The organism is Streptomyces sp. HNM0645 (assembly GCF_030056615.1).
Lineage (GTDB): Bacteria > Actinomycetota > Actinomycetes > Streptomycetales > Streptomycetaceae > Streptomyces > Streptomyces marianii.
Genome location: NZ_JASHLT010000016.1, coordinates 1 through 57671, shown reverse-complemented (window position 1 = coordinate 57671; position 57671 = coordinate 1). Strand labels below are relative to the sequence as shown.

Here is a 57671-nt window from a genome sequence, read left to right as displayed (position 1 = left end):
GGTCGGCCCAGTCGCGGTCGACCACCCGGACCCGGTCCGCGGGGCGCAGTTCGTAGGGGCCGGGGTGAACAGGGCGGCCCGCAGAGAGTTCCCGGTCAGCGGTGCCACGGCGCCGGGCCGGCCGAGCTCGCACATCACCGACGCGCCGTGGTAGCCGACCACACCGGTGTTCCAGAGGAACGCGAGCAGATTGGTGCTGTCGCTGTAGCCGAAGAACGGCTTCGGGTTCGCCCGTATCAACTCCCGGTCAGGCAGGGGCAGCACGGTGATCTGGTCGTCGCCGCCGATCGACGCGATCACCGCGCGGATGTCCGGATCGGCGAAGGCCGCGTGGATGTCGTCGGCGCGTTGGCGGGGTGTGGACCCCATCGTGCGGGTGGCCGGGTACTCGACCGGGACCAGCCCGAACTCCTTCTCCAGCCGTTCGAGTCCCAGCTCGTACGGCAGGGGCAGCAGACCGGGCAGGCCCGAGGAGGGGGAGATCGCGGCGATCCGGTCCCCGGGCCGGGGCTTGGGCGGGTAGACGGGTAGGGGGGACCGTGGAGGCGGAGCCGGGCGGTGGCATGGGCCGCTGGCTAGCCGGACGCCCGGGCGCCGGCCCGGTAACACCCGTGCCACGCGCCCTTCTCGGACACCCTCCTCCGGCCCGTCGTCACCAGCCGCGCCGGTGCCACTCGGGGAGGTGCGGCCGCTCGTCACCGAGCGTGGTGTCGTTGCCGTGGCCGGGGTAGACCCAGGTCTCGTCCGGCAGTACGTCGAAGAGCTTCGTCTCCACGTCGCGGATCAGCGAGGCGAAGGCCTGCGGGTCCTTCCACGTGTTGCCCACGCCGCCGGGGAAGAGGCAGTCGCCCGTGAACACGTGCGGGTGGCCGTGCGGGTCGTCGTAGACGAGCGCGATCGAGCCGGGCGTGTGGCCGACCAGGTGGCGGGCGGTGAGCTCGACCTGGCCCACCCTGATCGTGTCGCCGTCGTCGAGCAGCACGTCGGTCGGCACCGGGATGCCGGCGGCGTCGTGGCGGCCCGCGTACGTGCGCGCACCGGTCGCGCCCACCACGTCCGCCAGCGCGCCCCAGTGGTCGCCGTGCCGGTGCGTGGTGACGACGGACGTGATCCCGTCGTCACCGATCAGCCGGAGCAGTGTCTCGGAATCGTTGGCCGCGTCGATCAGCAACTGCTCGTCGGTGGTCCGGCAGCGCAGCAGATAGGAGTTGTTGTCCATGGGGCCGACGGCGACCTTGGAGATCATCAGGGCCGCCAGCTCGTGGACGTCCGCCGGGCCGCCGACCGTCACCGCTCCGCTGTAAGTCATGGGGCCAGCGTACTCAGCCGGTCACAGCGGCGGCAGCACCGGCAGCGGGCCGCCGGTGACCTCGAGCCCCGAGCCGTCACGGCGGCCCGCGAGCCAGCCGAGCAGGTCCGCGGCGGTGCCCCGGACGGTGACCGGTTCGCCCGCGGCCCCGCCGCCCGTCGTCCAGGTCCGTCCGCAGTCGTCGGCGACGGTCGTGGGCGGCACGTCCTTGTGCCCGTCGAACCGTTCCGCGAGGAAGCCGGTCTCGCGCTCGGTGAAGCCGGCCGGAAGGTCCTCCAGCTCGTAGCCGATGCCGAGGTCCACGTGGTGCAGCTCGACCTCGATCAGCCGCCGGAAGGGGATACGGGACGCGGCGTCCTTCACGCCGTTGCGGAGCTCCAGGGTCCGCGACCAGTCGGCGTCCGCCGTGGCCGCAGCCAGGAAGCGCTCCCCGGACTCGCGCACGTCGTCGAGTTGGTCGGGGAGCGGGCGGGGTGCGTCGCGCTCGATGTCGGCCTCGCGCGTCTCCGCGCTCGCGTACATGGGGCGGCCCTCGAGGACGTTCACGAGGGCGTCGGCATTGCGGGCGAGGTGGGCGAGGACGTGGCCGCGGCTCCAGCCGGGGAGTCGTGACGACCCGGCAACCGCCGCGTTGTCCAGGGCGGCGGCTGCGTTCAGCAGTCGCTCGGTCGCTTCACGTACGGAATCCAGGTCGGCCACGGGATCGATCATGGGGAAGACGATAGCCGCGCCACACGTTCGAGTGAAGGTGGCCGGAGACCGGCGTTAATCGAATACGCGTGCTATAGGCTCGGGGCAGAGCATTATGGAGGGCCGGGCGTCCGTCCGGCAGCCGTCGATCTCGTGGTCGCCCTAACCTGGAGCAGTCCGGGCCGGGGGCTGTGCCCCCGATGCTTCTCACGACCTGTCTCAAGAAAGGTGCGGACCCGGCGTGGCCGACCGTCTCATCGTCCGTGGCGCTCGCGAGCACAACCTGAAGAACGTCTCGCTCGACCTCCCGCGTGACTCACTCATCGTCTTCACCGGGCTCTCGGGGTCGGGCAAGTCGTCGCTCGCGTTCGACACGATCTTCGCCGAGGGGCAGCGCCGCTACGTCGAGTCGCTGTCCTCCTACGCCCGGCAGTTCCTGGGCCAGATGGACAAGCCGGACGTGGACTTCATCGAGGGCCTCTCCCCGGCCGTCTCGATCGACCAGAAGTCCACGTCGCGCAACCCCCGCTCCACGGTGGGCACGATCACCGAGGTCTACGACTACCTCCGGCTGCTCTTCGCGCGCATCGGCAAGCCGCACTGCCCCGAGTGCGGCCGCCCCATCACGCGCCAGTCCCCGCAAGCCGTCGTCGACAAGGTGCTGGAGTTGCCCGAGGGCAGCCGCTTCCAGGTGCTGTCGCCGCTGGTGCGGGAGCGCAAGGGCGAGTTCGTCGACCTCTTCGCCGACCTGCAGTCCAAGGGGTACTCGCGGGCGCGGGTCGACGGGCGGACGATCCAGCTCACCGAGCCGCCGAAGCTCAAGAAGCAGGAGAAGCACACGATCGAGGTGGTCGTCGACCGCCTGACCGTCAAGGAGAGCGCCAAGCGCCGGCTCACGGACTCCGTGGAGACCGCGCTGGGACTGTCCGGCGGCATGGTCGTGCTGGACTTCGTCGACCTTCCCGAGGACGACCCCGAGCGCGAGCGGATGTACTCGGAGCACCTCTACTGCCCGTACGACGACCTCTCGTTCGAGGAGCTCGAGCCCCGTTCGTTCTCCTTCAACTCGCCGTTCGGGGCCTGTCCCGACTGCACCGGCATCGGCACCAGGATGGAGGTCGACCCCGACCTGATCGTCCCGGACGAGGACCGCTCCCTGGACGACGGCGCGATCCACCCCTGGTCGCACGGTCACACCAAGGAGTACTTCGGGCGCCTGATCGGCGGGCTCTCCGACGCCCTCGGCTTCCGCACGGACATCCCGTGGGCCGGGCTGCCGCAGCGCGCCAGGAAGGCCCTGCTGTACGGCCACAAGACCCAGGTCGAGGTCCGCTACCGGAACCGCTACGGGCGGGAACGCGCGTACACCACCCCGGCGTTCGAGGGCGCGGTGTCCTTCGTCAAGCGGCGCCACAGCGAGGCGGAGAGCGACTCCAGCCGGGAGCGCTTCGAGGGCTATATGCGCGAGGTGCCCTGCCCCACCTGTGACGGCACCCGGCTGAAGCCGATCGTCCTGGCCGTGACGGTCATGGACAGGTCGATCGCCGAGGTCTCGGCCATGTCGATCAGCGAGTGCGCCGACTTCCTGGGCAGGCTGACGCTCACCGCGCGCGACAAGAAGATCGCCGAGCGGGTGCTCAAGGAGGTCAACGAGCGGTTGAGGTTCCTGGTCGACGTCGGCCTGGACTACCTCTCCCTCAACCGGGCCGCGGGCACGCTGTCCGGCGGAGAGGCCCAGCGCATCCGCCTCGCCACCCAGATCGGCTCCGGCCTCGTGGGCGTGCTGTACGTCCTGGACGAGCCGTCGATCGGACTGCACCAGCGCGACAACCACCGGCTCATCGAGACCCTGGTGCGACTGCGCGACATGGGCAACACCCTGATCGTCGTCGAGCACGACGAGGACACGATCAAGGTCGCCGACTGGGTCGTGGACATCGGCCCGGGAGCCGGCGAGCACGGCGGCAAGGTGGTCCACTCCGGACCGCTGAGGCAACTGCTGGCCAACAAGGACTCGATGACCGGGCTCTACCTGTCCGGGAAGAAGTCCATCGCGACGCCGGAGATCCGGCGGCCGGTGGACCCGACCCGGCAGCTCACGGTGCACGGTGCCAGGGAGAACAACCTCCGGGACATCGACGTGTCGTTCCCGCTCGGTGTGCTCACGGCCGTCACCGGTGTCTCCGGCTCCGGCAAGTCCACGCTGGTCAACGACATCCTGTACACGCATCTGGCGCGCGAGCTGAACGGTGCCAAGTCGGTGCCGGGCCGGCACACCCGCGTGGACGGCGACGACCTCGTCGACAAGGTCGTCCACGTCGACCAGTCGCCCATCGGCCGTACACCCCGGTCCAACCCGGCGACGTACACCGGCGTCTTCGACCACGTGCGCAAGCTCTTCGCGGAGACGATGGAGGCGAAGGTGCGCGGCTATCTGCCGGGCCGCTTCTCCTTCAACGTCAAGGGCGGGCGCTGCGAGAACTGCTCCGGCGACGGCACCATCAAGATCGAGATGAACTTCCTGCCGGACGTGTACGTCCCGTGCGAGGTCTGCCACGGTGCGCGCTACAACCGGGAGACCCTGGAGGTCCACTACAAGGGCAAGTCCATCGCCGAGGTACTGGACCTGCCGATCGAGGAGGCCCTGCACTTCTTCGAGGCGGTGCCGACCATCTCCCGTCACCTCAAGACGCTGACGGAGGTGGGCCTCGGGTACGTCAGGCTGGGTCAGCCGGCGCCGACGCTCTCCGGTGGCGAGGCGCAGCGGGTGAAGCTGGCGAGCGAGCTGCAGAAGCGGTCGACCGGCCGGACGGTCTACGTGCTGGACGAGCCGACCACGGGTCTGCACTTCGAGGACATCTCCAAGCTGATCAACGTGCTGTCCGGACTGGTCGACAAGGGCAACACGGTGATCGTGATCGAGCACAACCTCGATGTGATCAAGACGGCCGACTGGGTCGTCGACATGGGTCCGGAGGGCGGCAGCGGCGGTGGCCTCGTCGTCGCCGAGGGCACGCCCGAACAGGTCGCCGCGGTCCCGGCGAGCCACACCGGCAAGTTCCTGCGGGACGTCCTGGGCCCTGAGCGCGTCAGCGACTCGGTGCCGCCGCAGTCCCGGAAGGCGGCGGCGAAGAAGGCCGCGTCCCGGAAGCCGGTCTCGGCCAACTCCACCGCCGTGAAGAAGAACACGGTCACGGCCAACGCGACCCCGGTGACGAAGAAGGCGGCGGCGTCGCGGACACGCGCCCGCAAGGCCTGATCCCGGCCCCGGCCCCGGCCCGCTGCCCGCCGGCCGGCCCGGAACGCCCGTCGCCCCGGTCCTGCCACCAGGACCGGGGCGACGGGCGTTGGATCCCGTTTCCCGGGGCCGCGGCCCGCCCCGGGCCGATGTGCTCGACTCCCGGTCGTGTCCCGGGCCCGACGCCGGTGACCGGACAGCGACCGGCGGCGGCCACCTGCACGTCGTCTCAGGTCGTCCGCGTGCAGGCGTCGTCATGCCACCGGTTCCGGTTCCGGTTCCGAGCCGGCTTCCCGGCCCGCGCCCGGGCGGCTGCCGTGTCGCCGTTCCCGGGTCGCCCCGCCGCAGATCCGGCCGCCGTGTCCCCGTTCCGTGATTCCCCCGGAGCCTCCGGGCCGGGGGTCCTGCGGCCGCCGTGCCGCGTCCCCGGGGCGCCGCGGTGCCGCCTTCCGGTGCCCGGCCGCCGGGCCGGCCCTCGCGCGCCCTCCTGGTCAGGCCAGTTCGGAGGCGTACGGGGGCTCCGCTCCCGTACGGGAGCAGGTGACGGCGGCGGCGCGGGCTGCGAACGCGAGCACCTCGGTCCATTCGGCGGCGTCCAGGGCGAGCAGACCGCCGGGGGAGAGGGCGCCACGCCGGTGCAGGTCGTGGAGCAGTGCCGCGTTCACGGTGTCGCCCGCGCCGATCGTGTCGGCCACCGTCACGGCCGCCGCCGGGACGGCGGTCTCCACACCTTCACGGGTGCGTACCGCGAGGCCGCGGTCGCCGCGGGTCAGAACCACGGCGGCGGGGCCATCGGCCAGCCACTGCTCCGGGGAGCCGCCGAGCCATGCGGCGTCGTCCTCCGAGAGCTTCAGCAGCGACACCGAGGAAAGCCAGCCCCCGAACCGTGTCCGGTAGGCGTCGGCGTCGGGCACGAGCCCCGGCCGGATGTTGGGGTCGAGCAGCGTGAACACCCCGCGCCGCGACTCGCGTCGCAGCAGCGCCTCGTACGCGCTCGCCCCCGGCTCCAGCACCAGCGAGCACGTGCCGAGCGCGAGCGCCCGCACCCCGGCCGGCAGTTCCGGCGGCAGCTCGAACAGGCGATCGGCGGTGCCGGTCATGTAGAAGCCGTAGCCGGCCGAGCCGTCCGCGCCGACCTCGGCGACCGCGAGGCTCGTCGGCTCCGGGCCGCGCTGCACCAACGACGTCCGTACGCCCGCCGCGTGCAGCCCGCCCAGCAGCGCCTCTCCGAAGCCGTCCGCCGACACGCGGGAACAGAAGGTCACGGGGGATCCCAGACGCCCCAGGGCCACCGCCGTGTTGTACGGGCCGCCGCCGGGCCGCGGCAGCAGGGGCGGCAGGGGTGCGTCCCCGGTGGCCGTCCGCTGCGGGACCAGGTCGATCAGGGACTCACCGGCGACGACGATCACGGCTGAGAACGTAACCCATCGCTCCGGGGCACGACAGTCCCTTCCCGCACGGTGGACCCGACCGGAGGGGCCGCGATCTGCGCCGGTATCGTCGGGTTGGTCACCCACCCCGCCCCCCACTCGTGGAGATCCTCATGTCCGGCCGATCCACCGCTCGCCGTACCGTGCTGAAAGGCGCCGCCCTCACCGGGGCCGCCGGGCTGGGGGTCGCCGCCTGCTCCACCGAGTCCAAGGTGGGCCACGCACAGGTCCCGACACCGACCGCACCGGTCGACCTCGGCGCCGCCGAGGAGGTCCCCGTGGGCGGCGTCCGGCTCTACCGAGAGCAGCGGCTCGTCGTCCACTGCCCGGCGGAGGGCCGGTACAAGGCGTTCAGCGCCCAGTGCACCCACGCCGGCTGCGTGCTGGACAAGGTGGAGGGCACGGAGGGCAACTGCCCCTGCCACGGCAGCAGGTTCGACGTGACGACCGGCACGGCGCTCCGGGGGCCGGCGACCGTGCCGCTCCCGGAGGTCCCGGTGCGGGTGCGGGACGGGAAGCTCGTGGCCGGCCCGGAGGCATGAGCGGCCCCGCCGTCCGCCCCCGGCGGGGTGAGCGGTCCCGCGGTCCGAGTCCTGGGGCGTGAACCCCTCACGCCCGAGGGGCCCGGCACGCCGTACCCCGGACACCGGCGGGCCGGCCGATGCCCGTGCGCGGCGGTGCGGCGGTGGTACCGGGTCCCGGTGCACACCGGGGCGAGCCTCCGGGCGAGGCGCTGTCCCCCTCGGGCGTGCGCCGACCGTCCTGCTTCCGTCAGCGTTCCCACTCCCACTCGATCCCCTGGATCCCCGGCCGGACGTCCTGCTCGACCAGGTGCACCGCCGGGTGCCGACCGCTCGGGGCCAGTTCCGCGCGGCAGATCCGTGCCGCGCCGGGGGAGTTCTGGGCGAAGTGCCGGCACCGTACCGGCAGCGCCGCCCCGTCGAAGCGCACCTGCAGCACGTACTGACCCCCGGCCGCGCGGAAGCCCCGTACGTACTCACCGCTCGGGCCCGCCGTGCCGTCCTCGAAGCCGTAGCCGAGGAGGTACGTCTCACCGGACCGCAGCCGGGCGTCGAGGAGCAGTTCCGCGACCAGCACCCCTGCCTCCCGGTCGTACCGGACGCGTCCCGGGCGGCAGTTCTCCGTGGCCCGCACGGTCACCCGCGCCGGATTCCACCCGGGATCCCCGCGATGGACCGCCAGCAGCCGGTCGACGCCGTCGCGGTGGGCGCGCACGACCTTCTCGGAGTCCCGGCCCAGTAGTTCGCGGCCCGGCCCGATCCGTACGCGCTCGTGGTGCCCCACCGTGTGCAGCCCACCGTCCGCGGGCCGCCCGAGTCCGGCGAGCAGCCGCTCCACCGCCCCGGACACCTCGCCCGGCGCACGCGGCGTCCGGGCCGCGGGGCGCTGGGGGCCGGGCCCGGCCTCCTCGGGGAGCAGCCGCAGCAGGGAGTTCTCCGGCAGCCGGAGCACGTCCTCCAGCGCCCGCACGGCCCGCAGCGACTCGGGGCGCTGCGGGCGGCGGGCGCCCTGCTGCCAGTAACTCAGACTGGTCACGCCGACCTTGATCCCCCGGTGTGCGAGATGGTGCTGCACCCGCTGCAGCGGCAGCCCCCGCACCGCGAGCGCGGCGCGCAGAGCGAGGTGGAAGGGGCCCGTGCGCAGCACCCGGTCCAGTTCGGCCTGGGTGTGCGCGGGGTGCGCGGCGTGCCCCATGGGACTCCTCGATGGACGTTCACGGCCGCCCGGTGGGCCCTCGCGCCGAGGGGCGGGGCGTGCGGACGGGACCGATGGCAGGCCTCACGGCGCTTCCGGGCCGCCGTCACAGCCGCGTGTCACCCCGCATTGAAGCGTGCCGGTCCCGTCCGGACAACGGTTGTCCGGGTGCCGGTCCGAATGCCGCGGGAGCCTGGCCGAAGCGTCCGTATTGCGCCGCCGCACCGTGAGGGGCCGGACACCGGTCGTAGCGGCGGCGGCCTCGGGGCCCTTCCGGCGAGGACCCGGCGGCGGGGGGTCGGCACCCGGGCGGGAGGGCGGGTGCGCACCCCCTCCGGCGGCCCCGGTTGTCCGTGCCCGCCAGTAGGGTGGGCGGCATGGCAGACCCCTCCAGTTACCGCCCCAAGCCGGGACAGATCCCCGACTCGCCGGGGGTCTACAAGTTCCGCGACGCGCACCGCCGGGTGATCTACGTCGGCAAGGCGAAGAGTCTGCGGCAGCGGCTGGCGAACTACTTCCAGGACCTGGCGGGTCTGCATCCGCGCACCCGCACGATGGTCACGACCGCGGCCTCCGTGGAGTGGACCGTCGTCTCCACGGAGGTGGAGGCCCTCCAGCTGGAGTACTCCTGGATCAAGGAGTTCGATCCCCGCTTCAACGTCAAGTACCGGGACGACAAGAGCTACCCGTACCTCGCGGTGACCATGAACGAGGAGTTCCCGAGGGTCCAGGTGATGCGCGGCGCCAAGAGGAAGGGCGTGCGCCACTTCGGTCCGTATGCGCACGCGTGGGCGATCCGTGAGACGGTCGACCTGATGCTCCGGGTCTTCCCCGTGCGCACCTGCTCCGCCGGGGTCTTCAAGAACGCGCAGCGCACCGGCAGGCCCTGTCTGCTGGGGTACATCGGCAAGTGCTCCGCGCCGTGCGTCGGCCGGACCGGCGCCGCGGAGCACCGCGAACTGGCCGAGGAGTTCTGCGACTTCATGGCCGGCCGCACCGGCACCTACATCCGCCGCCTGGAGAAGGAGATGATGGCGGCGGCCGAGGATACGGAGTACGAGCGGGCCGCCCGCCTGCGGGACGACATAGAGGCCCTGAAGCGCGCCATGGAGAAGAACGCGGTGGTGCTGGCCGACGCCACCGACGCGGATCTGATCGCGGTCGCCGAGGACGAGCTGGAGGCCGCCGTCCAGATCTTCCACGTCCGCGGCGGGCGCGTGCGCGGCCAGCGCGGCTGGGTCACCGACAAGGTCGAGGCCGTCGACACGTCCGGCCTCGTCGAGCACGCGCTGCAGCAGCTGTACGGGGAGGAGAGCGGTGACTCCGTCCCCAAGGAGGTCCTCGTCCCGGCCCTGCCCGAGGACCTCGCCGCGGTCACCCAGTGGCTCGGCGACCGCCGGGGTTCGGCCGTGTCGCTGCGCATCCCCCAGCGCGGCGACAAGAAGGACCTGATGGCGACGGTCGGGCGCAATGCCCAGCAGGCCCTCGTCCTGCACAAGACCAAGCGCGCCAGCGATCTGACGACCCGCTCCCGGGCCCTGGAGGAGATCGCAGGGGCGCTCGGCCTGGACTCGGCGCCGCTGCGCATCGAGTGCTTCGACATCTCGCACCTCCAGGGCGAGGACGTGGTCGCGTCCATGGTCGTGTTCGAGGACGGGCTGCCCCGGAAGAGCGAGTACCGGCGCTTCCAGATCAAGGGGCGTGTCGGAGACACGCAGATCTGGCACGGCGAGGGCCAGGACGACGTCCGCTCGATGCACGAGGTGATCAGCCGGCGCTTCCGGCGCTATCTCGCGGAGCGGGAGAAGACCGGCGAGTGGGCGGTCCCGGAGGACGGCGAGGTCGTGGCGGGCGGCGAGGTGCCGTCGGCCCCGGTGGACGACGACAGACCCAAGAGGTTCGCCTACCCGCCGCAGCTGGTGCTCGTAGACGGTGGGAAGCCGCAGGTCGCGGCCGCCCAGCGGGCCCTGGACGAGCTGGGGATCGACGACGTCGCCGTCGCCGGCATCGCCAAGCGCATGGAGGAGGTGTGGCTCCCCGGGGAGGACGACCCGGTCGTGCTGCCCCGCTCCAGCGAGGGGCTGTACCTCATCCAGCGGGTGCGTGACACCGCTCACGACTTCGCGATCCGCTACCAGCGGTCCAAGCGCAGCAGGCGGCTGCGGACCGGTCCGCTGGACTCCGTGCCGGGCCTCGGCGAGGCCCGCAAGCAGGCGCTGATCAAGCACTTCGGCTCGGTGAAGCGGCTGCGGCAGGCGACGATCGAGCAGATCTGCGAGGTCCCGGGCTTCGGCAGGAAGACCGCGGAGTCCGTGGCCGTCGCCCTGGCGCAGGCCGCTCCGGCCGCCCCGGCGGTGAACACGGCGACAGGCGAGATCATGGAAGAGGACCACGGGGCAGCAGAGACGGAAGGAATCGGGGGAACCACGGAATGACCGAGCGGAACAGACAAGAACACGGAGCAGGAGACGTGAGTACGGGCACGACCGAGGCCGGGCAGGCCGCAGAGGCGGCCATCCCCGAGCTGGTGATCATCTCCGGAATGTCGGGCGCCGGCCGCAGCACCGCGGCGAAGTGCCTGGAGGACCTCGGCTGGTTCGTCGTGGACAACCTGCCGCCCGCGCTGATCCCCACCATGGTGGAGCTCGGCGCACGCTCCCAGGGCAACGTGGCCCGGATCGCCGTCGTCGTGGACGTCCGCGGCCGGCGGTTCTTCGACAACCTCCGCGAGTCCCTCGCGGACCTCGACGCCAAGGAGGTCACCCGCCGGATCGTCTTCCTGGAGTCGTCCGACGAGGCTCTGGTGCGCCGTTTCGAGTCCGTGCGCCGCCCGCACCCGCTGCAGGGCGACGGCCGGATCGTCGACGGCATCGCCGCCGAGAGGGACCTGCTGCGGGAGCTGCGCGGCGACGCCGACCTCGTGATCGACACCTCCAGCCTCAACGTCCACGAGCTGCGCGCCAAGATGGACGCCCAGTTCGCGGGTGACGAGGAGCCGGAGCTGCGGGCCACCGTGATGTCGTTCGGGTACAAGTACGGCCTGCCCGTCGACGCCGACCTCGTGGTGGACTGTCGCTTCCTGCCGAACCCGCACTGGGTCCCGGAGCTGCGGCCCTTCACCGGGCTGAACGAGGAGGTGTCGGGTTATGTGTTCAACCAGCCCGGGGCCAAGGAGTTCCTCAACCAGTACACCGAGCTGCTGCAGCTGATCGCCGCGGGTTACCGCCGCGAGGGCAAGCGCTACGTGACGATCGCCGTGGGCTGCACGGGCGGCAAGCACCGCTCCGTCGCCATGTCCGAGAAGCTCGCCGCCCGGCTCGGCTCCGAGGGGATCGAGACCGTCGTCGTCCACCGGGACATGGGGCGCGAGTGACCGCACGCAATCTCCGGCTGCGCCGGCTGCGGGGCAGTGACGCGCTCCGTACCGGCCGCAGGCGCGGAACCCAGCCCAAGGTCGTCGCCCTCGGCGGCGGCATGGGCCTCTCCGCGTCCCTCGCGGCGCTGCGCCGCATCACGGGCGACCTCACCGCCGTCGTCACCGTCGCGGACGACGGGGGCTCCAGCGGGCGGCTCCGCAAGGAGCTCGGGGTGCTGCCGCCCGGCGATCTCCGCAAGGCGCTCGCGGCGCTGTGCGGGGACGACGACTGGGGCCAGACCTGGTCCCGGGTCATCCAGCACCGCTTCCAGTCCCAGGGCGAGCTGCACGAGCACGCGGTCGGCAATCTGCTGATCGTCGCGCTGTGGGAGCAGCTCGGCGACCATGTGCAGGCCCTGGACCTGGTCGGCAGGCTGCTCGGCGCCCACGGCCGGGTGCTGCCCATGTCCGCCGTGCCGCTGGAGCTCCAGGCGCTGGTCAGGGGGCACGATCCGGCTCGGCCCGACGAGGTGGGCACGGTGCGCGGCCAGGCGACCGTGGCGCTCACGCGGGGCGAGGTGCAGTCCGTGCACCTGGTGCCGAACGGTCCGCCGGCCGTCCCGGAGGCCGTCGAGGCCGTGCTGGACGCCGACTGGGTGGTCCTCGGCCCCGGCTCCTGGTTCTCCTCGGTGATCCCCCACCTCCTCGTGCCCGAGCTGCTGGACGCGCTCGTCGAGACCAGGGCCCGGCGCGTCCTCTCGCTCAACCTCGCCCCGCAGCCCGGGGAAACGGAGGGCTTCTCTCCGCAGCGTCATTTGGAGGTTTTGGGGCGACACGCCCCTAAACTCGCCCTGGACGTGGTGCTGGCCGACGAGGCCGCCGTGCCCGACCGCGAGTCCCTCGCCGACGCGGCGAAGCGGCTCGGTGCCGCGGTCGAGCTGGCGCCCGTGGCGAGACCCGACGGGGCTCCGAAGCACGATCCGGAGCTGTTGGCCGCCGCGTACGACCGTATTTTTCGGATGCATGGAAGGATCGGCCCATGGCGATGACGGCAGCGGTGAAGGACGAGATCTCCCGGCTCCCCGTCACCCGGACCTGCTGCAGAAAGGCGGAGGTCTCGGCGATCCTGCGGTTCGCGGGCGGACTGCACCTGGTCAGCGGTCGCATCGTGATCGAGGCGGAGCTGGACACGGGCATCGCGGCGCGCAGGCTCCGCAAGGACATCCTGGAGATCTTCGGGCACTCCTCGGACCTCGTGGTGATGGCCCCCGGCGGGCTGCGGCGCGGTTCGCGCTACGTCGTCCGCGTGGTGGCGGGCGGTGACCAGCTGGCCCGCCAGACCGGGCTGGTCGACGGCCGGGGCCGGCCCATCCGGGGCCTGCCGCCCCAGGTCGTCTCGGGCGCCACCTGCGACGCGGAGGCCGCCTGGCGGGGCGCCTTCCTCGCTCACGGCTCGCTGACCGAGCCCGGCCGTTCGTCCTCGCTCGAGGTGACGTGCCCCGGTCCGGAGGCCGCGCTGGCGCTGGTCGGTGCCGCGCGCCGGCTCTCCATCGCCGCGAAGGCCCGCGAGGTGCGCGGAGTGGACCGGGTCGTGGTGCGCGACGGCGACGCGATCGGCGCGCTGCTGACCCGGCTCGGCGCCCACGAGTCGGTCCTGGCCTGGGAGGAGCGGCGGATGCGCCGTGAGGTCCGGGCCACCGCCAACCGGCTGGCCAACTTCGACGACGCCAATCTGCGCCGCTCGGCCCGGGCCGCGGTCGCCGCGGGCGCGCGGGTGCAGCGCGCGCTGGAGATCCTCGGCGAGGAGGTCCCCGAGCACCTCGCGGCGGCGGGCCGGCTGCGCATGGAGCACAAGCAGGCGTCGCTGGAGGAACTGGGTGCCCTCGCGGACCCGCCGCTGACGAAGGACGCGGTCGCGGGCCGTATCCGCCGGCTGCTGGCGATGGCCGACAAGCGCGCCCAGGACCTCGGGATCCCGGGTACGGAGTCCAATCTGACGGAGGAGATGGCCGACGGCCTGGTGGGCTGAGCCCGCCCGGGGGCGCACCGGCTGTCCGAGTGGCGGTCCCCGGGGCCGCGCACACGGAGGCCGCGTCCCGGATGGCTCGCTCCAGGGCCGGTCGCCGGTTCGCTCGCGCCGGGTCGCGCTCGCGACGATGCGTCCGCGGAGGCCGCGCTCCGCGGGCGCGTTTCCCGCGGCACCGCGCGCAGGGGCAGCTCTGCCGGAGTTCCCCGTCCGTCGAGACGGCGTCCTGCGGGCGTCCTGTGAGCACGCGAGGTTCCCGCCGCCCCGTGCCGCGAGGCCGTGCTCGCCGAGAACCGTCCGCCGAGGACGCGTTCCCCGTGCCCCCACCCCGCGAGCCGTGCTCCGAACTCATGGGCCCGCGGAGCCGCGGCACGGATCCGCCGCACCGATCCGTTCCACCGGGCTCCGGTCAGGGAGGGGCGCCGAAGTCCCTCCCGCCCTGCGGGCGGACGGAGCCGTCTTCGCGACACGCCCTGGCCGCAGGCCCTCCCGCGCTCGCCCGTGGACATCACGGCCCGTCAGGCCCGTCCGTGGCGGGACGGGCCTTTTCCGTACCCGTCACTCCCGCTCGCCGGGACGCCACCGGACCTCAACGCCCCGCATTCAGGCGCCACTTGGCCGTCCAGAGCATCTTGACATGATCATGAACTGTCATGAGCCTGGCATCTGTTTTCTTTCGCGACAGACGAAAGCAAGGGGGGCCAATGAGACGAAGAGCGAGATCGATCCTCGCCGCGACCTCACTCCTGATGGCCGGTCTGGCCGCCGCGCCGCTCGCCCGGGCGGACACGGGCGCGGACGACGCCGGACTCTCCGTGTGGCAGGCGGAAGTCACCAAGGAGCAGGTGCCACTGCTCCTCCAGGCAGGCGCCGACGGTCATGAACTGACCGAGCAGGTACCGGCCAAGGGCACCGCCACGGTCGAGGTGTTCCTCACCGACGACCAGGCGGGCGCACTCCGCGACAAGGGCGTGAGCCTCACCGAGCACACCGTGTCCGGCGCCGCGAAGAAACGCGTCGCCGCCGCCGGGGACGGTGTCTTCCGGCCGTACGGCGGGGAGGGCGGCCTCCAGGAGGAGATCCTCGCCGTCGCCGCCGCCAACCCGTCGATCACGAAGGTCGTCAGCATCGGCAGGACCGTGCAGGGCAAGGACATCCTCGCCCTCAAGCTGACCAAGGGCGCCAAGAAGTACCGGGACGGTGCCAAACCGTCGACCCTCTACATGTCCAACCAGCACGCCCGCGAGTGGATCACGCCCGAGATGACCCGGCGGCTGCTCCACCACTACGTGGACGGCTACGGCGAGGACCGGCGCATCACCCGGATCGTGGACCGCACCGAGCTCTGGTTCCTGCTGTCCGCCAATCCGGACGGCTACGACTTCACCCACGCCGCCGAGAGCAACCGCCTCTGGCGCAAGAATCTGCGCGACAACAACGGCGACGGCAGGATCACCACCGGCGACGGCGTCGACCTGAACCGCAACTTCGCCTACAAGTGGGGCTACGACAACGAGGGGTCGTCCCCCAACCCCGCCAGTGAGACCTACCGCGGCTCGGGCCCCTCCTCCGAGCCCGAGACCGTCGCGCTGGACCGCTTCCAGAAGCGCATCGGCTTCGAGTACGGCATCAACTACCACTCCGCCGCCGAACTGCTGCTGTACGGCGTGGGCTGGCAGGTCGCCACCCCCACGCCGGACGACGTGCTCTACAAGGCGCTGGCGGGCACCCCCGACAACCCGGCCGTACCCGGCTACTACCCCCAGGTCTCCTCCGAGCTCTACACCACCAACGGAGAGGCCGACGGCCACGCGGCCAACGTCAACGGGACGATGATGTTCACCCCGGAGATGACGACCTGTCAGACCGCCTCGGCCATCGACCCGAACGACCGGTGGCGGCCCGAGGACTGCCGCTCGGGCTTCAACTTCCCCGACGACGAGAAGCTGATCCAGGCGGAGTTCGCGAAGAACGTCGACTTCGCGCTGTCCGTGGCCGAGACCGCGGTCCACCCCGACCAGCCGTCGTCAGCGGTCGGTCTGGAGGCCCCCGACTTCACCGTCGACCCGTTCACGACCTCCTACTCGCGCGGTGGCGACCAGGAGGTCTCCGTCATCGCCCGCAAGTCCCTGCGGGACAAGGAGCTCAAGTACCGCGTCAACGGCGGCCGTATCCACGACATGGCGCTCCGGCCGTGGCGGGGCGGGGAGACCTACGGCGGTGAGGACAACATCCGCTTCGACGAGTACCGGGCCAAGGTCAAGGACGGGGACGTCGGCGACCGGGTCGAGGTCTGGTTCACCGGCGAGACCAGGAGCGGAAAGCGCGTCTCCAGCGAGCACTTCACCTACACCGTCGCGGTCCGACCCAGAGCGGACACCCTGGTGGTGGCGGAGGAGGGTGCGCCGGCCCAGCACGCCCAGACGTACGTCGACGCGCTCCGGTCCAACGGACGCAAGGCCGTCGTCTGGGACGTCGCCACGCAGGGCGCCCCGCACCCGCTCGGCGTCCTCGGCCACTTCTCCACCTCCGTCCACTACACCGGCGCGCAGGCGCCCGGCGGACCCACCCAGCTCGCCCTGCGCGACTTCCTCAACGAGGGCGGCAAGCTGATCGAGGCAGGGGAGCTGGCCGGCGGCAACGCCCAGGTCGGCAGGGCCGCGACCAACGACTTCAGCCAGTACTGGCTGGGCGCGTACGGCCGTGCCTCGGAGCCCAGTGCCACCGGGTTCGCCGGAGCGGGAACGCTCACCGGATCCGGCGGACCCCTGTCCGGCGCCACCGGCAACCCGCTGAACGCGCCCGGTGCGTACACGGTCACCTCCGACACCCTGCCTGCCGCGCAGTTCCCCCAGTTCGCGAGCGCCCAGGCGGGTCGCTACGGCGGGGTGAGCAATCCCTACGCCCCGTACGAGGGCTCGTCGATGGCCAGCGCGACCCACGAGGACAACGACTGGAAGCGGCTCACCCGGACCGTCGACCTCACCGGGGTCAGCGCGGCAGACAGGCCGCAGCTGAGGCTCGCGCTCAACTGGAACACCGAGCCGGGCTACGACCACGCGGTCCTGGAGGCCCACACCGTGGGGGCCGAGGACTGGACGACGCTCCCGGACGAGGGCGGGCTCAGCGGCACCGCGGTGCCGGAGGAGTGCGAGGCCGGGTACTTCCTGGGCGGGCATCCCTTCCTGCGCCACTACCTCACCCTCGGCTCCGGCGGCTGCACCGCGACCGGATCCAGCGGCACCTGGAACAGCTTCACCGGCTCCTCCGCCGGCTGGAAGCAGGTGTCCTTCGACCTGAGTGCCTACGCGGGCAGTCAGGTCGAGCTCTCCCTCGCCTACGTCANGGCTCCGGCGGCTGCACCGCGACCGGATCCAGCGGCACCTGGAACAGCTTCACCGGCTCCTCCGCCGGCTGGAAGCAGGTGTCCTTCGACCTGAGTGCCTACGCGGGCAGTCAGGTCGAGCTCTCCCTCGCCTACGTCACCGACCCGGGCAGCGGCGGACGCGGCGTGTTCGCCGACGACGCCGCCCTGGTCGTCGGCGGGGCGGAGAGGGAGAGCGAGGGCTTCGAGACCTCACTCGGTCCGTGGACCACGCCGGGGGCGCCGGAGGGCAGCCCCGCGCTCGGTGGTGACTGGGCGCGCACAGGTGAGCTGTTCGTCTCCTACGCGGCCGTCACCACCCGGGACACCGTCCTGCTGGGCTTCGGCCTGGAGCACGTCACCGCGCCCGCGGACCGCAGCGCACTGGTCCGCAAGGCGCTCGCCGCGCTCCGTCGCTGACACTGTGTAGTCGCCGAAAAGCGCCGGTGGTCCGTACTTGTCGGTAGGTACGGGCCGCCGGTTTTCGGCTCGATCCGGGGGCGTGCTCGATGCCACTCCGGCTGCCCCGGGGAGGTAGGGTCGTAAGCGGTCGGGGACATCCCATATCAGCTCGCCGGCGTCGAAACCGGCGTACCACTGAGGAGATCGGTTCGTGACGATCCGCGTAGGCATCAACGGCTTTGGCCGCATCGGTCGTAATTACTTCCGCGCGCTGCTGGAGCAGGGTGCAGACATCGAGATCGTGGCTGTCAACGACCTGGGTGACACCGCGACCACCGCTCACCTGCTGAAGTACGACACCATCCTCGGCCGTCTGAAGGCCGAGGTCAGCCACACCGCAGACACCATCACCGTCGACGGCCACACCATCAAGGTGCTCTCCGAGCGCAACCCGGCCGACATCCCCTGGGGCGAGCTCGGCGTCGACATCGTCATCGAGTCCACCGGCATCTTCACGAAGAAGGCGGACGCCGAGAAGCACCTCGCCGGCGGCGCCAAGAAGGTCCTCATCTCGGCTCCGGCCACCGACGAGGACATCACCATCGTGATGGGTGTGAACCAGGACAAGTACGACCCCGCGAAGCACAACGTCATCTCCAACGCCTCGTGCACCACCAACTGCGTGGCCCCGATGGCCAAGGTCCTCGACGAGAACTTCGGCATCGTCAAGGGCATGATGACGACGGTCCACGCCTACACCAACGACCAGCGCATCCTCGACTTCCCGCACAAGGACCTGCGCCGCGCCCGCGCCGCCGCGGAGAACATCATCCCGACCTCGACGGGTGCCGCGAAGGCCACCGCCCTGGTCCTCCCGCAGCTCAAGGGCAAGCTGGACGGCATCGCCATGCGCGTCCCGGTCCCCACCGGCTCCGTCACCGACCTCGTCCTGGAACTCGACCGCGAGGTCACCAGGGACGAGATCAACTCCGCCTTCCAGAAGGCCTCCGAGGGACAGCTCAAGGGCGTCCTGGAGTACACCGAGGACCCGATCGTCTCCTCGGACATCGTGAACTGGCCGGCTTCCTGCACCTTCGACTCGAAGCTCACCATGGTCCAGGGCAAGCAGGTCAAGGTCGTCGGCTGGTACGACAACGAGTGGGGCTACTCCAACCGCCTCGTCGACCTCACGGTCTTCGTCGGCAACCAGCTCTGATCGCCTGCCGGCGACGGTAAGCACCCCGATGTGAGCGGAGCAGGGCTCGGGCAGCGCAACGGCGCGCTGCGCGGGCCCTGTGGCGTGTCCCCGACCTCTCCCTAGGAGCCAACACAGCATGAAGACGATCGACGAACTCCTCGCCGAAGGCGTCTCCGGCAAGCGGGTCTTCGTCCGCGCCGACCTGAACGTGCCCCTCGACGGCACCACGATCACCGACGACGGCCGTATCCGCGCCGTGCTGCCGACCGTGAAGGCCCTGGCCGGCGCGGGTGCCCGGGTCGTCGTCGCCTCGCACCTCGGCCGCCCGAAGGGTGCCCCGGCCCCGGCCTTCTCGCTCGCCCCGGCCGCCGCGCGGCTCGGCGAACTGCTCGGCGCGGAGGTGGCGTTCGCCACCGACACGGTCGGCGAGTCCGCCCGCGCCACCGTGGCCGGTCTCGACGACGGCGGCGTAGCCGTCCTGGAGAACCTGCGCTTCAACCCCGGAGAGACGTCCAAGGACGACGCCGAGCGCGGCGCCTTCGCCGACGAACTCGCATCCCTCGCCGACGTCTACGTCGGAGACGGCTTCGGCGCCGTCCACCGGGGGCACGCCTCGGTGTACGACCTCCCGGCCCGGCTGCCGCACGCAGCCGGCTACCTCATCGCCGCCGAGGTCTCGGTGCTGAAGAAGCTCACCGAGGACGTCAAGCGGCCGTACGTGGTCGTCCTCGGCGGCGCCAAGGTCTCCGACAAGCTCGCCGTCATCGACTCGCTGCTGGCCAAGGCCGACCGCCTGCTGATCGGCGGCGGCATGGCCTACACCTTCCTCAAGGCCCAGGGCCACGAGGTCGGCATCTCCCTCCTCCAGGAGGACCAGATCCCGGCGGTGAAGGAGTACATGGAGCGCGCCGAGAAGAACGGCGTCGAGCTGGTGCTGCCGGTCGACGTCCTCGCCTCCGGCGAGTTCCCGGACCTCAAGACCAAGGCGCCCGCCGAGTACATCACGGTGGACGCCGACCGGATCCCCGCCGACAAGGAGGGGCTGGACATCGGCCCGAAGACGCGCGAGCTGTACGCGTCCAAGATCGCCGACGCCGCCACGGTGTTCTGGAACGGCCCGCTGGGCGTCTTCGAGCACCCGGACTACGCAGGCGGCACCCGTGCCATCGCCCAGGCACTCGTGGACAGCAAGGCCTTCACCGTCGTCGGCGGTGGCGACTCGGCCGCCGCGGTCCGCACACTGGGCTTCGACGAAAACGCATTCGGCCACATCTCGACCGGTGGCGGCGCGAGCCTCGAGTACCTCGAGGGCAAGACGCTTCCCGGCCTCGCCGCACTGGAGGACTGAACACCACATGAGCACCCGCACCCCGCTGATGGCGGGCAACTGGAAGATGAACCTCAACCACCTCGAGGCCATCGCCCACGTCCAGAAACTCGCCTTCGCCCTGACCGACAAGGACTACGACGCCGTGGACGTCGCGGTCCTGCCCCCCTTCACCGATCTGCGCTCCGTGCAGACCCTGGTGGACGGCGACAAGCTGAAGATCACGTACGGCGCCCAGGACCTCTCGGCGCACGATTCCGGCGCGTACACCGGTGAGATCTCCGGCACGATGCTCGCCAAGCTGAAGTGCACCTACGTGGTCGTCGGTCACTCCGAGCGACGCCAGTACCACGCCGAGTCCGACGCGCTCTGCAACGCCAAGGTGAAGGCCGCGTTCCGGCACGGTCTGACCCCGATCCTCTGCGTCGGCGAGGGGCTGGACGTCCGCAAGGCCGGACAGCAGGTCCAGTACACGCTGAACCAGATCGACGGCGGACTGAAGGACATCACGGCCGAGCAGGCCGCGACCCTCGTGATCGCCTACGAGCCCGTCTGGGCCATCGGTACCGGCGAGGTCGCCACGCCGGAGGACGCCCAGGAGGTCTGCGGGGCGATCCGCGGCCGGCTCGCGGAAACGTACGGCCAGGAGGTGGCCGACAAGGTCCGCATCCAGTACGGCGGCTCGGTGAAGTCGAACAACGTCGCGGCGATCATGGCTCAGCCGGACGTCGACGGAGCCCTGGTCGGCGGCGCGTCCCTCGACGTGGACGAGTTCGTCAAGATCGTGCGCTTCCGGGACCAGTGAACGGACGGTAGCGCTGCCCGCCCTCCTCGTCACCTGCGGTGAGGAGGGTCCGGCCCGCGGCGAGGGTCGTGGAAATGGGTAACCTCGTCGTACGCTTGCGGGGGCCGAGGCTCGTGGACTCGGCCCCCGTTTTCCTGATCAGTTGTTCAGTCTGATTCGTTCGTCCGAGGAAGTTGGTCCAGCCGTGGTTATGGGGTTCTCGATCGCCCTGATCGTCTTCAGCCTGCTGCTGATGCTGCTGGTGCTGATGCACAAGGGGAAGGGCGGCGGCCTCTCCGACATGTTCGGTGGCGGCATGCAGTCGTCCGTCGGCGGCTCCTCGGTCGCCGAGCGCAACCTGGACCGCATCACGATCGTGGTCGGCCTGATGTGGTTCGCGTGCATTGTCGTACTTGCTCTGCTGATGAAGCTGGGCGGCTGACCCACAAAGAGCGTCCCGGAAGGTGGGGGTGTAACTCCAATCACTGGACGAGCGTTGGGCCTTACGTAGACTGGGGCATCTTCGAGCACCATCAGGCAGGGAGTTACGACCGTGGCAAGTGGCAACGCGATTCGGGGAAGCCGGGTCGGGGCGGGGCCGATGGGGGAGGCGGAGCGGGGCGAGTCCGCGCCGCGTCTCCGCATCTCCTTCTGGTGCTCGAACGGGCACGAGACGCAGCCGAGCTTCGCCAGCGACGCACAGGTTCCGGACAGCTGGGACTGCCCGCGCTGCGGGTTCCCGGCCGGCCAGGACCGGGACAACCCGCCGGACCCGCCGCGTACCGAGCCGTACAAGACGCATCTGGCGTACGTGCGCGAGCGGCGCAGTGACGCGGACGGTGAGGCGATCCTCGCCGAGGCGCTCGCGAAGCTCCGGGGCGAGATCTGAGCAGCTGACGCCGGGCCCGGCCGGCGGCGGGATCCCAGGATTCCGCCGCCGGCCGGGCCCGATGCGTTTCGCCCGCACGCCGTTGCGTCGCGCCGGCCGCCCTCACGATCAATTAGGTTGGTGGGGCAGCGGGGACGCAGTCAGGTACGAGAAGAAGTGGGCTGAAGATGAACGCAATCCGGCTCAACCGGAGGCCCGAATGGGCTGCTCTGACCAAGCACCGTGAGCAGATGGCGGACACGCATCTACGGGAGCTGTTCGCCGCGGATCCCGGGCGCGGCAGCCGGTACACCCTGAGGGCCGGCGATCTGCACCTCGACTACTCCAAGCACCGGGTGACCGACGAGACGCTGGCACTGCTGCGTGACCTCGCCGCCGCCACCGGGGTCGCGGAGCTGCGGGACGCCATGTTCCGCGGTGAAAAGATCAACATCACCGAGGACCGGGCGGTCCTGCACATCGCGCTCCGCGCCCCCCGGGACGCGGTCATCGAGGTCGACGGCGAGAACGTGGTGCCGGCCGTGCACGCCGTGCTCGACAAGATGAGCGCCTTCTCCGGACAGATCCGTTCGGGCCGCTGGACCGGCCACACCGGAAAGCCCATCAGGAACGTCGTCAACATCGGCATCGGCGGCTCCGACCTCGGCCCCGCGATGGCCTACGAGGCGCTGCGCGCCTACACCGCACGGGACCTGACGTTCCGTTTCGTCTCGAACGTGGACGGGGCCGATCTCCACGAGGCGGTCCGCGACCTCGACCCCGCCGAGACGCTGTTCGTCATCGCCTCCAAGACGTTCGCCACCGTCGAGACCATCACCAACGCCACCACCGCCCGCGAGTGGCTCCTGACCGGCCTCGGCGCCGGCCAGGAGGCCGTGGCCAAGCACTTTGTCGCGCTGTCCACCAACGCGGAGAAGGTCGCCGACTTCGGTATCGACACCACGAACATGTTCGAGTTCTGGGACTGGGTCGGTGGCCGCTACTCGTACGACTCGGCGATCGGGCTCTCGCTGATGATCGCCATCGGCCCGGAGCGCTTCCGCGAGATGCTGGACGGATTCCACCTCGTCGACGAGCACTTCCGCACGGCGCCGCCGGAGAAGAACGCACCACTGCTGATGGGCCTCCTCGGCATCTGGTACGACGACTTCTTCGACGCCCAGTCGCACGCGGTCCTGCCGTACTCGCACTATCTGAGCAAGTTCACCGCGTATCTGCAGCAGTTGGACATGGAGTCGAACGGCAAGTCCGTCGACCGGGAGGGCGAGCCCGTCGACTGGCAGACGGGACCGGTCGTCTGGGGCACGCCGGGGACCAACGGGCAGCACGCGTACTACCAGTTGATCCACCAGGGCACCAAGCTCGTGCCGGCCGACTTCATCGGCTTCGCGGACCCCGTCGACGAGCTGCCGGCCGGACCGGCGGGCCACCACGACCTGCTGATGGCGAACTTCTTCGCCCAGACCCAGGCGCTGGCCTTCGGCAAGACCCCGGAGGAGGTGCGTGCGGAGGGCGTGCCCGAGGAACTGGTGGCGCACAAGACGTTCCGCGGCAACCATCCGACCACGACGATCCTCGCCGGCAGGCTGACGCCCTCCGTCCTCGGCCAGCTCGTCGCGCTCTACGAGCACAAGGTGTTCGTCCAGGGCGCCGTCTGGAACATCGACTCCTTCGACCAGTGGGGCGTCGAGCTCGGCAAGGTCCTGGCCAAGCGCCTGGAGCCGGTGCTCACCGAGGGCCGCGGCGGCGAGGACCTCGACAGCTCCACCGCCGCGCTGGTGTCCACGTACCGCACTCTGCGCGGCCGGGGCCCGCTGGGCGGCGGGGCGTAGGACGGCGGTCCGATGACGGGGGAGGGGACCGTGAGGCTGAGGCCGCCGAACAACAGGCTGAACGAACGGGCCGTCGGATGGTGGCGGGCGCGGTGCCTGCTGACGGCGGCCGTGCCGGTGGCGGTGCTCGCCGCCCTCGGCACGTTCATCGGTCCCGCCAGGGCCTGGCTGTGGTTCGCGGCCGGGGCGCTGGCGGTCCTCGGCCTGGCGGGCACGGCCCTCCTCCCCTCCTGGTGGTACCGGTTCCACCGCTGGGAGGTCACGGACGAGGCCGTGTACGTCCGCACGGGCGCCCTCCTGCAGGAGTGGCGCATCGCCCCGATGTCCCGGATCCAGACCGTCGACACCGTACGGGGTCCGCTGGAACAGCTCTTCCGGCTGGCCACCGTCACCGTCACCACCGCCTCCGCCAAGGGCGCGCTGAGGATCGAGGGTCTGGACCACGAGGTCGCCGCCGGACTGGCCGAGCAGCTGACGCGGATCACCCAGGCCACCCCCGGGGACGCCACATGACCACCGCGGGCGGCCCGGACGAGGGCTGGCGGCGGCTCGACCCGCGCACGGTGCTCGTCACGGCCGCCGTGATGGCGGGGGTGGCGGGTGGTGCCGGACTGCCCGTCCTGCTCGGTCTGGCCGGGAGCATGCCGTGGTGGCAGGCGCTCGGCCGGGTGCTCGCCGGGGCCCTGGTGCTCATCGCCGCTGGCGTAGGCGCGGACTGGCTGCGCTGGAGGCGCACGCGGTACCGCATCGGCCCCGAGCGCGCCGAGCTCCACACCGGGCTGCTGCTGGTGAAGCGGCGGTCCCTGGCGCGCGAACGCATCCGTACCGTCGATCTGACGGCCCATCCGCTGCTGCGGATACTCGGCCTGGTCAAGGTGCGGATCGGCACCGGTGAACACACCGGCGGCGGGGAGTCCACGCTGGAACTCGACCCGGTCACCAGGGCCGAGGGCGAGCGGCTGCGCCGGGAACTGCTGGCGCGGCGGGCCGCCGGGGTGCCGGAGGCCGAACGGGACGGGACACTGGCGGCCCTCGACCCCCGCTGGATCCGCTACGCGCCGGTGTCCTTCGTCGCCCCCCTGCTCGGCGGTGCCGCGGTCGGAGCGGTGATGCAGGTCAGCCAGTGGTTCGGGGTGCAGACACAGGTGATCGACTGGGTCGGTGAGCGGTTTCGGGACACCCCGCTGCTCTGGACGGCCGTGGTGCTGGCGGTACTGGCCCTGTTCGCCGGGGTCGTCGGAGCACTCGGCCTCTGGGTGGAGATGTGGTTCGGCTACCGGCTGGAACGCGAACCGGGCGGTACGCTGCGGGTCCGCCGGGGGCTGTTCACCTCCCGCTCCCTCTCGATCGAGGAGCGACGGCTGCGCGGAGTCGAACGCGTCGAGCCACTCGGCGTGCGGCTGTTCGGCGCCGCGCGGGTGGACGCCGTGGCCACCGGCCTGGTCAAGGACGACGAGGACGGCAAGGCCGACCACCGGACGCTGCTGCCGCCCGCGCCGGGGCCCGTGGCCGACGACGTCGCCGCCCGGGTGCTGCGGGAGCCCCGCCCGCCCACGAGCGCCCCGCTCACCGCGCATCCGCGTGCGGCGCGCTCCCGCAGACTGCGCCGGGCCCTCGCGGCCGCCCTCGCGCCGGTCCTGGTCCTCGTCGTCCTGGGCCTGTCGGTGACGGACGTCCTGCTGTACGCCGCCGCGGCCTGCGCGGCGGTGTCCCTGCCGCCCGCGGTGCTGCTGGCCCTGGACGCGTACCGGAGCCTGGGCCACGCGCTCGTGGGCGACTATCTGGTCGCCCGCTCGGGGACCGTCCGGCGGGGCACGGTGGCGCTGCGGCGCGGCGGGGTCATCGGCTGGACGCTGAAGCAGTCGTGGTTCCAGCGGCGTGCCGGGCTGCTGACCCTGACCGCCACCACGGCGGCGGGCGACGGTGCGTACCCGGTGTACGACGCCGACGAGCACGAGATCCTGGACTTCGCCGCCCGGGCGGTCCCGGGGCTGCTGGAACCGTTCCTCGAGCGGCCGGGCGGTCGCAACGAGCACGGGGGGTAAGGGGCGTGAGCGATGCCACGTCCGGAACGGGCGGCTCCGCCCGCCGGAGACGTGATCATGTCCCTCATGAACATTTCAGCAGATCGCCGTTCGGTGCTCACCGCGCTCGTCGGGGCCGCCGTCAGCGGCACCGTGCTCGGCGGATTCGGGGCCGCACCCGCGTACGCCACCGGAGAGAACGACGTCTACACGTCCAACACCGACCTCTACACCAAGCTCGCGGGCAAGGAGGGCACCGACTTCGGCCGTCGCTGGAAGCGCCATCAGCACGCCGACGAGAGCCGGACCGGGACGGCGCCGTTCAACCGGACGACGATCATGGCACTGCACGGGGGCGGTATCGAGGGCGGCACCTCCGAACTCTGCCTCGGGATCGCCGGCTACCACCCCGCCACCCTCGAAGCCGTGCAGGACGGCCACCCCGTACACGACTACTGGATGTTCGAGGGACTGCGCTCCTCCGGCAATCGGGAACTCCACGTCACGTCCACGAGCTGCGACGACCGGATCGCCCTCTCGCTGGCCGGGGGCAGTCTCAACGTGCTGAGCCTGCACGGCTGTACGGCCGCTCAGGCCGGTGCCCCGGCCTCCTCTCCCGAGGCCGTCGTGGTCGGCGGCCGCAGCGCCGACTTCAAGGCAGCCCTGCACCTGGAGCTCGGGAATGCCGGGTTCACCACCATCGACGGCTCCGCAGTACCGGACCTCGCGGGCGTCAAGACCGACAACCCCTGCAACCGCACCGTGCTCGGCGAGGGCGGACAGCTGGAAATCACCGCGGAGCTGCGTGCCGCCATGTTCGGGGTCTACACCAACGCGGGACGCCCCGGGAGCACCACCGAGGTGTTCTGGCGCTTCACGGCCGCCGCGCGGGCGGCGGTGGCCCGCCTGGAAGCCAAGCCGGGTCAGGTCCTGCTGTGACGGGCGGCGGGCGCTGAGACGACGTACGGCCCGGCCCGCCGGTGGGGGCGGACCGGACCTCGTCGCACCGGGCGGTGAGACCGCGTCAGGCGGAGGCGGGCGGATAGAGATCGCGCGGCAGCTGGGACGCGGCCGCCGCGTCCAGCAGCCACAGCGTTCTCGACCTGCCGTACGCCCCTGCCGCCGGGGCCTGGATCTCGCCCGCGCCCGACAGGGCGATGCGCGCGGCGTTCGCCTTGTCCTCGCCTGCCGCGAGCAGCCACACCTCGCGCGCCGCCCGGATCGCCGGGAGCGTCAGGGAGATGCGCGTCGGCGGGGGCTTCGGCGCGCCGTGGACGCCGACGACCGTGCGCTCCGTCTCCCGTACCGCGGGAAGCTCGGGGAACAGGGAGGCGACGTGCGTGTCGGGGCCCACGCCCAGCATCAGGACGTCGAACGCCGGCACATCGCCGCCCGCGTCGGCAGCCGCCGACCGGTAGTGCTCGGGGCCCGCGGCTGCGGCCAGCTCCTCCGCGTACGCGGCCGCCGCGGCGTCCGCGTCGTTGCCGTACCGTCCGTCCGACGCGGGCATCGGGTGCACCCGGGCCGGGTCCAGCGGCACCGAGTCGAGCAGGGCCTCCCGGGCCTGCGTGATGTTGCGCTCCGGGTCCCCTTCGGGGAGGAAGCGCTCGTCGCCCCACCACAGTTCGAGCCTGGACCAGTCGATGGCGTCCCTCGCGGGTGCCGCGGCGAGCGCGGCCAGCAGGCCGTTGCCGTTGCGCCCGCCGGTGAGCACCACCGAGGCGGAGTCCCGGGCGGCCTGGGCGTCCACGATCTTCGTGATCAGCCGGGCCGCTGCGGCCTGGGCCATCAGCTCCTTGTCGCGGTGGACGACGAGTTGGGGGGCGCTCACTTGGACGCCGCCTTCCTCGCCGGTGCCTTCGCGGGAGTCTTGTCCCCGCTCTTCTCCCCGGACCTCTCCGCCGTCGGGTCCGGGCGCTCCGCCGCGGCCTTCCTCGCGGCGGAGCCGTCGCCGGCCACCGCGGTCTGCTGGTCGAGCCGGTCGACCCCGAACCGCAGCGTCGCGGCGTAGATGTCGTCCGGGTCCAGCCGCCGCAGCTCCTCGGCCATCAGCTCGGCGGTGTCGCGCCGCTTCAGCGCCACCGCACGGTCCGGCTGGCCCTCGATGGACAGCGTCGCCAGGGAGCCGTCCGCGCGGTCCAGCACGATGGCGCCGCTGTCCGTCAGCAGCCGCACGGCGGTGAGGCCGGGACCGCCGGAGGCCGTGCGCGTCACCGGTACGTCCAGCCGGTCGCCGAGCCACATCCCGAGCAGCTCGCAGCTCGGGTTGAACTCCTCACCCTCGACCTCGGCCCCGGTGATCCGCCAGTCGACCTGGTCCAGGGCGGCCGCGAGCATCGAGCGCCACGGGGTGATGCGGGTCCAGGACAGATCCGTGTCGCCCGGGGTGTAGGCGTCGGCGCGGGCGGTCAGCTCGGCGACGGGGCGCTCGCAGGCGTACGTGTCGGTGACCCTGCGCTGTGCCAGTGCGCCCAGGGGGTCGGACGCCGGATCGACCGGCGCGTTCACCGGCCACCACACCACGACCGGCGCGTCCGGCAGAAGCAGCGGCAGCACCACGGACTGGGCGTGGTCGGCGACCTCGCCGTAGAGCCGCAGGACCACCGTCTCGCCGGTGCCGGCGTCCGCGCCGACCCGGACCTCGGCGTCCAGCCGCGCCTTGGCCCGGTCACGCGGGGAGCGGGAGACGCGCTTGATGACGACGAGCTTGCGCGAGGGGTGCTCGCGGGCGGCCTCGTTGGCCGCCTTCAGCGCGTCGTAGGCGTTCTCCTCGTCGGTGACGATGACGAGGGTGAGGACCATGCCGACGGCCGGGGTGCCGATCGCCCGCCGGCCCTGCACCAGCGCCTTGTTGATCTTTCCGGAGGTGGTGTCCGTAAGGTCGATCTTCATGGCCGGCGCCAGCTCCGTCCGTCTCGTGCGAGCATTTCGTCCGCCTCGACCGGACCCCACGTCCCGGCTGGGTACTGCGCGGGCCTGCCGTGCTTCTCCCAGAACTCCTCGATCGGGTCGAGGATCTTCCAGGACAGCTCGACCTCCCCGACCCTCGGGAAGAGGTTGGAGTCGCCGAGCAGCACGTCGAGGATCAGCCGCTCGTACGCCTCCGGGCTGGACTCCGTGAAGGACTCGCCGTAGGCGAAGTCCATGGAGACGTCGCGGACCTCCATCGAGGTGCCGGGGACCTTCGAGCCGAAGCGCAGGGTCACGCCCTCGTCCGGCTGGACCCGGATGACCAGGGCGTTCTGCCCGAGTTCCTGGGTGGCCGTGCGGTCGAAGGGGGAGTGCGGGGCGCGCTGGAAGACGACGGCGATCTCGGTGACACGGCGGCCGAGCCGCTTGCCGGTGCGGAGGTAGAACGGCACGCCCGCCCAGCGCCGGTTGTCGATCTCCAGCTTTATCGCCGCGTAGGTGTCGGTCTTGGAGGTGGGGTCGATGCCCTCCTCGTCCAGATAGCCGACGACCTTCGCGCCGCCCTGCCAGCCGGCCGCGTACTGCGCGCGGACGGTGCCGGCGGCGAGGTCCTTGGGCAGCCTCACCGCACCCAGCACCTTGGTCTTCTCCGTCGCCAGAGAGTCCGCCTCGAAGGAGGCGGGCTCCTCCATCGCGGTCAGCGCGAGCAGTTGGAGCAGGTGGTTCTGGATGACGTCGCGCGCGGCGCCGATGCCGTCGTAGTAGCCGGCACGGCCGCCGATGCCGATGTCCTCGGCCATGGTGATCTGCACGTGGTCGACGAAAGACCGGTTCCAGATCGGTTCGAAGAGGGTGTTGGCGAAGCGGAGCGCCAGGATGTTCTGGACGGTCTCCTTGCCCAGGTAGTGGTCGATGCGGAAGACCTGGTCCGGTTCGAACACGTCGTGGACGAGCGAGTTCAGCTCCATCGCGGAGGCCAGGTCGTGGCCGAAGGGCTTCTCGATGACGGCCCGCCGCCACGAGCCGTCCTTCTGCTCCGCGAGCCCGTGCTTCTTCAGCTGCTTGACGACCTTGGGGAAGAACTTCGGCGGCACCGAGAGGTAGAAGGCGAAGTTGCCGCCCGTGCCCTGCACCTGGTCGAGTTCCGTGATGGTCTTCTTCAGGGTCTCGAACGCGTCGTCGTCGTCGAACTCGCCGGGGACGAACCGCATGCCCTGGATGAGCTGCTGCCAGACCTCCTCCCGGAAGGGAGTGCGGGAGTGCTCCTTCACGGCCTCGTGGACCTCGTGGGCGAAGTCCTGGTCGTCCCACTCGCGGCGGGCGAAGCCGACGAGGGAGAAGCCCGGCGGCAGGAGCCCGCGGTTGGCGAGGTCGTACACGGCGGGCATCAGCTTCTTCCGTGACAAATCGCCCGTGACGCCGAAGATCACCAGGCCCGACGGCCCCGCGATGCGCGGGAGCCGTCGGTCCGCGGCGTCACGAAGCGGATTCGCTCCGTGTGCGGAAGTCAAGGTGCTCAGCCCTCCGAGGGAGCGAGGCGCTGGAGCTCCGCCTCGGTCGACTTGAGCAGGTCGTTCCAGGCCCCCTCGAACTTCTCGACGCCCTCGTCCTCGAGCAGCTGGACGACGTCGTCGTACGAGATCCCGAGCTTCTCGAGGGCGTCGAGCTCGGCACGGGCCTGCTCGTACGTCCCGCGCACCGTGTCGCCCGTGATCCGCCCGTGGTCGGCGGTCGCCTCCAGCGTGGCCTCCGGCATGGTGTTGACCGTGCCCGGTGCGACCAGCTGGTCCACGTACATCGTGTCCGGGTACGCCGGGTCCTTGACGCCTGTCGAGGCCCACAGCGGACGCTGCGCGTTGGCCTGCGCCTTGTCGAGGGCGGCCCAGCGCTCCGACGGCGGCGTCGACTTGTCGGCCGAACCGAACACCGCCTCGTAGGCCTGGTAGGCCAGCCGTGCGTTGGCGAGCGCCGCCTTGCCGCGCAGCTGCTTCGCCTCGTCCGTGCCGAGGGCGTCCAGCCGCTTGTCGATCTCGGTGTCCACCCGGGACACGAAGAACGACGCCACGGAACGGATCTTCGACAGGTCCAGGCCCGCGGCCTTCGCCTTCTCCAGGCCTGCCAGGTAGGCGTCCATGACCTCGCGGTACCGCTCCAGCGAGAAGATCAGCGTGACGTTGACGCTGATGCCGAGGCCGATGACCTCGGTGATCGCCGGAAGGCCGGCCCGTGTGGCCGGGATCTTGATGAACGTGTTCGGCCGGTCCACCAGCCAGGCCAGCTGCTTGGCCTCGGCGACGGTCGCCGCCGTGTTGTGCGCCAGCCGCGGGTCGACCTCGATCGAGACCCGGCCGTCCTGGCCGCCCGTGGCGTCGAACACCGGCCGCAGCACGTCCGCGGCGTCGCGCACGTCCGCGGTGGTGATCATGCGGAGGGCTTCCTCGACGGTCACCCGGCGGGTGGCGAGGTCGGAGACCTGCGGCTCGTAGCCGTCGCCGGACGAGATGGCCTTCTGGAAGATGGACGGGTTGGTGGTGACGCCCACGACGTGCTGCTGGTCGATGAGCTCGGCAAGGTTGCCGGACGTGATGCGCTTGCGCGACAGGTCGTCGAGCCAGATCGCGACGCCTTCGTCGGAGAGGCGCTTGAGTGCGTCTGTCATGAGAGTTGCATCTCCTACTAGTCGTATACCGGCGTCAACGCGCGGCGGCGGCGATCCCAGTCGTTGAACCGAGCGCGGCCCGCGCGGCGGCGGCCACCGCCTCGGGGGTGAATCCGAACTCGCGGAACAGCACCTTGCCGTCGGCAGAGGCACCGAAGTGCTCCAGCGACACGATCCGGCCGGCGTCACCGACGAAGCGGTGCCAGGTCAGCCCGACACCGGCCTCGACGGCCACCCGCGCCTTCACCGACGGCGGCAGCACCGAGTCCCGGTAGGCCTGGTCCTGCTGGTCGAACCACTCGACGGACGGCATCGAGACGACCCGCGTCGCGATGCCCTCGGCCTGCAGCTGCTCGCGGGCCTCCACGGCCAGGTGCACCTCGGAGCCGGTGGCGATCAGCAGGGCCTGCGGCTCGGTGCTCTCCCCGCCGGGGCCCTCGGCCTCGAACATGACGTAACCGCCCTTGGCGGCGTCCTCGTTGGGCTCGTACGTCGGCACGCCCTGGCGGGTCAGCGCCAGACCGTGCGGCGTGCCCACGCGGAACTCCTTCGTCCAGCGGCGGAGGATCTCGCGCCAGGCGATCGCCGTCTCGTTGGCGTCAGCCGGGCGCACGACGTTCAGACCCGGAATGGCGCGCAGCGAGGCCAGGTGCTCCACCGGCTGGTGCGTCGGGCCGTCCTCGCCGAGACCGATCGAGTCGTGGGTCCAGACGTACGTCACCGGCAGGTGCATCAGCGCGGACAACCGGACCGCGTTGCGCATGTAGTCGGAGAAGACGAGGAACGTACCGCCGTAGACACGGGTGTTGCCGTGCAGCGTGATGCCGTTCATGATCGCGGCCATCGCGTGCTCGCGGATGCCGAAATGGACCGTGCGCCCGTACGGGTCCGCCTCCGGCAGCGGGTTGCCCCTGGGGAGGAACGACGAGGTCTTGTCGATCGTGGTGTTGTTCGAGCCCGCCAGGTCGGCGGAACCGCCCCACAGCTCCGGGACGACCGCGCCCAGCGCCTGCAGCACCTTGCCGGACGCGGCACGGGTGGCGACCGCCTTGCCGGTCTCGAAGACCGGGAGCTTCTCCTCCCAGCCGGCCGGGAGTTCGCCCGCGCGGATGCGGTCGAACTCGGCGGCGCGTTCCGGGTTGGCGGCACGCCACTCGGCGAACGTCTTCTCCCACTCCTCGCGGTCGGAGCGCCCGCGGTCGAGGGCCCGCCGGGTGTGCCGGATGACCTCGTCGGAGACCTCGAAGCTCTTCTCCGGGTCGAAGCCGAGGACCCGCTTGGTGGCCGCCACCTCGTCGTCGCCCAGCGCCGCGCCGTGCGCGGCCTCGGTGTTCTGGGCGTTCGGGGCCGGCCACGCGATGATCGAGCGGACGGCGATGAAGGAGGGACGCTCGCTCTCCTCCTTGGCCGCCTTCAGCGCCTCGTACAGACCGACCGGGTCCAGGTCGCCGCTCGGCAGCTGGGCCACGCGCTGGACGTGCCAGCCGTACGCCTCGTACCGCTTCACGGTGTCCTCGGAGACCGCGGTCTCGGTGTCGCCCTCGATGGAGATGTGGTTGTCGTCCCAGAGCAGCACCAGGTTGCCGAGCTTCTGGTGGCCGGCCAGCGAGGACGCCTCGTGGGAGATGCCCTCCTGGAGGCAGCCGTCGCCGGCGACGGCCCAGACGGTGTGGTCGAACGGAGAGGTGCCGGGAGCGGCGTCCGGGTCGAACAGGCCGCGCTCGTAGCGGGCGGCCATGGCCATTCCGACGGCGTTGGCGACGCCCTGGCCCAGCGGGCCGGTCGTGGTCTCGACGCCCACCGTGTGGCCGTACTCGGGGTGGCCCGGGGTCTTGGAGTCCCACGTGCGGAAGGACTTGAGGTCGTCGAGCTCCAGGCCGTACCCGGCGAGGTAGAGCTGGATGTAGAGCGTCAGGCTGGAGTGACCCGCGGAGAGCACGAACCGGTCGCGGCCGGTCCAGTCCGCGTCGGCGGGGTCGTGGCGCATCAGCTTCTGGAAGAGGACGTACGCCGCGGGGGCCAGGCTCATCGCCGTACCGGGATGGCCGTTGCCGACCTTCTGTACGGCGTCAGCGGCGAGGACACGCACGGTGTCCACGGCCCGCTGGTCCAATGCGGTCCACTCGAGGTCTGTGGTGGTCGGCTTGGTGCTCACCCTGGGTCAGGGCTCCTCTCCACATGTTCGGGTCCCGGTGACTGAGGCGTTTACCGGGCGCTGTCGAGCCTACCCTCGCAGCAACGTGCATCCTTTCGGGTGCACGTCTCTCCAATCGGACACATCAACCAGCCTGCGGGTACCGGCCCGACTTCGCCTGTTGTCGGTGCTTGACTCCGGTGAGTACGGACGGCGCCGCCGCAGCGCTCAACACGACCCACCCCCGCGAAGATCGGCATGGGGCCAACGTCTAGAGTGGCGTGGTACGCGCAAGCCTTCACCGGGCATTCACGCCTCCATGACCCTCCGGGTACGAGGGATGCCCCCGCGAAGCTTGCTGGGAATTCTCTGTCAGGGGTGTGCGTGACGGCCGTCGAGTCCCGACCCGCCGGGGTCGTCTTGACTCCCAGCCCGGGGGGCCATCGGCCGTTCGGGGCCCGCGTCAAGGCATTCGTGGCGCTGACCAAGCCGCGGATCATCGAGCTGCTTCTCATCACCACCGTACCGGTGATGTTCCTGGCCGCGCAGGGCGTGCCGGACCTCTGGCTCGTGATCGCCACGTGCGTCGGCGGATACCTCTCCGCGGGCGGTGCCAACGCGCTCAACATGTACATCGATCGCGACATCGACGCCCTGATGGACCGCACCGCGCAGCGCCCGCTGGTCACCGGCATGGTGTCGCCGCGCGAGGGCCTGGTCTTCGGCATCACCCTGGCCGTGGTCTCCACGCTCTGGTTCGGGCTTCTCGTCAACTGGCTGTCGGCGGCCCTGGCGCTCGGCGCGCTCCTCTTCTACGTGGTCGTCTACACGATGCTGCTGAAGCGGCGCACCGCGCAGAACATCGTCTGGGGCGGCATCGCCGGCTGCATGCCGGTGCTGATCGGCTGGTCCGCCGTCACCGACTCCATGTCGTGGGCCGCCGTCGTCCTCTTCCTCGTCATCTTCTTCTGGACGCCGCCGCACTACTGGCCGCTGTCGATGAAGGTGAAGGAGGACTACGCGCGCGTGGGCGTGCCGATGCTCCCGGTGATCGCCTCCAACAGGGTCGTCGCCCGGCAGATCGTCGTCTACAGCTGGGTGATGGTGGCGGTCTCGCTGTTGCTGACCCCGCTCGGCTACACCGGCTGGTTCTACACGGTGGTGGCGCTGGCGACCGGCGGCTGGTGGCTCTGGGAGGCGCACGCGCTGCAGAGCCGTGCCAAGGCCGGGGTGACGGGTGGGAAGCTCAAGGAGATGCGGCTGTTCCACTGGTCCATCACCTATGTCTCGCTGCTGTTCGTCGCCGTCGCCGTGGACCCCTTCCTGCGCTGACCGGCCGCCCGGGGCGCCGCGTGGCCGAGGCCACGTGGCCGGGCGGTCGCCAGTCGATCTACCCGCGAGTAGCATCCTGGTCATGGCAGACACCCAGGTTGACGAGAAGCAGTCCGCGAAGGCCGAGCGGAAGGCGGCGAAGCTCGCCAAGCAGATCGGCGCCTTCGCCAAGGCGCACGGCGGCGCCGAGGGCCAGCTCGCGTACATCGGCCAGACGGGCACCCGCATCGTGCTCGTCGGCGAGGACGGCGGCTGGGGCGACCTGGTCGCGCCGACCCACGAGATCGCCGTCAGGGCCGCGGAGAAGTCCGGCATCACCCTGCACGAGTCGTTCGACGGCGACTTCGCGCTGAAGGTCCGCACCGGACCGTACGAGTGGACCCGGATGGCCGGCATCCAGATCGGCGGCCCGTCGAACGGCTGACCGCTCCGTGCCCTGCGGGGGCACTCGAGAGCGGCCGCTGCGGCCCGGGGCAACACCTCGCGCGGGGCTCACCCGTTAGGAGGGGTGGAACGACGTCCACCACTGGGAGCCCCGGATGATCGACACGCCGTCCTTGGTGGATCAGTACTGCCACGGCGTCCTCCGCACGGAGCTGGGCCTCGGCACCTTCGAGGCCCACCTCGGCAGGACCGCCGGGCCGCCCGCACCCGGCACCACCTTCTTCGACACCCAGACCGGCTTCGCCGTACGCCGCTGGTGCCCGCCGCTGCTCGGCCTCGAACCCCACTGCCCGCCCACGCACTACCTCGCGCGCCGACGGGAGCTCGGCGTCCTCGAATCCGGCAGGCGGCTGCTGCGGGCCACCGGGATCTCCACCTACCTCGTGGACACCGGACCGCCCGGGGATCTCACCGGGGTGCCCGAGATCGCGGCCGCGGGCATGGCGGACGCCCATGAGATCGTGCGCCTGGAACTGCTCGCCGAACAGGTAGCCGACACCTCGGGCACCGTCGACTCGTTCCTCGCCAACCTCGCCGAGGCCGTGCACGGCGCGGCCGACTGGGCCGTCGCCTTCACCTCCGTCGCCGGCGTACGGCACGGGGTCTCCCTCGCGCCCGAGCCACCGGGGCCCGGCGAGGTGCGCGGCGCCACCGGGCGCTGGCTGGAGGGCCGGACGGTCGGCGGCCGGCTCACCGACCCCGTGCTGCTGCGCCATCTGCTCTGGGTCGCCGTCGCCTCGGGGCGGCCGCTGCAGATCCACGTAGGGGTGGGCGATCCGCTGTCGCTGACCGGCTTCGCGGCGGCGACCGCGGGTCTCGGCACCGATCTGGTGCTGCTGCACGGCTATCCGTACCACCGCCACGCCGCGTACCTGGCGAGCGTCTTCCCGCACGTGTACGCCGACGTCGGGCCCGCCCTGGCCCACACCGGGGCGGGGGCGGCGGCCGTCCTCGCCGAGACCCTCGAACACGCCCCGTTCGGGAAGCTGTTGTTCTCCAGCGGGGCCCGGGGGCTGCCCGAGCTCCATGTCGTCGGCGCCAGGATCTTCAGGGAGGCGCTGGACCGGGTGCTCGGCGGCTGGGTCGGCGACGGCGCCTGGTGCCGGGCGGACGCCCGGCGGGTCGCAGGGATGATCGCGGCGGACAACGCCCGCCGCGTCTACGGGCTGGCCGGCTGAACCGAACCGGCCGGCTCAGGCCGCCGTGAGGGCGGCGTCGGGCGCGGCCGGGGCACCCGGGGCGGCGAGCGGACGCTCCCGCAGGCTCAGGGCCAGGCGCAGCACGGCGATCCACATCAGCGAGGACCCGAGCATGTGCGCGCCGACCAGCACCTCCGGTACATCGGTGAAGAACTGCACATAGCCGACGGCGCCCTGCGCGACCAGCACGCAGATCAGCTCCCGGGCACGTGCCCGGGTGTCGTCGGGCGCGTCCACGATCCGCAGTGCCAGCCACGCCGCCACGGCGAGCACGCACACCAGCCAGGCCAGCGCGGCGTGCACATGGGCCGTGTCCACCCAGTCGAACGGCATCCTCGGCACGTCGCTGCTGTCGCCCGCGTGCTTGCCGGAGCCGGTCACGACGGTGCCCGCCGCGATCAGCAGTCCCGCCGCGCCGGTCAGCGCCCAGGACAGCCGCCGCACGGGAAGCGGGACCCGGGGCCGGGGCGCACGGTCGCCCTCGCCCGCCCGGATCCAGGTGACCGTGGCCACCGTCAGCAGTGCGTTCGCCGCGAGGAAGTGCCCGGCGACGGTCCAGGGGTTGAGCCCCGCCCACACGGTGATGCCGCCGAGGACCGCGTTGCTCATCACCACCCAGAACTGAGCCCAGCCGAGCCGGGTGAGCCCTCGCCGCCAGGGCTTGGTGGAGCGCGCCGCGACGATGGCCCAGCCGACCGCCGCGGACAGGACGTACGTCAGCATCCGGTTGCCGAACTCGATGGCGCCGTGGATGCCCTGCTCGGGCGTCGCGAACAGACTGTCGTCCGTGCACTTCGGCCAGGTGTCGCAGCCGAGTCCGGAGCCGGTCAGCCGGACCGCGCCGCCGGTGACGATGATGACCACGCTCATCACGACGGGTGCGAGCGCGGCACGCCGGAGGGTCTTGGGGGACGGCGTCCAGCGCTTGGCGATGTAGGCGAGGGGGGTTTGCACGGCGACTATCGTAGAGGGGCGCTTGTGCGTGCTTTCACGAGGGGCCCGGGGGCGCCCCGGGGTGTCGTCGCCAGGCCGTTCCGAAGGCCGGAGGCGCTCATTCCCAGCGGAAGAACCTCGCCGCCGCGGCGAGTCCCAGCACCGCCCAGCCCGCCAGGATCCCCAGATCGCCCCACGGCAGTGCCGCGCCGTCCCGGAGCACGTCGCGCAGCCCGTCGGACAGTGCGGAGATCGGCAGCAGCGAGAGGGCCGTCTGCGCCGCGTCCGGGAACCTGTCCAGCGGCACGATCACCCCGCCGCCGACCAGCAGCAGGAGGAAGACCAGATTGGCCGCGGCGAGCGTCGCCTCGGCCCGGAGCGTGCCGGCCATCAGCAGGCCCAGGCCCGAGAAGGCCGCGGTGCCCGCGACCAGCAGCAGCGCCACGGCGACCGGACCGCCCCGCGGCGACCAGCCGAGCCCGAGGGCGATCAGCGTCAGCAGCGCGACCTGCAGGACCTCCGTGACCAGGACGGCGAGTGTCTTGGCCGCCATCAGCGCCCAGCGGGGGAGCGGGGAGGCGCCCAGCCGCTTCAGCACGCCGTAGCGGCGCTCGAAGCCGGTGGCGATCGCCTGTCCCGTGAAGGCGGTGGACATCACGGCCAGCGCCAGGACCCCGGGGGCGAGGAAGTCGACGGCCCGGCCCCTGCCCGTGTCGACGATGTCGACGGTCGAGAAGAGCACCAGCAACAGCGATGGGATGATCACCGTCAGCAGCAGCTGCTCGCCGTTGCGGAGCAGCATCCGGGTCTCCAGCGCCGCCTGCGCCGCGATCATCCGGACGACCGGCGCACCGCCCGGCCTCGGGGCGTAGGTACCCCTGCCGCCGGGCGATTCCGGTGTGCCGGACGCCCGGTCCGTGGTCACCTCAGCGGTCACGACCGCAGCTCCTTCCCCGTGAGCTCCAGGAAGACGTCCTCGAGGGTGTGGCGCTCCACCGAGATGCCGCCCGGCATCACCCCGTGCTGCGCGCACCAGGAGGTGACGGTGGCGAGCAGCTGCGGGTCGACGCTGCCGCTGATCCGGTACGCGCCCGGTGTCAGCTCGGCCGCCGCGGTGCCGTCCGGCAGTGCCTTCAGCAGAGAGCCGAGGTCCAGGCCGGGACGGCCGGTGAAGCGGAGCGTGTTCTCGGCGCCGCCGCGGCACAGCTCCTCGGGGCTGCCCTGGGCGGCGACCCGGCCCGCGTCGACGATCGCGACGTCGTCGGCGAGTGCTTCCGCCTCGTCCATGAAGTGCGTGGTCAGCACGACCGTCACCCCGTCGGCGCGCAGCTCGCGCACGAGGTTCCAGGTGGCGCGCCGGGCCTGGGGGTCGAGTCCGGCGGTCGGCTCGTCCAGGAAGACCAGTTCGGGGCGTCCCACGACGGCCATGGCCAGGGCCAGCCGCTGCTGCTGTCCGCCCGAGAGCCGCCGGTACGCCGTCCGGCCGCAGGAGCCGAGGCCGAGCCGTTCGATCAGGGCGTCCACGTCGAGGGGGTGGGCGTGCAGCTTCGCCATGTGGCGCAGCATCTCGTCGGCTCGGGCGCCCGAGTACACGCCGCCGGACTGCAGCATCACGCCGATCCGCGGGCGTAGCCGCGCGGCGTCGGCGACCGGGTCGAGACCGAGGACGCGGACCGTGCCGGAGTCGGCGCGGCGGTAGCCCTCGCAGGTCTCGACGGTGGTGGTCTTCCCGGCCCCGTTCGGACCGAGGACGGCGGTGACCGTGCCGGTGCGGACGTCGAGGTCGAGCCCGTCCACCGCGGTTCTGGCTCCGTACCGTTTGACCAGGCCCCGTACCCGGACGGCGGACTCGTTGTTCATGCCGGGCAGTCTAGGGAGGGGGGAGGGGGCACCGGCGCCCCGGGGCGGGATCCCGGCCCGGGGGAGGGCATGGATCCGGCCACCCGCCGGGGTGCCGGGGAGGTGGTGGCCGCAGCCTCGGGACGGCGCTGCGCGGGGGCGCTCCGGGAGGGACGAATCGCCGGTCAGCGGGGGTGGGCGGGTACCGGGTGCGCCTTCCGCCGGCCCGTGCCGGACGCCGCCGGATCGATCCCACGGCTGATCGTTTCCGCAGGTCAGGTTAGGTTTCCCTAAGTGATGTACGGCACCGCCCGCCCGGCGGGGCGCGGCTTGTCAGTCTCTCGGGAATTACGCAACAATGGCGTTGTGAAAAACGGCGGAGCTGTGGGGGAGTCCCCCCAGGAGGAGCTCGCGACCGGGGAGCGGTCCACCCGCAACCGGGTCGCGCGGTCCATCCTGGACCACGGCCCTTCCACCGTCGCCGATCTCGCCGGGCGCCTCGGACTCACCCAGGCCGCCGTGCGCCGTCATCTGGACGCACTCGTCTCCGACGACGTCGTCGCGGCCCGTGAGCAGCGCGTGTACGGCGCCCGCACCCGAGGCAGGCCCGCCAAGGTCTTCGCGCTCACCGACTGCGGCCGGGACGCATTCGACCAGTCCTACGACGTGCTCGCCGTGGACGCCCTCCGCTGGATCGAGGAGAACGCGGGAGGCGAGGCCGCCGTCGCCGCCTTCGCCCGCGACCGCATGGAGGCCCAGGCCGAGGCGTACCGCCGGGCCGTGGAGGCCGCCGATCCCGAGGCGCGTACCGATGCTCTGGCCAGGGCGTTGACCGCGGACGGGTACGCTGCCACGGCGCGTAACGCTCCGGTCGGCGAGCAGCTGTGTCAGCACCACTGCCCCGTCGCCCATGTGGCCGAGCGGTATCCGCAGCTGTGCGAGGCGGAGACCGAGGTCTTCTCCCGTCTGCTCGGCACGCACGTACAGCGTCTGGCCACCATCGCCCACGGTGACGGCGTGTGCACGACCTTCATCCCGAAGGCCGGCCACCGGCCCGACGGCCGGCCGGGCGACGGGTCCGGCGGGACCAGCACGACCAGCAACACCGACAAGACCACTTCGCAAGCATCTGCAAGCACGGCCGGGAGGAACCCCGCATGACTCTCCCCACGGAGACTGCCCACCCTGAGCTCGAGGGCCTGGGCAAGTACGAATACGGCTGGGCCGACTCCGACGTCGCGGGCGCCTCCGCGAAGCGCGGCCTCTCGGAGGACGTGGTCCGGGACATCTCCGCGAAGAAGTCCGAGCCCGAGTGGATGCTGAAGATGCGTCTGAAGGGCCTGAAGCTCTTCGACAAGAAGCCCATGCCGAACTGGGGCTCCGACCTCTCCGGCATCGACTTCGACAACATCAAGTACTTCGTGCGGTCCACGGAGAAGCAGGCGGAGTCCTGGGAGGACCTGCCCGAGGACATCAAGAACACGTACGACAAGCTCGGCATCCCCGAGGCCGAGAAGCAGCGCCTCGTGGCCGGTGTCGCCGCGCAGTACGAGTCCGAGGTCGTCTACCACCAGATCCGCGAGGACCTGGAGGAGCAGGGCGTCATCTTCCTGGACACCGACACCGCGCTGAAGGAGCACCCGGAACTCTTCAAGGAGTACTTCGGCACGGTCATCCCGGCCGGTGACAACAAGTTCGCCTCGCTGAACACCGCGGTGTGGTCCGGCGGCTCCTTCATCTACGTGCCGAAGGGCGTGCACGTCGAGATCCCGCTCCAGGCCTACTTCCGGATCAACACCGAGAACATGGGCCAGTTCGAGCGGACGCTGATCATCGTCGACGAGGACGCCTACGTCCACTACGTCGAGGGCTGCACCGCCCCGATCTACTCCTCGGACTCGCTGCACAGCGCCGTGGTCGAGATCATCGTCAAGAAGGGCGCCCGCTGCCGCTACACGACCATCCAGAACTGGTCGAACAACGTCTACAACCTGGTCACCAAGCGCGCCGTGGCGTACGAGGGCGCGACCATGGAGTGGATCGACGGCAACATCGGCTCCAAGGTCACGATGAAGTACCCCGCCGTGTACCTGATGGGTGAGCACGCCAAGGGCGAGACCCTGTCCATCGCCTTCGCGGGCGAGGGCCAGCACCAGGACGCCGGCGCCAAGATGGTCCACATGGCGCCGAACACCTCGTCGAACATCGTCTCCAAGTCGGTGGCGCGAGGCGGCGGCCGCACCTCGTACCGCGGTCTGATCGAGATCGGCGAGGGCGCCCCCGGTGCCAAGTCCAACGTGCTCTGCGACGCCCTGCTCGTCGACACGATCTCCCGGTCCGACACCTACCCGTACGTCGACGTCCGCGAGGACGACGTCTCCATGGGGCACGAGGCCACCGTCTCCAAGGTCTCCGAGGACCAGCTCTTCTACCTGATGAGCCGCGGCCTCTCCGAGGACGAGGCGATGGCGATGATCGTGCGCGGCTTCGTCGAGCCGATCGCCAAGGAGCTGCCCATGGAGTACGCCCTGGAGCTCAACCGGCTGATCGAGCTGCAGATGGAGGGTGCGGTCGGCTGACGCCGGCGCCCCACCCGCAGCGACGCAGAATTCTCACGTAGGAAGAGAGCAACACGACAGCCATGGCTGAGGCTCAGAACATCCCGGTGGGTTCCACCACCGCCGGCTCGATCGCGGTGGCCGCGGAGTCGACCGTCGCCACGCGCATGAGCGCGCCCCCGTCCTTCGACGTGGCGGACTTCCCGGTCCCGCACGGCCGCGAGGAGGAGTGGCGGTTCACGCCGCTGGAGCGCCTGAAGGGCCTCCACGACGGCACCGCGAAGGCCGACGGTTCGATCAAGGCGGAGGTGAACGCCCCCGACGGCGTCACCGTCGAGTCCGTGGGCCGTGACGACGCGCGCATCGGCAGGGCGGGCACGCCCGTCGACCGCGTCGCCGCGCAGGCGTTCTCCTCGTTCGAGAAGGCCACCGTCGTCTCGGTCCCCAAGGAGACGGTCCTGACCGAGCCGGTGCGGGTCACCCTGCACGGCGAGGGCGGCACCACCTTCGGGCACACGGTCTTCGAGGTCGGCGCCTTCTCCGAGGTCGTCATCGTCATCGACCACACCGGTGACGCCGTGCGCGCCGCCAACGTGGACTTCCTGATCGGCGACGGCGCCAAGGTCACCTTCGTCTCCGTCCAGGACTGGGACGACACGGCGGTGCACTGCTCGCAGCACAACGTGCTCGTCGGCCGTGACGCCACCTTCAAGTCGGTCGTGGTCACCTTCGGCGGCGACGTCGTGCGCCTCCACCCCCGTGTCGAGTACGCGGGTCCGGGCGGCGAGGCCGAGCTGTTCGGCCTGTACTTCACCGATGCCGGCCAGCACCAGGAGCACCGCCTCCTGGTCACCCACAACACGCCGCACTGCAAGTCCAACGTCGTCTACAAGGGCGCGCTCCAGGGCGACGACGCGCACGCCGTCTGGATCGGTGACGTCCTCATCGAGGCCAAGGCCGAGGGCACCGACACCTACGAGATGAACCGCAACCTGGTTCTGACCGACGGCGCCCGCGTCGACTCCGTGCCCAACCTGGAGATCGAGACCGGTGAGATCGTCGGCGCCGGCCACGCCTCCGCCACCGGCCGCTTCGACGACGAGCAGCTCTTCTACCTGATGGCCCGGGGGATCCCGGAGACCGAGGCCCGCCGCCTCGTCGTCCGCGGCTTCTTCGCCGAACTCGTCCAGCAGATCGGTCTGCCGGACGTGGAGGAGCGCCTCATCGCCAAGATCGAGGCCGAGCTGGAGGCGTCCGTCTGATGGCCTTCGTCCGCGCCTGTGGGCTGAGCGAGCTGGAGGAGGACACCCCGAAGCGGGTGGAACTCGACGGCACGCCGGTCTCCGTCGTCCGTACGGAGGGCGAGGTGTTCGCGATCCACGACATCTGCTCGCACGCGAACGTCTCCCTCTCCGAGGGCGAGGTGGAGGACTGCCAGATCGAGTGCTGGCTGCACGGCTCCAGCTTCGACCTCCGCACCGGCAAACCGTCCGGCCTTCCCGCGACGCGCCCCGTCCCCGTGTACCCCGTAAAGATCGAAGGGGACGATGTGCTCGTCTCCGTCACCCAGGAGTCCTGAGTCACCCATGGCAACGCTTGAAATCCGCGACCTGCACGTCTCCGTCGAGGCCGAGAACGGCCCCCGGGAGATCCTCAAGGGCGTCGACCTGACCGTGAAGCAGGGCGAGACCCACGCCATCATGGGCCCCAACGGCTCCGGCAAGTCGACCCTCGCCTACTCTCTCGCGGGCCACCCCAAGTACACGATCACCGGTGGCACCGTGACCCTGGACGGCGAGGACGTCCTGGAGATGTCCGTCGACGAGCGCGCCCGCGCCGGCGTCTTCCTCGCCATGCAGTACCCGGTCGAGGTCCCCGGTGTCTCGGTCTCCAACTTCCTGCGCACCTCCGCCACCGCGATCCGCGGCGAGGCGCCCAAGCTGCGTACCTGGGTGAAGGAGGTCAAGGAGACCATGGCGAGCCTCCAGATGGACCCCTCGTTCGCCGAGCGGAACGTGAACGAGGGCTTCTCCGGCGGTGAGAAGAAGCGCCACGAGATCCTCCAGCTGGAGCTCCTCAAGCCGAAGATCGCGATCCTCGACGAGACGGACTCCGGCCTCGACGTCGACGCGTTGCGCACGGTCTCCGAGGGCGTCAACCGCGTCCGCGAGACCGGTGAGGTCGGCACCCTGCTGATCACCCACTACACGCGCATCCTGCGCTACATCAAGCCCGACTTCGTCCACGTGTTCGCGAACGGCCGCATCGCCGAGTCCGGCGGAGCCGAGCTCGCCGACAAGCTCGAGGCCGAGGGCTACGAGGCCTACACGAAGGGTGGCGTATCCGCGTGACACAGATGCCGGGCCTCCTCGACACCGAGGCGATCCGCAAGGACTTCCCGATCCTGGACCGCGTGCTCCACGACGGCAGGAAGCTCGTGTACCTGGACAACGCGGCGACCTCGCAGAAGCCGCGCCAGGTGCTGGACGCGGTCGCCGAGTACTACGAGCGCTACAACGCCAATGTCCACCGCGGAGTGCACGTGCTCGCCGAGGAGGCCACGGCACTGTACGAGGGCGCTCGCGACAAGGTCGCCTCCTTCGTCAACGCGCCGAGCCGCGACGAGGTGATCTTCACCAAGAACGCGTCGGAGTCGCTGAACCTCGTGGCGAACATGCTGGGCTGGGCCGACGAGCCCTACCGCGTGGACCGCGAGACCGAGATAGTCATCACGGAGATGGAGCACCACTCCAACATCGTTCCGTGGCAGCTGCTGGCCCAGCGCACCGGCGCGAAGCTGAAGTGGTTCGGCCTCACCGACGACGGCCGCCTCGACCTCTCCAACATCGAGGAGGTCATCACGGAGAAGACGAAGATCGTCTCCTTCGTGCTGGTCTCCAACATCCTGGGGACGGTCAACCCGGTCGAGCAGATCGTCCGCCGGGCGCAGGAGGTCGGAGCGCTCGTCCTCGTCGACGCCTCGCAGGCCGCCCCGCACATGCCGCTGGACGTCCAGGCCCTCGGCGCCGACTTCGTCGCGTTCACCGGCCACAAGATGTGCGGCCCGACCGGCATCGGCGTGCTCTGGGGCCGCCAGGAGCTGCTGGAGGACCTCCCGCCGTTCCTGGGCGGCGGCGAGATGATCGAGACCGTCTCGATGCACTCGTCGACGTACGCCCCGGCGCCGCACAAGTTCGAGGCCGGGACGCCCCCGATCGCCCAGGCCGTCGGCCTCGGTGCCGCCGTGGACTACCTCGACGCGATCGGCATGGACCGGATCGCGCAGCACGAGCACGCGATCACCGAGTACGCCGTCCAGCGGCTGCAGGAGGTCCCCGACCTGCGGATCATCGGCCCGGTCACGGCCGAGGACCGCGGCGCGGCGATCTCCTTCGTGCTCGGGGACATCCACCCGCACGACGTGGGGCAGGTGCTCGACGAGCAGGGCATCGCCGTCCGGGTCGGCCACCACTGCGCACGGCCGGTGTGCCTCCGGTACGGAATTCCCGCGACCACCAGGGCGTCGTTCTATCTGTACTCCACGCCGGGCGAGGTGGACGCACTGGTCGACGGCTTGGAGCACGTCCGTAACTTCTTCGGCTGAGGGGCCTGACGTGAAGCTTGATTCGATGTACCAGGACGTCATCCTGGACCACTACAAGCACCCGCACGGGCGGGGCTTGCGGGACGGCGACGCCGAGGTGCACCACGTCAACCCCACCTGCGGCGACGAGATCACGATGCGTGTGAAGTACGACGGCACACGTATCGAGGACGTCTCCTACGAGGGGCAGGGCTGCTCCATCAGCCAGGCGTCCGCCTCCGTGCTGAACGAACTGCTCGTCGGCAAGGAGCTCGCCGAGGCGCAGAAGATCCAGGCGACGTTTCTGGAGCTGATGCAGTCCAAGGGCCAGATCGAGCCGGACGACGCGATGGAGGAGGTGCTGGAGGACGCGGTCGCGTTCGCCGGCGTCTCCAAGTACCCGGCGCGAGTGAAGTGCGCCCTCCTGAGCTGGATGGCATGGAAGGACGCGACGGCGCAGGCGCTGTTCGAAGGGAAGACCGCATGACTGAGAACCGCGAGACCACGGCGGAGAAGGACTGGCCGGACGAGGAGACCTTCTCCTCCGAGGCTGCGGCGCCGACCGGCACGAAGGCATCCGAGGAGGAGGTCCGCGAGGCCCTGTACGACGTCGTCGATCCCGAGCTGGGCATCGACGTGGTCAACCTCGGGCTGATCTACGGCATCCACATCGACGACGCCAACATTGCGACCCTGGACATGACGCTGACGTCCGCGGCCTGCCCGCTGACGGACGTGATCGAGGACCAGGCGAAGGCCGCGACCGACGGCATCGTCAACGAGTTGAAGATCAATTGGGTCTGGATGCCGCCGTGGGGACCGGACAAGATCACGGACGACGGCCGTGAGCAGCTGAGGGCGCTCGGCTTCAACGTCTGAGACCGCTCGGCCCCGCCCCGACGACCGGGCGCTGCCGGGACGGCGTGCTCCGTCACGGGAGTCTCCGTGGCGGGAGGGCGTCCGGGACGTCCGGGGCACGCGGACGTGATGGTCCACGGGGACCGGTACGGCCGTGCCCGCCAGGCAGACTGGCGGGCACGGCCGTTCGTGCGCACGGGCCCGTGCCGGTCAGCCGACGACCGGCGGGGCAGGCGGATGCGGTCCCGCACCGCCCGCCGCGGAGGCCAGCACCGGTGCCAGGTTCTCGTTGCGGATGCGCTGGTCGACGTAGAGGAGCCCGGTCACCAGCTGGGGGAACGTCGAGGTGACGATCTGGGCGACCAACTGGCCGACCAGTGCCAGGGCGAACCAGCCGGACAGCCCGACGAGGAGCGTCGTGAGGTCCTGGCTCTCCCGCAGGGGCCCGGTACCCGCCATCGGGACGAAGCTCGCCATGTCGACGGCCTCGCGGATCGCGAAACCCGCCGCCGCCGCCATCAGATAGCCGAGCAGCGAGATCCCGAAGATCCGCCACCAGCCGCCGCGCACCAGGTCCCAGGAGCGGCGCATCGACCGGACCGGGCCCTGTCCCTCGAAGACCGCGACATGCGGGGCGAGGCTGAACTTCACCCAGAGCCAGGTCACGACCGGCGCGGTGGCCAGTACTCCGAGGAAGCCGAACGCGGCCAGCCCGCCGGCCGCGTTGGCGTCCCCGTCCAGCGAGGCCGACAGGCCGACCATGAGGGCCACGAAGACGGCCATCAGCAGGGCCATGGGCACGAGACCGATCAGGCCGGTGAGGAGGACGGTCCCCAGCACCGCCGGAACCCTCTCCCAGGCCCGGCGCCAGACCGCGCCGAAGACGACCGGCCGGCCGAGCACCGTGTCCTGGAGGACGGCGGGGACCGCGGCCGTGACCACCGCCGTGGACAGGAGCATCACCACGAGGGCGAACGCCCAGACGCACACGAACGCGACGACCAGGGGCTGCACCTGCGCCCAGGACGGCTCCCCGCCCCGGGGCAGGTCGATGATCTCGCGCAGCCGGTCTCCGACCGCCGAGTACGCCACCGCGATCGCCCCGCCGACCAGCAGTACGGCGGCGAGGTAGACGGCGACGGCCGTGCCGTACAGCTGCTTCCAGCCACGGCCGATCGATGCGAACGCGCCGACCAGGACGTCACCGAGGTCGAGCGGGCGCAGCGGTATCACTCCCGGCTTCGGCGCCGGAGGAGGTCCCCAGCCGCCCCACCCGGGGGGCCCGCCGTATCCCGGCGTCCCGCCCCAGCCCGAAGGGTGGCCGTGGCCGGGCACCCCACCCGAGCCGGGTATGCCGTCGTACGGTCCGGATCCCGGCCCCATGTTGTCCGGCATGAGTCTCGTCCCCACCCAGTCGCCCCATCTGACCGGGACACGGTAGCTGGCCCGAACGCGCCGGAGGACGCCGGTACCCCTCTCGTCGTGTACGACCGGACCCTTCTTGTGTACGGTCGTACACATGGCTTACGGACTGCTGGCCGCAGCGATCGCGGCGGAGGTCGCCGGCACCACGGCGATGAAGTACAGCGAGGGCTTCACCCGGCTCTGGCCCTCACTGGCCACCGTCATCGGGTACGTGATCGCCTTCGTCCTGCTCGCGCAGACACTGAAGACGCTCTCCGTCGGTACGGCGTACGCGATCTGGGCGGGTGTCGGGACCGCCGCCGTCGCGGCGATCGGCATGGTGTTCCTGAACGAGTCCACCAGTCTCGTGAAGCTCGCCGGCATCGCGCTGGTCGTCGCGGGCGTCGTCGTGCTCAACCTCGGCGGCGCGCACTGATGGGACGCCGGTACGACCCCGATCGGCGCCAGCGGATCATCGACGCCGCCATCCGGGTGGTCGGACGCCTCGGCATCGCCGGGCTGAGCCACCGCACGGTCGCCGCCGAGGCGGACGTGCCGCTGGGCTCGACGACGTATCACTTCGCCTCGCTGGACGAGCTGCTGGTCGCCGCGCTGCGCCAGGCCAACGAGAGCTTCGCGGTCGCCGTCCGGAACAGCGGGGTCCTCGCGGACCCCGGCCGGGATCCGGCCGGTGAGCTGGCCCGGCTGATGGGGGAGTGGCTCGGGCGCGAGCGGAGCGGAGTGGAGCTGGAGTACGAGCTCTATCTCGCCGCCCTGCGCCGCCCCGTGCTGCGCCCCGTCGCGGCGGAGTGGGCCGAGGGCGTCGCCGAGGTGCTCGCCCGCCGCAGCGACCCGGTGACAGCCCGGGCCCTGGTGGCGCTGATGGACGGGATCTGCCTCCAGGTCCTGCTCACGGACACCGCCTACGACGAGGAGTACACGCGCGAGATGCTGGACCGGCTCCTGTCCGCCGGGCGGGTCGCCGACCGGTCCGGCCTGACGGACGGGCCGCCGGGGCGCACGACCGGCACCTGAGACCGGTTCGCTCCCGCCCGGCCCCGCCGGTTAGGTTCTTCTCATGACTGACTCGCCCGACAGCACCACCGCACCTCGCCCCACCGGCGCCGTCGCCGCCGGCCTCGCCACCATCGCCGGTGACGGCACCGTGCTCGACACCTGGTTCCCCGCCCCCGAGCTCTCCGCCGAGCCCGGCCCTGCCGGTACCGAGCGGCTCACGCCCGACCAGGCGGTCAACCTGCTCGGTGAAGGCGCCACCAGGGCCGTCGGTGTGGACGCCCGGCGCGATGTCGAGGTCGTCGCCGTACGCACGGTCATCGCCTCGCTCGACGAGAAGCCGATCGACGCGCACGACGCCTACCTGCGCCTCCACCTGCTCTCGCACCGGCTCGTGCGCCCGCACGGCCAGAACCTCGACGGGGTCTTCGGGCTGCTCGCCAACGTCGCCTGGACCTCCCTGGGACCGGTCGCCGTCGACAACGTCGAGAGGGTGCGGCTCAACGCCCGTGCCGAGGGTCTCCACCTCCAGGTGACCTCGATCGACAAGTTCCCGCGGATGACGGACTACGTGGCGCCCAAGGGCGTCCGGATCGCCGATGCCGACCGCGTCCGGCTCGGTGCGCATCTCGCCGAGGGCACCACGGTCATGCACGAGGGCTTCGTCAACTTCAACGCGGGCACCCTCGGCACCTCCATGGTCGAGGGCCGTATCTCCGCCGGCGTGGTGATCGGCGACGGCTCCGACATCGGCGGCGGCGCCTCCACCATGGGCACGCTCTCCGGCGGCGGCAACGTGGTCATCGCCGTCGGCGAGCGCTGCCTGATCGGCGCCGAGGCGGGTGTCGGGATCGCGCTCGGCGACGAGTGCGTCGTCGAGGCCGGTCTCTACGTCACCGCGGGCACCCGCGTCACCATGCCCGACGGACAGATCGTCAAGGCCCGTGAGCTGTCCGGCGCCTCGAACATCCTCTTCCGCCGGAACTCGGTGACCGGCGCTGTCGAGGCCCGTCCGAACAACGCGGTCTGGGGCGGTCTCAACGAGGTGCTCCACAGCCACAACTGAGGTCCGCGGTCAGCCGCCCCGGGGACCGGAGGTCCACTCCCCGGGGTTCGCTGACGCTTTCGTGTGACTCCGAGTGACCTCCGGCGCCGCCGGACGGATGAACAGGTGACCGTGGAGTCCTACGAAACGCCAAGGCGAGGAATCGACATGAAGACCAGGCCGGTCGTGCTCGGAACACTCACGCTCTGGGCCGTGGCGGGACCGTGCGGGCTCACGCACGCCGACGAGACCCACAGCGACTCGCACAACGCCCCGGTGGTGGCGCTGGTCTCGACCGGCCAGATCGACGATCCGCTCGAGGACGTCCTGGAACACGCCGCCGTCCTCGGCTCGACCTACGTGGACGACTGAGCCCGGCCGGGGACCTCCGGGGCCGCACCGGCCCGGTGCGCGCGCGGCGTCGCCGGGTGCAGCCGGGAGAGTTCCTCGTACGCCGCCAGTAGCCTGCCCGCCGTCTCCCGGTCGGCGGGCCGCAGCGGTTCCCGGACCGGTCCGGCCGGCAGTCCGATCGCCCCCAGCAGGGCCTTCGCGGTCACCGTGCCCGGCAGCCCCGACGCCATCATCAGCTCGGCGAGCGGCAGCGTGAGCTGGTTGAGCGCGGTGGCCTCGGCCGTCAGGCCCGCGTCGAAGGCGTCCAGGACGGCACGCATGGCGCGCGGGGCGGCGTTCGCCACGGTGCTGACGAAACCGGCGGCGCCGACGGCGTAGAGCGGGAGGTTCGTCTCCTCGCAGCCCGAGTAGTACGCCAGCGAGGTCCGGGCGATCACCTTGGTGCTGCCGAGCAGGTCGTACGCGCAGTCCTTCACGGCCACGATCCGCGGGTGGGCGGACACACGCATCAGGGTGTCCGGTTCGATGCGGGTGCCGGTGCGGCCCGGGATGTCGTACAGCATCAGCGGAATGCCCACCGCGTCCGCGACCTGCCGGAAGTGGGCCGCGAGGGCGTCCTGCGGCGGCCTGCTGTAGTACGGGGTCACCACCAGCAGGCCGTCCGCCCCCGCGTTCTCCGCTGCCCGGCCCAACTCGACGGTGTGCCGGGTGCTCGCGCTGCCTACGCCGGCGACGACGGCCGCTCGCTCACCCACGGCCTCGCGTACGGCCCGCACGAGTGCGGTCTTCTCGGCGTCGGTGGTGGTGGGCGACTCGCCCGTGGTGCCGTTCAGCACCAGTCCGTCGCAGCCCTCGGCCACCAGGTGGGCGGCCAGCTTCTGCGCGCCGTCCAGATCGGGACCGCCATCGGCGGTGAACGGCGTGATCATCGAGCAGAGCGCACGGCCGAACGGGCGGGGCCGGGGTCGTTGCATCGTCATGGCCGAAGTGTCCGCCCTGACAACTGTGAAGGTCCACTTAGTTCTGCTTGGTTTCAACGGGAAGCGTTGCTGAAGCGTTTTGGCGCGGTGAGGTGAACGCCGGGCCTGGGGCCGCCGCCACGGGCAGTGCCCGTGTCCTCGACTGGCCGAGCGGGAGGGCGGGCCGCACCAGGGAGGCGCTGGGGGCGCCGGGCGGCGGGGCCGGCTCCCCGACCGCGCAGCGGCCGGAGCCGCGACCACCCGGGCACCACGGGAAGCCGCGTGACGCGCCGGACGCCCGCGCTCGGGGAGAGCACGGGCGTCCGGGGCCGCCGCGGCCGACCGCCCCGGTGCCGAGGCGGAGCCGGGCGCCGCGACGGGCGCCCGGCCGTTGCGCGTCCCGCCGGGCGTTCCGACTGCTCCGCGGTTACGGACGGAAGCGCAGCACCTGCGGGTCGTGGTCGCTGTTCTGGTCCGCGAACTCCGCGTTGATGTGGACGCTGTCGTAGCTGAAGTCGTCGATCGACGGGCTGGTCAGGATCTGGTCCAGCACCTGGCTGTTGCCCTGGTACACGTACGAGTAACGCTCCGCGCGCGGCAGCGACTTGATGGCCGGGTACAGCGCACCGCCGTCCGTCAGCGCCTTCGTTGTCCGGGAGAACTCGAAGTCGTTGATGTCGCCGAGCACGACCACGTCGGCGTTGCGCTGGGCCTTCAGGATGTCCTTCACGAAGGTGTTCACGGTCTGGGCCTGCTGGAGGCGCTGGGCCTCGGAGGACCGGGCCGGCGGCTGGTGGTGCGAGGTCAGGCTCTCGTCGCCGCCCTTCGAACCGAAGTGGTTGGCGATGACGAACACCGTGCGGCCGCAGAAGACGAACTCTCCCGCGAGCGGCTTGCGGCTGTTCTCCCAGGCCGCGTTGGCCGGGTCGACCCGGCCGGGGGAGAGGGTCAGGGCGGCGCGGCCCTTCTCCCGCACGACACCGGTCGCGGCGGTCGCCGTGCCGCCCGCACGGTCGGTGAAGGAGACCCGCTCGGGGTTGAAGAGGAACACCTGGCGGATGTTGCCGCCGGGCTGGCCTCCGTCCTTGTTGTTCTCGGGGTCGACCGAGCGGAAGTCGTACGCCGGACCGCCGGCGGCGACGATCGCCTCCGTGAACTTGCGGACGGTCTGGTCCGCGGCGACCACGCCGTCGTTCTTCACGCCTGTGTTGTCCTGGATCTCCTCCAGGGCGATGATGTCCGGCGTGGCGAGGTTCTCGACGACGGCCCGGGCCAGGGCGTCGAACTTCTCCTGCGGGTCGGACGGGTCCAGGTTCTCCACGTTGTACGTGGCCACGGACAGCTCACCGCGGCGCTCCTGGCGGGCGCGCTCGCGCTCCAGACCGCGGTCCTTCACCGTGCCGAGGGTCCGGGCCGTGATGGTGTAGCCGCCGAACCGGCTGAAGTCCAGCGGGCCCTCGGTCGTCCCGGACAGCACGTCACCGACGTTCGCCTTCGGGAACGGCTGCTGGGCGGTCGGCACGAGCGACTGGATCTGGAGCCTGCCCGTGTTCTGGGAGGCGTACGAGCCGTAGCGGGTGCCGCCGCGCACGGTGCGGTTCTCCCAAGGCTTCACCGTGACCCACAGCTCCGAGTACGGGTCGGTGGCGCCGACGACGCGCGAAGAACCGATCCGGACGTTGCTGCCCTCCAGGGACTCGTAGTAGTCCAGGGCGTACGCGCGGGGCCGCAGCGGCAGCGCGTTGATGCTGTTCCCGGCCGCGGGGTCGCCCTCGGGCGCGTACGCCGACGGCACGGAACGGGCGGTGATCGTCACCGGCGCGGGCAGCGCGTTCCCGGAGGAGACCACGGTGATCGTCGGCTTGGAGATCTGGGTGATCGACTGGTTGCCGGAGTTGAGGCCACCGGGGACGTACTCGCCGACCGTGCCCGAGACCCTGACCGCGTCGCCGGTGGCGACCGTCGGGGTGGAGCCCGTGAAGACGAAGATTCCCTCGCTGGTGGCGGGGTCGGCATCGGCCTGGGGGTCCTGGATCCAGAATCCGCGGGAGGAGCCGTACGTACGGACACCGATGACGATGCCCTCGACGTCCGTGACCTGGTGGCCGACGAGCGGGGACGTACGGGTCGTGCCCTGGATGTCGTGAATGCGGACGGTCGGGTCCGCGTTCTCGGCATCGGCGGCGGCCGAGGAGGAACCGGCGAGCAGGCCGGCGGCCAGTGCGGAGGCCACGACGGCTGCGACGGCGGCAGATCTCGGTATGGAAGACATCAGGGAACTCCGGTGTGAGGGTTGTGGGGTGGCATGTGGGACCACTGATGGTTCTACGCGCGTCAATGTCTTGTGTGGATGCGTGAGTTGTCAAGAGGCGCCGGGTGTACGGGGGTTGACGGGTACATGAATCGGAAGGCATCGGGCGAATTGCGTCTACGCTGGGGGCCGCCACGAGCCGGATCGCCCACAGTCGAGGAGAGACCCCAGATGCCAGCAGACCGCCCCGCCGGACGCCGTGCCCTGCCGCCCGTGCGACTGCACTCGGACGCGGAACTGGCGCGGGACGCGCTGGGCGCGCCCCTGCTCGCCCGGGCCGTGCGGCTGGCCCGCTGGGCCGGACCGGAGACCAGGGTCGGCGCGGGCGGTGAGCTCTCCGACGAGCAACTCGCTCCGGCTGCTGAGGCGTTGGGGCTGTCCCCGGACGAGGACGGCCGGGCGTTCGCCAGCGAGGCATGGCGGATCGCCGTGGACACCGGGCTCGTCGAGGTCACGGATCCGGAGGACGACGGCGCCGAGTTCGGCACGGTCACCGCCGGCGGCGCGCTGCCGCTGGTCACCGGCGGCAGCCCGCAGGACGTGCTCGCACTCTGGCAGGACGCCTTCGACGCGGTCTTCGCCGACGCCATCGCCCCCGTGCTGGAGGATCCGGGCGCGATCATCGGCCCGGACGGCGGCATCGACTTCGACGCGCTCGGCTGGGACCCCGAGGCGGAGACCGAGTTCCTCGACGGCGTCCTCGGCAATCTCTACCTGCTGACGGCCGGGGGGACGGGAGTTGTGGAGGGGCAGGTTCCGCTGCCGGCCCTCGCCGCGTCGATGATCGTGCCGGACGACATGCGGGAGCCCACCGACGCCGTGCTGGAGCAGGTCTCCGACGCGATGATGCGCCTCGACGACCAGTTCCGGGTGCTGGAGCCGATCGGGCTGGTGGAGTACCGGCCGGTCGACGAGGCGCTGATGGTCGAGGAGGGCGCCGAGCCGGCGCTCCCGGGCGTCGAGGAGGACGTCTCGCGCTACGGGCTGGTGAAGCTCACCCCGCTCGGACTGTACGGAGTCAGGAACCGCCTGATCGAGAGCGGGGAGTCGATTCCGGTCGTCGGCGACCTCGCCGGCAAGGACGCGGACGCGCTGCTCGACGGCGTGGCGTACTACCCCGACGGGGCGGCGCGGGCGGAGACCGCGCAGTGGCTCGGCGCGCGTGCCCCGCTGCAGGCCGCACGTGAGCTGCTCGCCGCCGCGCGGGGCACCGACCCCGGCGCGCCGCTGCGTCGGCTGCGCTGCCAGCAGGCGCTCGCACTCGCGGGACCCGAGGCGGAACCGGCGGTCCGGGACGTCCTGGACGATCGCGAACTCGGCGGCCTCGCCCGCGTCTGGCTCGCCGAGCGCGGTGCACCGGACGTTCCTCCGCCGCCGGAGGCCATGGTCTTCTGGCTCGCCGTCGACACCATCGCGGCCCAGCTCGACGCCGAGGGCGATCTGGCGGAGGTCCAGGACCTGATCGTGGGCCTGGTGGGTCAGCACGGCGGCTTCTTCGACGCGGTCTGGCGCGTCGACCACCCCGCCACGGTCGACGTCCTCGAGGCGATGGGGCGTCTCCACCCCGACAAGAAGACGGCGAAGGACGCCCGCAAGGCGGCGTTCAAGGCCCGCTCCCGCAGCTGACACCGCGTCCGTGCCGCCGGCCCCTGACACCGTGTCCGTGCCGCGCTCGTGGTGGGCGTCGCGCGTCCGTGCGGGGCCGGTCGGTGGGAGGCCGGTCCTCCGCGGGCCGGTTCCGTGGGACGCAGGGCCGGTGGGGCGCCGGGCCGTGCGCGACGCCCCACAGCTGAGCACCCGGCCTCCCGGGTCCGTCCGGCGGCCGGAAAACCCTTGGCGCGCCCCGCGCTCGCGTCCCTACAGTGATCCACGTCCAGGTGCGCAGGCAGGACCTACTTCCGCTCATAACGGGGAGGCCACGGGTTCGAGTCCCGTCGCCGGCACTCGTGCCGGTGTAGCTCAGGGGCCAGAGCACCACTGTCGGTTCCGCCGAACTGTCCTCTGGACGGCACAACTCCATGCACCTCCCGGTGCGCAGGCCGCGGTTACTTCTTTTCCACAGAAATCGGACCGCCGCCGACCCGATCTCGGGAGGCCCAGCATGCGGAGAGGGTGCCCGGTGCGCAGGCGACGGGTACTTCCGGATCTGGCGGCTGCGGGTTCGAGTCCCGTCATGCCTTCGGGGCATGTAGCTCAATCGGACAGAGCACCAGGCACAGCAACCGTCGCCGACCCCTGATCTCGGGCACCCTCTTCCGTGCTGCGCTTCCCCTGGAAACACCGAATTCGGGGGAATTCACATGGCACGCTTCAACGTCCGCTCCACGAGGGCCCGCGCGGTCTCGCCCGTGCGGACGACCGGGCGCACCACGGTCACCCACCAGGGCGGCCGGGGCCGTCTGCGCGACGCGCGCTCCGAGCTCTTTCTGCTCGCCGTCGCCAACTTCGTGTCCCAGCAGACCTTCCACGAGTCCGGCGAGGCCCGGGACGACCGCTTCTCGGCACTCGTCCGCCGGCTCGCCGTCGAGGACCCCGAGTGGACCGCCGGCCTGATCGGATGGCTCCGCGGCGACGCGGGCATGCGTACCGCCTCGCTCGTCGCCGGCGCCGAGTACGTGAGGGCCCGGCTGGACGCCGGTGCCACCGAGGGACCGGCGAACCGAAAGGTCGTCGCGTCCGTGCTGCACCGCGCCGACGAGCCGGGTGAACTGCTCGGCTACTGGACCTCGCGGTACGGGCGGAACATCCCGAAGCCGGTGAAGCGTGGTGTCGCCGACGCCGTACGCCGCCTCTACACCGGGAAGTCGCTGCTGAAGTACGACACCGCGGCCAAGGGCTACCGGTTCGGCGACGTGCTGAACCTCGTGCACGCCTCGCCGGCCCCGGACAAGCCCTGGCAGGGCGAGCTGTTCCGCTACGCCCTGGACCGTCGGCACCATCCGGACACGGCCGTCGCGCCCGCCTCGAACCGTACGCTCACCGCACACCGGGCGCTGATGGCACTGCCGACCGGGGAACGGCGTGCCGTGGTCATGGCGCCGGACGCGGCCGAGCGGATGGCCCGGGCGGGGATGACCTGGGAGGCGCTGGCGGGCTGGTTGCAGGGCCCGATGGACGCCGCCGCCTGGGAGGCCGTGATCCCCGCCATGGGCGCCATGGCGCTGGTGCGGAACCTGCGCAACTTCGACCAGGCCGGGGTGTCCGACGAGGTGGCGGCGCGGGTCGCGGCGAAGATCTCGGACCCGGAGGCGGTCGCGGCCTCGCGGCAGTTCCCCTTCCGCTACCTGGCCGCCTACCGGCACGCGCCGTCGCTGCGCTGGTCGTACCCGCTGGAGACGGCACTCGGCCACTCGCTGGCCAGTGTGCCCGCGCTGTCCGGCCGGACGCTGATCCTGGTCGATCGCTCGGGCTCGATGTGGTCGAGGCTCTCCGACCGTTCGGAGCTGAACCGGGCGGACGCGGCGGCGATCTTCGGTACGGCGCTCGCCATGCGGGCGGACGACGCGGACCTGGTGGAGTTCGGTACGACCAGCCGGCCCGTGAAGTACCGGCGGGGCGAGTCGGTGCTGAAGGTGCTGGGCCGGTTCGGCGACCTCGGCGGCACCGACACCACCGAGGCAGTGCGCAGGCACTACCGGAAGCACGACCGGGTGCTGATCGTCACCGACGAGCAGGCCGCGTACAGCCGCCACGGCGATCCGACCGCGCAGGTGCCGGACCGGGTCCCGGTCTACACCTGGAACCTGGCCGGGTACCGGGCGGGCCACGGCCCCTCCGGCACCGGCAACCGGCACACCTTCGGCGGCCTGACGGACGCGGCTTTCCGGATGGTGCCGCTGCTGGAGGCCGGCCGGGACGCGGCCTGGCCGTGGGCGGCGGATTGAACCGGGAGCGGGGGGAGGGCACATACTGCAGGTGATGACTGAATCTGCCGGTTCCCGGCGTCACCTGCCCACCAGTCCCTTCCACCGCCCCACCCCGCCCGCCCCGCCGATCGAGCACTTCGACGTCGGAGACCGGGTATCGCATGATCAGTTCGGACTCGGAAGAGTCACCGGCGTCGAGGGCGACGACGCCGTCCTCGTCGACTTCTCAGGGCGACAAGGGAGGATCCTCAGCCCGTTCACGAAACTGACCAAACTCTGACGCAGCGGGCCCTGGGCCGCCGCCGCACCGGCGGCGGCCGGGCTTCGCCCGACGGTTGTGATCAGTACGACCGGTGCCGTCGATCCGGCGCCTCGCGGTACACCTGACGCGGCACGCCCGCGGACACACCGCGCTCGCAGGCAAACCACCCGCCAGCCGCGTCCCCAACCTCACAGGGCAATACGCCTAGCCTGCCTGTTTCACTTGCCGCGGTGTCCGGATCTTGATCCGAAACGCGAAAGTGCCCTCTGAGCTGGGAAGATGAGGCTTGTCGAAGGTCTCTGTCATCCCAGCAGGAAGGCACTTTCTGCGTGCACACTACCGCCTCGCGCCCCAAGCTCGTCGTCTCGGCCGACGGCCACGGTGTGGTCAGCCATGCCGGGTCCCGTCTGCTGGCCGATCTCGCTG

At 71.3% G+C, this 57671-nt stretch carries 48 protein-coding genes and 3 pseudogenes (1 of these 51 running past the window's edge); 35 read left to right on the top strand and 16 right to left on the bottom strand.

Annotated features, from left to right (window positions below):
• From QMZ92_RS13690 to QMZ92_RS13680, 3 genes and pseudogenes are all read right to left on the bottom strand, one after another.
• Positions 1 to 492: pseudogene (locus tag QMZ92_RS13690) on the bottom strand (LD-carboxypeptidase); its annotated part reaches 83 nt to the left of the window's first position; the annotation flags it as partial.
• Between the two features lie 160 nt (positions 493 to 652).
• Positions 653 to 1309: an MBL fold metallo-hydrolase gene (locus QMZ92_RS13685; protein ID WP_283297647.1), complete on the bottom strand. Its 657-nt coding sequence runs from the start codon at positions 1307 to 1309 to the stop codon at positions 653 to 655.
• Between the two features lie 21 nt (positions 1310 to 1330).
• The gene (locus QMZ92_RS13680; RefSeq protein ID WP_283297646.1) at positions 1331 to 2020 is read right to left on the bottom strand and encodes a maleylpyruvate isomerase family mycothiol-dependent enzyme; all 690 of its coding nucleotides are present in this window, start codon (positions 2018 to 2020) and stop codon (positions 1331 to 1333) included.
• Positions 2021 to 2240: 220 nt separating this feature from the next.
• Here QMZ92_RS13680 and uvrA point away from each other — a divergent pair, with 220 nt between their 5' ends.
• A complete protein-coding gene (gene uvrA / locus QMZ92_RS13675) occupies positions 2241 to 5258 on the top strand; it encodes an excinuclease ABC subunit UvrA (protein WP_283297645.1) in 3018 nt (1005 codons plus the stop codon).
• Positions 5259 to 5728: 470 nt separating this feature from the next.
• On the opposite strand, the gene QMZ92_RS13670 is transcribed toward uvrA, so the two are convergent.
• Positions 5729 to 6646 (bottom strand): PfkB family carbohydrate kinase, encoded by a 918-nt coding sequence (locus QMZ92_RS13670; protein ID WP_283297644.1) that lies wholly within the window; start codon positions 6644 to 6646, stop codon positions 5729 to 5731.
• A gap of 134 nt (positions 6647 to 6780) precedes the next feature.
• On the opposite strand from QMZ92_RS13670, the gene QMZ92_RS13665 reads away from it, so the two are divergent.
• Positions 6781 to 7209, top strand: coding sequence for a Rieske (2Fe-2S) protein (locus QMZ92_RS13665; protein ID WP_283297643.1), 429 nt, complete (start codon positions 6781 to 6783; stop codon positions 7207 to 7209).
• 229 nt (positions 7210 to 7438) lie between these two features.
• On the opposite strand, the gene QMZ92_RS13660 is transcribed toward QMZ92_RS13665, so the two are convergent.
• Positions 7439 to 8383, bottom strand: coding sequence for a hypothetical protein (locus QMZ92_RS13660; RefSeq protein ID WP_283297642.1), 945 nt, complete (start codon positions 8381 to 8383; stop codon positions 7439 to 7441).
• A gap of 377 nt (positions 8384 to 8760) precedes the next feature.
• On the opposite strand from QMZ92_RS13660, the gene uvrC reads away from it, so the two are divergent.
• From uvrC to QMZ92_RS13585, 15 genes and pseudogenes are all read left to right on the top strand, one after another.
• Positions 8761 to 10818 carry an excinuclease ABC subunit UvrC gene (gene uvrC, locus QMZ92_RS13655; protein ID WP_283297641.1) on the top strand — a complete coding sequence of 686 codons (2058 nt, stop codon included), beginning with the start codon at positions 8761 to 8763 and terminating at the stop codon, positions 10816 to 10818.
• Entirely contained in the window at positions 10815 to 11756 is a 942-nt protein-coding gene (rapZ, locus tag QMZ92_RS13650; RefSeq protein WP_283297640.1) for an RNase adapter RapZ, read from the top strand. Before uvrC ends, rapZ begins: the two co-directional genes overlap by 4 nt.
• Entirely contained in the window at positions 11753 to 12787 is a 1035-nt protein-coding gene (locus QMZ92_RS13645) for a gluconeogenesis factor YvcK family protein (protein ID WP_283297639.1), read from the top strand. The genes rapZ and QMZ92_RS13645 overlap by 4 nt, the downstream gene beginning before the upstream one ends.
• Positions 12778 to 13767, top strand: coding sequence for a DNA-binding protein WhiA (gene whiA, locus QMZ92_RS13640; protein WP_093653140.1), 990 nt, complete (start codon positions 12778 to 12780; stop codon positions 13765 to 13767). Before QMZ92_RS13645 ends, whiA begins: the two co-directional genes overlap by 10 nt.
• A gap of 701 nt (positions 13768 to 14468) precedes the next feature.
• A pseudogene (locus QMZ92_RS13635) lies at positions 14469 to 17120 on the top strand (M14 family metallopeptidase); the annotation flags it as partial.
• Between the two features lie 101 nt (positions 17121 to 17221).
• Positions 17222 to 17548, top strand: a pseudogene (locus QMZ92_RS13630) (zinc carboxypeptidase); the annotation flags it as partial.
• Between the two features lie 193 nt (positions 17549 to 17741).
• Complete coding sequence (gene gap / locus QMZ92_RS13625; RefSeq protein ID WP_283297636.1) at positions 17742 to 18746, top strand: type I glyceraldehyde-3-phosphate dehydrogenase; 1005 nt, start codon at positions 17742 to 17744, stop codon at positions 18744 to 18746.
• A gap of 118 nt (positions 18747 to 18864) precedes the next feature.
• On the top strand, positions 18865 to 20076 hold the full coding sequence (locus QMZ92_RS13620) for a phosphoglycerate kinase (protein WP_283297635.1): 1212 nt from the start codon (positions 18865 to 18867) through the stop codon (positions 20074 to 20076).
• Positions 20077 to 20083: 7 nt separating this feature from the next.
• Positions 20084 to 20860 carry a triose-phosphate isomerase gene (gene tpiA / locus QMZ92_RS13615; protein ID WP_283297634.1) on the top strand — a complete coding sequence of 259 codons (777 nt, stop codon included), beginning with the start codon at positions 20084 to 20086 and terminating at the stop codon, positions 20858 to 20860.
• A 184-nt stretch (positions 20861 to 21044) separates the two neighbouring features.
• Positions 21045 to 21281, top strand: coding sequence for a preprotein translocase subunit SecG (gene secG / locus QMZ92_RS13610; protein WP_170813917.1), 237 nt, complete (start codon positions 21045 to 21047; stop codon positions 21279 to 21281).
• Positions 21282 to 21392: 111 nt separating this feature from the next.
• On the top strand, positions 21393 to 21728 hold the full coding sequence (locus QMZ92_RS13605) for an RNA polymerase-binding protein RbpA (protein ID WP_078503510.1): 336 nt from the start codon (positions 21393 to 21395) through the stop codon (positions 21726 to 21728).
• A 167-nt stretch (positions 21729 to 21895) separates the two neighbouring features.
• Positions 21896 to 23560, top strand: coding sequence for a glucose-6-phosphate isomerase (gene pgi, locus QMZ92_RS13600; protein WP_283297633.1), 1665 nt, complete (start codon positions 21896 to 21898; stop codon positions 23558 to 23560).
• Between the two features lie 12 nt (positions 23561 to 23572).
• Positions 23573 to 24073, top strand: coding sequence for a PH domain-containing protein (locus QMZ92_RS13595; RefSeq protein WP_283297632.1), 501 nt, complete (start codon positions 23573 to 23575; stop codon positions 24071 to 24073).
• Positions 24070 to 25605 carry a PH domain-containing protein gene (locus tag QMZ92_RS13590; protein ID WP_283297631.1) on the top strand — a complete coding sequence of 512 codons (1536 nt, stop codon included), beginning with the start codon at positions 24070 to 24072 and terminating at the stop codon, positions 25603 to 25605. Before QMZ92_RS13595 ends, QMZ92_RS13590 begins: the two co-directional genes overlap by 4 nt.
• Before the next feature lie 66 nt (positions 25606 to 25671).
• Positions 25672 to 26523 carry a poly-gamma-glutamate hydrolase family protein gene (locus tag QMZ92_RS13585; protein WP_502962047.1) on the top strand — a complete coding sequence of 284 codons (852 nt, stop codon included), beginning with the start codon at positions 25672 to 25674 and terminating at the stop codon, positions 26521 to 26523.
• A gap of 85 nt (positions 26524 to 26608) precedes the next feature.
• On the opposite strand, the gene pgl is transcribed toward QMZ92_RS13585, so the two are convergent.
• The 5 genes from pgl to tkt are packed head-to-tail and all read right to left on the bottom strand — an operon-like array spanning position 26609 to position 33308.
• Entirely contained in the window at positions 26609 to 27415 is an 807-nt protein-coding gene (pgl, locus tag QMZ92_RS13580; protein ID WP_283297629.1) for a 6-phosphogluconolactonase, read from the bottom strand.
• Positions 27412 to 28476 (bottom strand): glucose-6-phosphate dehydrogenase assembly protein OpcA, encoded by a 1065-nt coding sequence (gene opcA, locus QMZ92_RS13575; protein WP_283297628.1) that lies wholly within the window; start codon positions 28474 to 28476, stop codon positions 27412 to 27414. The genes pgl and opcA overlap by 4 nt, the downstream gene beginning before the upstream one ends.
• A complete protein-coding gene (gene zwf / locus QMZ92_RS13570) occupies positions 28473 to 30005 on the bottom strand; it encodes a glucose-6-phosphate dehydrogenase (protein ID WP_283297627.1) in 1533 nt (510 codons plus the stop codon). The genes opcA and zwf overlap by 4 nt, the downstream gene beginning before the upstream one ends.
• Before the next feature lie 5 nt (positions 30006 to 30010).
• A complete protein-coding gene (gene tal / locus QMZ92_RS13565) occupies positions 30011 to 31153 on the bottom strand; it encodes a transaldolase (RefSeq protein ID WP_283297626.1) in 1143 nt (380 codons plus the stop codon).
• Between the two features lie 34 nt (positions 31154 to 31187).
• Positions 31188 to 33308: a transketolase gene (gene tkt, locus QMZ92_RS13560; protein ID WP_283297625.1), complete on the bottom strand. Its 2121-nt coding sequence runs from the start codon at positions 33306 to 33308 to the stop codon at positions 31188 to 31190.
• A gap of 363 nt (positions 33309 to 33671) precedes the next feature.
• Between tkt and QMZ92_RS13555 the strand changes: the two genes are divergently transcribed.
• From QMZ92_RS13555 to QMZ92_RS13545, 3 genes are all read left to right on the top strand, one after another.
• Positions 33672 to 34619: a heme o synthase gene (locus tag QMZ92_RS13555; RefSeq protein WP_283297624.1), complete on the top strand. Its 948-nt coding sequence runs from the start codon at positions 33672 to 33674 to the stop codon at positions 34617 to 34619.
• 82 nt (positions 34620 to 34701) lie between these two features.
• The gene (locus QMZ92_RS13550) at positions 34702 to 35043 is read left to right on the top strand and encodes a hypothetical protein (RefSeq protein ID WP_138055975.1); all 342 of its coding nucleotides are present in this window, start codon (positions 34702 to 34704) and stop codon (positions 35041 to 35043) included.
• A gap of 115 nt (positions 35044 to 35158) precedes the next feature.
• Positions 35159 to 36241 (top strand): amidohydrolase family protein, encoded by a 1083-nt coding sequence (locus tag QMZ92_RS13545; RefSeq protein WP_283297623.1) that lies wholly within the window; start codon positions 35159 to 35161, stop codon positions 36239 to 36241.
• A 15-nt stretch (positions 36242 to 36256) separates the two neighbouring features.
• On the opposite strand, the gene QMZ92_RS13540 is transcribed toward QMZ92_RS13545, so the two are convergent.
• The 3 genes from QMZ92_RS13540 to QMZ92_RS13530 form a co-directional block, all read right to left on the bottom strand.
• Positions 36257 to 37216 (bottom strand): COX15/CtaA family protein, encoded by a 960-nt coding sequence (locus QMZ92_RS13540; RefSeq protein ID WP_283297622.1) that lies wholly within the window; start codon positions 37214 to 37216, stop codon positions 36257 to 36259.
• 97 nt (positions 37217 to 37313) lie between these two features.
• The gene (locus QMZ92_RS13535; protein WP_283297705.1) at positions 37314 to 38030 is read right to left on the bottom strand and encodes an ABC transporter permease; all 717 of its coding nucleotides are present in this window, start codon (positions 38028 to 38030) and stop codon (positions 37314 to 37316) included.
• 98 nt (positions 38031 to 38128) lie between these two features.
• Complete coding sequence (locus QMZ92_RS13530) at positions 38129 to 39055, bottom strand: ABC transporter ATP-binding protein (protein WP_283297621.1); 927 nt, start codon at positions 39053 to 39055, stop codon at positions 38129 to 38131.
• 345 nt (positions 39056 to 39400) lie between these two features.
• On the opposite strand from QMZ92_RS13530, the gene QMZ92_RS13525 reads away from it, so the two are divergent.
• The 8 genes from QMZ92_RS13525 (at position 39401) to QMZ92_RS13490 (ending at position 46054) form a co-directional block, all read left to right on the top strand.
• Positions 39401 to 40195 (top strand): helix-turn-helix transcriptional regulator, encoded by a 795-nt coding sequence (locus tag QMZ92_RS13525; protein ID WP_283297620.1) that lies wholly within the window; start codon positions 39401 to 39403, stop codon positions 40193 to 40195.
• Positions 40192 to 41613 carry a Fe-S cluster assembly protein SufB gene (gene sufB / locus QMZ92_RS13520; RefSeq protein WP_283297619.1) on the top strand — a complete coding sequence of 474 codons (1422 nt, stop codon included), beginning with the start codon at positions 40192 to 40194 and terminating at the stop codon, positions 41611 to 41613. Before QMZ92_RS13525 ends, sufB begins: the two co-directional genes overlap by 4 nt.
• A 62-nt stretch (positions 41614 to 41675) precedes the next feature.
• Complete coding sequence (gene sufD / locus QMZ92_RS13515) at positions 41676 to 42854, top strand: Fe-S cluster assembly protein SufD (RefSeq protein WP_283297618.1); 1179 nt, start codon at positions 41676 to 41678, stop codon at positions 42852 to 42854.
• Positions 42854 to 43171: a non-heme iron oxygenase ferredoxin subunit gene (locus QMZ92_RS13510; RefSeq protein ID WP_017948817.1), complete on the top strand. Its 318-nt coding sequence runs from the start codon at positions 42854 to 42856 to the stop codon at positions 43169 to 43171. The genes sufD and QMZ92_RS13510 overlap by 1 nt, the downstream gene beginning before the upstream one ends.
• A 7-nt stretch (positions 43172 to 43178) precedes the next feature.
• Positions 43179 to 43943 carry a Fe-S cluster assembly ATPase SufC gene (sufC, locus tag QMZ92_RS13505; RefSeq protein WP_138055982.1) on the top strand — a complete coding sequence of 255 codons (765 nt, stop codon included), beginning with the start codon at positions 43179 to 43181 and terminating at the stop codon, positions 43941 to 43943.
• Entirely contained in the window at positions 43940 to 45196 is a 1257-nt protein-coding gene (locus tag QMZ92_RS13500) for a cysteine desulfurase (RefSeq protein WP_283297617.1), read from the top strand. Before sufC ends, QMZ92_RS13500 begins: the two co-directional genes overlap by 4 nt.
• Before the next feature lie 10 nt (positions 45197 to 45206).
• Entirely contained in the window at positions 45207 to 45662 is a 456-nt protein-coding gene (gene sufU, locus QMZ92_RS13495) for a Fe-S cluster assembly sulfur transfer protein SufU (protein ID WP_283297616.1), read from the top strand.
• On the top strand, positions 45659 to 46054 hold the full coding sequence (locus QMZ92_RS13490; protein WP_283297615.1) for a metal-sulfur cluster assembly factor: 396 nt from the start codon (positions 45659 to 45661) through the stop codon (positions 46052 to 46054). The genes sufU and QMZ92_RS13490 overlap by 4 nt, the downstream gene beginning before the upstream one ends.
• 189 nt (positions 46055 to 46243) lie before the next feature.
• Here QMZ92_RS13490 and QMZ92_RS13485 read toward each other — a convergent pair whose 3' ends face one another.
• Positions 46244 to 47266 carry a DUF7847 domain-containing protein gene (locus QMZ92_RS13485; RefSeq protein ID WP_283297614.1) on the bottom strand — a complete coding sequence of 341 codons (1023 nt, stop codon included), beginning with the start codon at positions 47264 to 47266 and terminating at the stop codon, positions 46244 to 46246.
• Positions 47267 to 47552: 286 nt separating this feature from the next.
• Here QMZ92_RS13485 and QMZ92_RS13480 point away from each other — a divergent pair, with 286 nt between their 5' ends.
• The 4 genes from QMZ92_RS13480 (at position 47553) to QMZ92_RS13465 (ending at position 49868) form a co-directional block, all read left to right on the top strand.
• Positions 47553 to 47873 (top strand): DMT family transporter, encoded by a 321-nt coding sequence (locus QMZ92_RS13480; RefSeq protein WP_502962046.1) that lies wholly within the window; start codon positions 47553 to 47555, stop codon positions 47871 to 47873.
• Positions 47873 to 48472, top strand: a complete 600-nt coding sequence (locus tag QMZ92_RS13475; protein ID WP_283297613.1) for a TetR/AcrR family transcriptional regulator — start codon at positions 47873 to 47875, stop codon at positions 48470 to 48472. Before QMZ92_RS13480 ends, QMZ92_RS13475 begins: the two co-directional genes overlap by 1 nt.
• A 43-nt stretch (positions 48473 to 48515) precedes the next feature.
• The gene (gene dapD, locus QMZ92_RS13470) at positions 48516 to 49517 is read left to right on the top strand and encodes a 2,3,4,5-tetrahydropyridine-2,6-dicarboxylate N-succinyltransferase (protein ID WP_283297612.1); all 1002 of its coding nucleotides are present in this window, start codon (positions 48516 to 48518) and stop codon (positions 49515 to 49517) included.
• Positions 49518 to 49664: 147 nt separating this feature from the next.
• Positions 49665 to 49868: a hypothetical protein gene (locus QMZ92_RS13465; protein ID WP_283297611.1), complete on the top strand. Its 204-nt coding sequence runs from the start codon at positions 49665 to 49667 to the stop codon at positions 49866 to 49868.
• Here QMZ92_RS13465 and dapA read toward each other — a convergent pair.
• Positions 49853 to 50821, bottom strand: a complete 969-nt coding sequence (dapA, locus tag QMZ92_RS13460) for a 4-hydroxy-tetrahydrodipicolinate synthase (protein ID WP_502962048.1) — start codon at positions 50819 to 50821, stop codon at positions 49853 to 49855. The two genes, QMZ92_RS13465 and dapA, sit on opposite strands and share 16 nt — an antisense overlap.
• A gap of 412 nt (positions 50822 to 51233) precedes the next feature.
• Complete coding sequence (locus QMZ92_RS13455; protein ID WP_283297609.1) at positions 51234 to 53078, bottom strand: DUF8508 domain-containing protein; 1845 nt, start codon at positions 53076 to 53078, stop codon at positions 51234 to 51236.
• Positions 53079 to 53288: 210 nt separating this feature from the next.
• Between QMZ92_RS13455 and QMZ92_RS13450 the strand changes: the two genes are divergently transcribed.
• The 3 genes from QMZ92_RS13450 (at position 53289) to QMZ92_RS13440 (ending at position 57263) form a co-directional block, all read left to right on the top strand.
• Entirely contained in the window at positions 53289 to 54743 is a 1455-nt protein-coding gene (locus QMZ92_RS13450) for a hypothetical protein (protein ID WP_283297608.1), read from the top strand.
• 674 nt (positions 54744 to 55417) lie between these two features.
• Positions 55418 to 57001, top strand: a complete 1584-nt coding sequence (locus QMZ92_RS13445) for a TROVE domain-containing protein (protein WP_283297607.1) — start codon at positions 55418 to 55420, stop codon at positions 56999 to 57001.
• A 34-nt stretch (positions 57002 to 57035) separates the two neighbouring features.
• Positions 57036 to 57263 (top strand): hypothetical protein, encoded by a 228-nt coding sequence (locus QMZ92_RS13440; protein WP_283297606.1) that lies wholly within the window; start codon positions 57036 to 57038, stop codon positions 57261 to 57263.
• Positions 57264 to 57671: the final 408 nt, after the last annotated feature.

Excerpts from the sequence above, each read along its gene's own strand:
- QMZ92_RS13440 (WP_283297606.1), top strand. The coding sequence starts at position 57,036 with ATGACTGAATCTGCCGGTTCCCGGCGTCACCTGCCCACCAGTCCCTTC.
- QMZ92_RS13660 (WP_283297642.1), bottom strand. The coding sequence starts at position 8,383 with ATGGGGCACGCCGCGCACCCCGCGCACACCCAGGCCGAACTGGACCGG.
- pgi (WP_283297633.1), top strand. The coding sequence starts at position 21,896 with ATGAACGCAATCCGGCTCAACCGGAGGCCCGAATGGGCTGCTCTGACC.
- QMZ92_RS13680 (WP_283297646.1), bottom strand. The coding sequence starts at position 2,020 with ATGATCGATCCCGTGGCCGACCTGGATTCCGTACGTGAAGCGACCGAG.
- QMZ92_RS13490 (WP_283297615.1), top strand. The coding sequence starts at position 45,659 with ATGACTGAGAACCGCGAGACCACGGCGGAGAAGGACTGGCCGGACGAG.
- QMZ92_RS13595 (WP_283297632.1), top strand. The coding sequence starts at position 23,573 with ATGACGGGGGAGGGGACCGTGAGGCTGAGGCCGCCGAACAACAGGCTG.
- QMZ92_RS13450 (WP_283297608.1), top strand. The coding sequence starts at position 53,289 with ATGCCAGCAGACCGCCCCGCCGGACGCCGTGCCCTGCCGCCCGTGCGA.
- QMZ92_RS13685 (WP_283297647.1), bottom strand. The coding sequence starts at position 1,309 with ATGACTTACAGCGGAGCGGTGACGGTCGGCGGCCCGGCGGACGTCCAC.
- QMZ92_RS13620 (WP_283297635.1), top strand. The coding sequence starts at position 18,865 with ATGAAGACGATCGACGAACTCCTCGCCGAAGGCGTCTCCGGCAAGCGG.
- tal (WP_283297626.1), bottom strand. The coding sequence starts at position 31,153 with ATGACAGACGCACTCAAGCGCCTCTCCGACGAAGGCGTCGCGATCTGG.
- dapA (WP_502962048.1), bottom strand. The coding sequence starts at position 50,821 with ATGCAACGACCCCGGCCCCGCCCGTTCGGCCGTGCGCTCTGCTCGATG.
- QMZ92_RS13585 (WP_502962047.1), top strand. The coding sequence starts at position 25,672 with ATGAACATTTCAGCAGATCGCCGTTCGGTGCTCACCGCGCTCGTCGGG.
- uvrC (WP_283297641.1), top strand. The coding sequence starts at position 8,761 with ATGGCAGACCCCTCCAGTTACCGCCCCAAGCCGGGACAGATCCCCGAC.
- sufD (WP_283297618.1), top strand. The coding sequence starts at position 41,676 with ATGGCTGAGGCTCAGAACATCCCGGTGGGTTCCACCACCGCCGGCTCG.
- QMZ92_RS13545 (WP_283297623.1), top strand. The coding sequence starts at position 35,159 with ATGATCGACACGCCGTCCTTGGTGGATCAGTACTGCCACGGCGTCCTC.
- QMZ92_RS13535 (WP_283297705.1), bottom strand. The coding sequence starts at position 38,030 with ATGATCGCGGCGCAGGCGGCGCTGGAGACCCGGATGCTGCTCCGCAAC.
- QMZ92_RS13480 (WP_502962046.1), top strand. The coding sequence starts at position 47,553 with ATGGCTTACGGACTGCTGGCCGCAGCGATCGCGGCGGAGGTCGCCGGC.
- sufC (WP_138055982.1), top strand. The coding sequence starts at position 43,179 with ATGGCAACGCTTGAAATCCGCGACCTGCACGTCTCCGTCGAGGCCGAG.
- opcA (WP_283297628.1), bottom strand. The coding sequence starts at position 28,476 with ATGAAGATCGACCTTACGGACACCACCTCCGGAAAGATCAACAAGGCG.
- QMZ92_RS13665 (WP_283297643.1), top strand. The coding sequence starts at position 6,781 with ATGTCCGGCCGATCCACCGCTCGCCGTACCGTGCTGAAAGGCGCCGCC.
- QMZ92_RS13590 (WP_283297631.1), top strand. The coding sequence starts at position 24,070 with ATGACCACCGCGGGCGGCCCGGACGAGGGCTGGCGGCGGCTCGACCCG.
- rapZ (WP_283297640.1), top strand. The coding sequence starts at position 10,815 with ATGACCGAGCGGAACAGACAAGAACACGGAGCAGGAGACGTGAGTACG.
- dapD (WP_283297612.1), top strand. The coding sequence starts at position 48,516 with ATGACTGACTCGCCCGACAGCACCACCGCACCTCGCCCCACCGGCGCC.
- QMZ92_RS13510 (WP_017948817.1), top strand. The coding sequence starts at position 42,854 with ATGGCCTTCGTCCGCGCCTGTGGGCTGAGCGAGCTGGAGGAGGACACC.
- QMZ92_RS13475 (WP_283297613.1), top strand. The coding sequence starts at position 47,873 with ATGGGACGCCGGTACGACCCCGATCGGCGCCAGCGGATCATCGACGCC.
- QMZ92_RS13465 (WP_283297611.1), top strand. The coding sequence starts at position 49,665 with ATGAAGACCAGGCCGGTCGTGCTCGGAACACTCACGCTCTGGGCCGTG.
- whiA (WP_093653140.1), top strand. The coding sequence starts at position 12,778 with ATGGCGATGACGGCAGCGGTGAAGGACGAGATCTCCCGGCTCCCCGTC.
- QMZ92_RS13445 (WP_283297607.1), top strand. The coding sequence starts at position 55,418 with ATGGCACGCTTCAACGTCCGCTCCACGAGGGCCCGCGCGGTCTCGCCC.
- QMZ92_RS13530 (WP_283297621.1), bottom strand. The coding sequence starts at position 39,055 with ATGAACAACGAGTCCGCCGTCCGGGTACGGGGCCTGGTCAAACGGTAC.
- QMZ92_RS13550 (WP_138055975.1), top strand. The coding sequence starts at position 34,702 with ATGGCAGACACCCAGGTTGACGAGAAGCAGTCCGCGAAGGCCGAGCGG.
- sufB (WP_283297619.1), top strand. The coding sequence starts at position 40,192 with ATGACTCTCCCCACGGAGACTGCCCACCCTGAGCTCGAGGGCCTGGGC.
- tpiA (WP_283297634.1), top strand. The coding sequence starts at position 20,084 with ATGAGCACCCGCACCCCGCTGATGGCGGGCAACTGGAAGATGAACCTC.
- QMZ92_RS13455 (WP_283297609.1), bottom strand. The coding sequence starts at position 53,078 with ATGTCTTCCATACCGAGATCTGCCGCCGTCGCAGCCGTCGTGGCCTCC.